This is a genomic window from Bradyrhizobium sp. LeoA1Lang (assembly GCF_055413685.1).
In genome coordinates this window covers 1-57052 of the sequence record NZ_JBVAPG010000025.1, presented here as the reverse complement: position 1 = coordinate 57052, position 57052 = coordinate 1, and the positions used below count along the sequence as shown (strand labels likewise).

Sequence of the window (57052 nt, the reverse complement as noted above, 5' to 3'; positions counted from 1 at the left end):
ATTCCTCGGTCTCCCGTCTCGACGAGCTGTGAACGGAGGATCCCCCACGTCGCGCGCGAGGGTGCATCGCACACATCGCCGCGATGCCTTGCGCCCATCGCCCCACCATCAGTTCCATGAAGTGCCGCGGGGTCACGTTGCGAGAACGCGCACCAATATTTTACGTGAGAGGCGCGCACGGCGTGCTAAACAGGATCACAACTTCTGCGGACGGACGGCAGTGAAAACCCAGCGGCCTATCAGCTCGGACGGCGAGCACGTGGTGCTCAAATTCCGACCGCGCACCTCCGCCCATCCGCCCGCCCGCCACGAGCAACCGCTTGAGGCGGGAAAGCCCGGGCAAGTCGCCCAGGACCTTTCCCGTTACGAGCGCCCGCGCGAGCAGCCCGATGACTTCCGCCAGCGCATGCTGGCCAATATCGCGGCCTTCGCTTTCACGGTGGCGCTAACCGCAATCGGCATCTGGTTGGCCGTGAGCATCGCCGACCTGCGCAAAACCCAGGATTGCGTCCTGATGGGCCGGCGTGACTGCGCACGGATTTCAGTGATGCCGAGGGGCTAGCGCTGGAACCGCAGCGGTATCTGCTGCCTAGCAAAGCGGCTCCACAGACAAGGCCAAGCTCCATTGAACTCGCGGCCCCGCTCCGATATACGGGCACTCGAGTCCGCCCGGGGGAACAGGGCATTTCGGGACAACGCCGCCCGCCACCTCCCGACCGTCCCGGAATTTACCGCCAATATATCAAAGGCTTAGTGATGTCTTCCACATTCGAGCAGATCGCCAACATTATCGCCGAGACTTGCGATATCCCGCGCGACACGATCAAGCCGGAAAGCCATGCCATCGACGATCTGGGGATCGACAGCCTCGACTTCCTCGACATCGCCTTTGCGATCGACAAGGCGTTCGGGATCAAGATGCCACTCGAGAAGTGGACCCAGGAAGTCAACGACGGCAAGGCCACGACCGAGCAGTACTTCGTGCTGAAGAACCTCGCTGACCGCATCGACGAACTGGTCGCGGCCAAGAACGCAGGCACGGGCACGGCGTCGGGCTCGTAACCGGGCGCCCCATGCAGCTCGAATATTTCACGCTCATCGATCGCATCGTCGACCTCAACATCGGCGACAAGACGATCGTGGTGGAGGCTGACGTTCCGCAGACCAGCACGATCTTCGAAGGCCATTTCCCGGGCTATCCGATCATGCCTGGCGTGCTCCTGACGGAAGCGATGGCGCAGTCGTCCGGCTGGCTGCTGCTCGGCCTGATGAAGTTCGAGCGGATGCCCTTTCTCGCGATGATCAAGGAAGCCAAGATGCGCGGCTTCGTCAACCCGGGCGAGTTGCTGACGATCGAGGCCAAGGTCGAGCATGAAGGTTCGGGCTTTGCGGTGACGTCGGCCAAGGTTCGGGTAGGCAAGGAATTGAAATGCAGCGCCGATCTGACGTTCCGCCACATCCCCTTCCCCCATCCCGATCTGCGCGTGCACATGGACGCGATGGCCAAGAAGATCGGCTTTCCGCAGCAGGCACTGACGCATGACTGAGCGGAAGGAAGTCTGGATCACCGGCATTGGCGTCCTGTCGTCGCTCGGCGAAGGACCGGATGCGCATTGGGATGCGCTCAACGCCAAGCGCATCAACATCGACGACAAGCGGTTCGCGCCCTACATCGTCCATCCGCTCGCCCCCGTCAGCTTCGACGCGCAGATCCCGAAGAAGGGCGACCAGCGCCAGATGGAAGCCTGGCAGCGCATCGGCACCTATGCCGCGGGGCTAGCGCTGGATTCGGCCGGCGTCAAAGGCAATCAGGAAATCCTGTCCCGCATGGACATGATCGTCGCGGCTGGCGGCGGCGAGCGCGACCTCGCGGTCGATACGGCGATCCTGAACGCCGACGCGCGCGGCAACTTCAGCCCCGGCTTCCTCAACGAGCGCCTGATGAGCGAACTGCGTCCGACGCTGTTCCTGGCGCAGCTCTCCAACCTGCTCGCCGGCAATATCGCGATCGTTCATGGCGTCCGCGGCACCTCGCGCACTTTCATGGGTGAGGAAGCCTCCAGCATCGACGCGGCGCGGATTGCGCTGGCGCGCATCGAGGCCGGCCAGAGCGACATTGCGCTGGTTGGCGGCGCCTACAATGGCGAACGCCTCGACCTGCTCGTCCTGTTTGAATTCGGCGACTTCAACCTGACCGGCGAGTTCGCGCCGGTCTGGGCCCGCGAGAACAACAGCGGATTCGCGCTTGGCTCCGCCGGCGCGTTCCTGGTGCTGGAATCCCGCGAGCACGCCGAGGCGCGCGGCGCCAAGCCTTATGCCAAGCTCTCCAAGGTGGTCGCCGACCTCGCGCAGCGCAAGCAGCCGGGCGCGGTGACGAAGTCGCTGGAGGCGTTGTGGTCGAAACTCGGCGTCGGCGACGATGTCGGCGTGGTCGTCACCGGCGCCACCGGCGCCGAGCCCGTCACGTCGGAAGAGCGCGCGTTCCTGCGCCAGCATCAGGGCCTTGCCGTGCGCGCCACCGGAACGATGTTCGGCCACACCGTGGAGGCCCAATTCCCGCTCGGCGTTGCCCTGGCGGCGCTCTCGGTCTCACGCGGCGCGCTGTTTCCGCCGAACGATCCGACCGGGTTCGAGGTTGAAAAGTCGGATCCGCCGACCCAGATTGTAGTGATGGGAACCGGTCACTGGCAGGGCGAAGGGATGGCCCTGGTTGAGGCCGTCAAGTAGGGCGCATTCGCGCAGCATCGACGGGGGAAGCATGGCGACACCACGCGATAAATTTGGCAGGCCGATCGTTGTCGTGACCGGCATGGGCATCGTCACGTCGCTCGGCGGCGGCAAGACGGACAATTGGGCCAAGCTCGTTGCCGGCGAATCCGGCATCAAGACGGTCACCCGTTTTCCGATCGATGGACTGAGGACCACGATGGCCGGAACGGTGGATTTCGTCACCGTCGATCCCTTCACCTCGACCCTCCTTTCCGAGCGCATCGCCGAAATCGCCACCGAAGAGGCGCTGGCGCAATCCGGTATTGGCAGCAAGGGTGACTTTCCAGGTCCCCTCTTCCTCGCAGTCGCGCCGGTCGAGACCGAATGGCCGCAACGGCTCGAACTCGGGCGCACGATCGACAAGAAGGAGTTCGACTACTACGACATGTTGCGCGCGAGCGGCGGCGGCAGATTCGCCCCCTATCATGATCGCTTCATGTTCGGTTCGGTCGCAAAACACCTCGCCGAGAACTTTGGTACCAAGGGCTCGCCGATCTCGCTGTCGACCGCATGCGCCTCCGGCGCAACCGCGATCCAGCTCGGCGTGGAGGCGATCCGTCGCGGCGAGGCGGATGCGGCCCTGTGCGTTGCGACCGACGGCTCGGTGAATCCGGAAGCCGTGGTCCGCTTCTCCCTGCTCTCGGCGCTGTCGACGCAGAACGATCCGCCGCAGGGAGCGTCAAAGCCGTTCTCCAAGAACCGCGATGGCTTCGTGATGGCCGAAGGCGCCGGCGCGCTGGTGCTGGAGAGCTATGAGGCGGCCACCGCGCGCGGCGCGACGATCCTGGGCGTCGTCGCCGGCTGCGGCGAACTGACCGATTCGTTCCACCGCACCCGCTCGAGCCCGGACGGCAAGCCGATCATCGGCTGCATGCGCAAGACGCTGGCTGACGCCGGGATGGAGCCGGAACAGATCGACCACATCAACGCGCACGGGACAGCGACGCCCGAGAACGACAAGATGGAATATCTGACGACCTCGGCGGTGTTCGGCGAGCAGATCTCGAAGATTCCGGTGTCGTCGAACAAGTCGATGGTTGGCCACACAATCTCCGCGGCCGGTGCGGTCGAGGCGGTGTTCTCGCTGCTCACGCTCGAGCATCAGCGGATTCCGCCGACCATCAATTATGACGTGCCTGATCCGACCATTCATTTCGACGTGGTCGGCAACAAGGCGCGCGACGCCCGCGTCACTGCCGTGATGTCCAACTCGTTCGGCTTTGGCGGGCAGAACGCCTCATTGATCCTGACACGCGAGCCGGCCTAGAGCATGATCCGAGGAACTGGTCTCCGGTTTTCTGAAGAGATCATGCTCAACCAAACGCCGCGCCGCTTGTCGCGATGAACCGCCTGCAGCTCCTTCGCGCCCGCGCGCGCCTTCGCGACGCCGTCAAGCCCGTGGGCGACGCGGCGGTGGGCGCGCTGACGATCGCGCTGTTGCGTACCACGCGCTGCTTCGATCCGTTCAAGACCGCCGATTTCTTCGGGCGCGCCGCGCATTTCATCGGTCGCAGGCTGCGTGAGGACCGGATCGGTCGCGAGAATCTGAAGGCCGCGTTTCCGGAAAAATCGCCTGAGGAGATCGAGAAGATCCTGGCCGGCGTCTGGGACAATCTCGGCCGCATCGGCGCCGAGTTCGCCCATCTCGACCATATCTGGGACTACGACCGCGACCATCCCGAAAACAGCCGCATCGAATTGCCGCCGCGGACCATCGAGCTGTTCGACCAGATCAGGGACGACGGCAAGCCGGCGCTGATCTTTGCCGCGCATCTCGGCAATTGGGAATTGCCGGCGCTGGCGGCTGTCGCGCACGGGCTCGACACCGCGATCCTGTTCCGACGGCCGAACAGCGAAGCCGCGGACCGCGCGATCGAGAATATCCGCGCGATCAAGATGGGCACGCTGATCCCCGCCGGCCGCGACGCGCCGCTCCGGCTTGCACAGGCGCTGCAAGACAACAAGCACGTCGCCATGCTGGTCGACCAATATCTGACCAACGGCGTCGAGGTCACCTTCTTCGGCCGCAAGACCAAGGCCAACCCGACGCTGGCGCGGCTCCGGCGTCAGGTCGAATGCCCGATCCACGGCGCCCGCATCATCCGCCTGCCCAATAACCGCTTCCGCGGCGAACTGTCAGAGGAAGTGAAGCCCGTGTTCAATGCGTCCGGAGAGATCGATATCCAGGGCACGATGCAGGCCGTCACCAACGTGATCGAAGGCTGGGTGCGCGAATATCCGGACCAGTGGCTGTGGCTGCATCGCCGCTGGCGGTGAGCCTGAAGCCAATATCGCCCCACGTCATTGCGAGCGCAGCGAAGCACTCCATGCCTCCACTTGTGGCGCTATGGATTGCTTCGCTGCGCTCGCAATGACGGAGAGCGTCGCGACAGCGAGCCTCACTTCCCCGTCTTCACCCTCGTCCACAGCCGGTTGATGATCCGCTGGGTTGCGGGGTCGCGCGCGGTGATGACGAACAGCTTCTTCTGCGTCGCCTCATCCGGATAGATGTTCTTGTCGTCGAGGATCTTGGGATCGATCAGCTTCTGGCTGGCCAGGTTGCCGTTGGCGTAGGACAGGAAATTCGAGTTCTTCGCAGCGACGTCCGGCCGGTAGAGGTAGTTGATCAGCTCATGGGCCTCGGCGACGTTCTTGGCGTCGGCGGGAATCGCGAGATTATCGAAGAACATCTGCGCGCCCTCCTTCGGGATGGTGTAGCCGATTTCGACGCCGTTCTTGGCTTCGACCGCGCGGCTGCGCGCCTGCATGATGTCGCCTGACCAGCCCACCACGAAGCAGATCTCGCCGGAGGCTAGCGCGCTCAGATATTCCGAGGAATGAAACTTGCGAACATAAGGCCTGACCTTGCTGACGAGGTCAGCGGCCTTCTCGAGACCGGCCTGCTTGGTGGAGTTCGGATCGATGCCGAGATAGTTCAAGGCCGCCGGCAAGATGTCGTCGGCAGAGTCCAGCATATGGATGCCGCAATCCCTAAACTTCGCGAGATTCTCCGGCTTGAAGACCATGTCCCAGCTATCGATCCTGGCATCGGGGCCGAGAATCTTCTGCGCCATCTGGACGTTGTAGCCGATGCCGGTGGTGCCCCACATGTAATTGGCGGCGTAGTTGTTGCCGGGATCGTAGGTCGCGAGCTCGCTCGTCACCACCGGCCAGGCATTGGCGAGGTTCGGCAGTTTCGATTTGTCGAGCTTGAGGAAGACCTTTGCGGTGATCTGGCGCTGCAGGAAATAACCAGTCGGGACCACCACGTCGTAGCCCGACTTGCCCGCGAGCAGCCGCGTTTCCAGCGTCTCGTTGGCGTCGAAGGTGTCGTAAGTTACCCTGATGCCGGTCTCCTTGGTGAAGTCCTCCAGCACCCCCGGCGCCACATAGTTCGACCAATTGTAGAAATTGACCGTGCGTTCCTCGGCGCGGGCGGATGAAGAGACGAGCAGAGCCGCGGCAAAGAGGACGGCGAGACAAATGGAATGACGGCCCTGCTCGTGCATCTCCCTACCTCTTTCGACGGTGCACCGCGTCCGACAGACGCTCGAGCGCAGTGTCGAGGGTTGCATCCTGCTTTGCAAAGCAAAAACGCACGACCGAGGTTACCGGATCCTTTTCGTAGAAGGCCGAGACGGGGATCGCGGCCACCTTGTAGTCGGTCACGATGCGCCGGCAGAACGCCTCGTCGGTCTCATTCAGACCGAGCGGCGACAGGTCGACGGTGAGGAAATAGGTGCCTTGCGATTTCAGGACGGGAAAGCCGAGGCTCTCGAGCCCTTTTGTCAGCCTATCCCTGCTCCGCGCCAGATCCTTGCGCATGTCGTGAAAATACGCATCCGCCTTGCCGAGCCCGTAGGCCACCGCCGCCTGCAGGTTGGGCGCCGTGGTGAAGGTGAGGAACTGATGCACCTTGGCGGCAACCCGCAGAAGCGGCGGCGCGGCGCAGACGAAACCGATCTTCCAACCGGTGAGCGAAAAGATCTTGCCGGCACTGCCGACCTTGATGGTGCGGTCCCGCATGCCCGGCAGCGTGATCAGCGGGATGTGCTCGCGGCCATCGAAGATCACGTGCTCCCAGACCTCGTCGCAGATCGCGACCACGTCGAATTCCTGGCAGAACCGCGCCAGCAGTTCGAGGTCTTCGCGCGGATAGACCACGGCGGAAGGATTGAGCGGATTGTTGAACAGCACCGCCTTGGTCTTGTGGTTGAAGACGCTCCGCAGCATCTCCTCGTTCAGCCGCCAGTGCGGCGGCTCCAGCCGCAGCAGGCGCGGAATGCCTCCGGCCTGACGGATGATCGGCAGATAGGAATCGTACACCGGCTGGAAGACGACCACTTCGTCGCCCGGTTCGACCATCGCGAGGATCGACGATGTCAGCGCTTCGGTGCCGCCCGAGGTCACCATGACTTCCGTCGTGGGATCGAGGCTGAGTCCGTGCCAGCGGCCGTAATGGGTCGCGATCGCCTGCCTGAGCTCGGGGATACCCATCATCGACGGGTACTGATTGTAGCCGTTGACGGAAGCATCCGCGGCGGCGCGACGGATGTCCTCCGGACCGGGATCGTCCGGAAAACCCTGGCCGAGATTGATCGCGTTGTTGTCGCGCGCGAGCTGCGACATCGCTTCGAAAATGGTGACGGGAAGGTCCGAGAAGACCTTGTTCATGGAAGTCATGGAAAGGTCAGCCGCCCGTCTTGGTCGGCAATCCCGCCGCCTTCCAGGCCAACATGCCCCCTGCCAGATGCTGGTCGTACGGCAACCCCGCCGACTGCGCCGCAAGCGATGCCGTCACCGAACGCTTGCCCGAGCGGCAGGCGAACACGACCTCTTTGCCCTGCGGATCGGGAATCTCGTCCGGATCGAACGTCGACAGCGGCACCACGACGCTATCAGGATAGGCCTCAGCCGCGACCTCGTTGGGCTCGCGGACGTCGACCAGGAGATAGCGTCCATCCGCTATTCCCTTCGACACCTCCTGGGGCGTTAGATCATGCACCTTGTGGTCGGCCACGCGCGTTCTCCAGACAATTCATGGGCTCAGCCAGCCCCCTGTTTCGGGGGCAAAGTCGCCTCTTGCGCAGGGAAAATCAAGCACCGCAAACAGCTTAGGACCGGCAAAAAGCTAGATCGTCACCTGCGTTCCCACCTCGACGACGCGGCCGGTCGGGATCTGGAAATAATCGGTGGCGTCGTTGGAGGCGCGGCTGAGCGCGATGAACAGATGGTCCTGCCAGCGCGGCATGCCGGAATGCGCGGCGGGCTTGAGCGAGCGCCGCGACAGGAAGAACGAGGTCGACATGATGTCGAACTGCCAGCCGAGCTTGCGGGCGATCGCCAGCGTCTTCGGCACGTTCGGCGATTCCATGAAGCCGAAGCGCAGCGTCACCTTGGAGAAGGTCGGGCTGATCTGCTCCATTCGCACCCGCTCGGACGGGTCGATCCGCGGCGTCGGCGCGGTCTCGATGGTGAGAATGACGTTCTTCTCATGCAACACTTTGTAGTGTTTTAGACTATGCATGAGCGCGGTCGGCGCACTGGCAGGATCGCTGGTCAGGAACACCGCCGTGCCGGAGACGCGCTGCGGCGGCCGTTTCTCCAGCATCGCGATGAGGTCGGCGAGCGGGAATTCCAGCTTGCGCGACTTCTCGAACAGCAGCCGGCTGCCCCGCCGCCATGTGTACATCAGCAGCATCACGGCGCCGCCGAGCGCCAGCGGCACCCAGCCGCCTTCCAGCACCTTCAGCAGGTTTGCCGTCAGGAAGGTGAGATCGAGAAACAGGAAGGGCGCGATCAATGCGGCGGCGGCGAGCGGCGACCATCGCCAGACCTTCCACACCACGACAAAGCCCATCATGCCCGTGACCACCATGGTGCCGGTCACCGAGATGCCATAGGCCGAGGCCAGCGCGCTGGAGGAGCGGAACATCACGACCAGCAACAACACCGCGATAAGCAGCATCCGGTTGATGCGGGGAATAAAGATCTGCCCCGAATGGGCTTCCGAGGTGTGGCGAATCTCGAAGCGCGGCAGCAGGCCGAGTTGGATCGCCTGGCGCGTCAGCGAATAGGCGCCGGTGATGACGGCCTGGCTTGCAATGACGGTCGCGATGGTGGCGAGCACAACCATCGGGATCAGCGCCCAATCCGGGAACATCAGGAAGAACGGATTCTCGATCGCCTTGGGGTCGACGATGACGAGCGCCGCCTGCCCCATATAATTCAGCACCAGCGCCGGCAGCACGATGAACAGCCAAGCGACCTGGATCGGCCGTTTGCCGAAGTGCCCGAGATCGGCATAGAGCGCTTCCGCGCCGGTGACGGCGAGAAACACCGCGCCGAGGGTGACGAACCCGATCACACCGTGATGGAGCATGAAGGAGACCGCGTAGAGCGGATTGAAGGCCAAAAGGACCTCAGGATGTCTGATGATCTGCGGCACGGCTGCGATCGCCAGCACAGCAAACCAGACACACATGATGGGTCCGAAAAACGCAGCAACCCGGGCGGTGCCGTGGGACTGCACGGCAAACAGCGCCACCAGGATCAACGCCGTGAGCGGCACGACATAATGTTCGAAGGTCGCGGTGACGAGCTTGATGCCCTCGATCGCCGACAGCACCGACAGCGCCGGCGTGATCACCGCGTCGCCGTAGAACAAGGCCCCGCTGATGATGCCGAGCATCACGACCGCGCCGGCGCCCTTGGTAACGGCGCGTTCGGCCAGCGCCATCAGCGCCAGCGTTCCGCCCTCGCCGTGGTTATCGGCGCGCAGCAGAATCACCACATATTTAAGCGTGACGACGACGATCAGCGCCCACAGGATCAGGGAGAGCACGCCGAGCACGGCCTGCGTCGTGGCGACGCCACTATGCTCGCTTGCCGCCACAACGGCTTCGCGAAGAGCGTAGAGCGGGCTGGTACCGATGTCTCCGTAGACGACGCCGATGCTGCCGAGCGTCAGCGCTCCGAACCCCGCCGTGGAATGCGCCTCTCCATGTCCACTGGCCGCGGGCGTTTCCGCCGCGGTGACCGCACTCTCGGACGACATGGGAGGGAGCCTCTATTGTTCACTGCACAATGAAACAGCGCGGCAGGGCTATATCCTCGCTCGAATGCATAGGTTAGGCGAGAAATGGGCTGCCGCCATGCATTTTACACATAGGTCAATCGTTTAACCAGCCACAATCGTGCGCCGGTCAGATAGTTACCTGGGTGCCGACCTCAACCACGCGCCCCGTCGGAATCTGAAAATAGTCGGTGGCATCGTTGGCGGAGCGGCTCATGGCGATGAACAGGTGATCCTGCCATAGCGGCATGCCCGACTGCGCCGCGGGTTTGAGAGACCGCCGCGACACGAAGAATGACGTCGCCATGATATCGAACTGCCAGCCGAGCTTGCGGGCGATCACCAGCGCCTTCGGGACGTTCGGCGATTCCATGAAGCCGAACCTGAGGCGCACCTTGGAGAACTTGTCGCTGACGCGTTCCATGTAGACGCGCTCGGAGACATCGACGCGCGGCGTCTGCGCCGTCTCGATGGTCAGGATGACATTGTGCTCGTGCAGGACCTTGTTGTGCTTGAGGTTGTGCAGCAGCGCGGTCGGCACGAAGCCGGGATCGCTGGTGAGAAACACCGCGGTGCCCTTGACGATATACGGCGGCCGCTTCTCCAGGCTCTTGATCAGGTCGTCAAGCGGCACCTCGATGCGCCGGGTCTTGGCGATCAGGATGGCCGTCCCGCGCCGCCAGGTCCAGATCATGGCCGCCATGGCTGCGCCGAACAAAAGCGGCACCCAGGCGCCCTCGAACAGTTTGAGGAGATTGGCGCTCAGGAAGGTCATGTCGACCACCACGAACGGCACGATCACCGCGGCCGCGGTCGCTGCGCGCCAGTTCCACAATTTCCAGATCACCACAAAGCCCATGATGCCGTCGGCGACCATGGTGGTGGAAACCGCGATGCCGTAGGCCGATGCCAGTCCGCTCGAGGTGTGGAACATCAGCACAAGCAAGAGGACACCGACCAGCAGCAGCCGGTTGACGCGCGGCAGATAGATTTGCCCGGCATGGGACTCCGAGGTGTAGCGGACCTCGAAGCGCGGCAGCAGGCCGAGCTGCACCGCCTGGCGGACCAGCGAATAGGCGCCGGTGATGACGGCCTGGCTCGCGATCACAGTGGCGGCGGTCGCGAGCACCACCAGTGGCAGCAGCAGGAAGTCGGGAACCATCCGATAAAACGAATTCTCGATCGCGGATGGATCGGAGAGCACCAGCGCCCCCTGCCCGAAATAATTGAGCAGAAGCGACGGCAGCACGAAGAACAGCCAGCCGGACTGGATCGGCTTGCGGCCGAAATGGCCGAGATCGGCATAGAGCGCCTCGCCGCCGGTGACGGCCAGGAACACTGCGCCCAGCGTCACCAGCCCGATGGTGCCATGCGTGAGCAGGAACTGGAGCGCGTAATAGGGATTGATCGCCGCCAGCACCGACGGGTCATCCTTGATGTGGACCAGCCCCATCACGGCAAGCGTAGCGAACCAGACCACCATCACAGGCCCGAAGGCGGAAGCAACCCGCCCGGTGCCGATGCGCTGGACCGAGAACAGGACGACCAGGATGACGATCGTGACGGGCACCACGTAATGTTGAAGTGCGGGCGTCGCGAGCTTGAGGCCTTCGACCGCCGACAGCACGGAGATCGCCGGCGTGATCATGGAATCGCCGATGAACATCGAGGCGCCGACCACGCCGAGCGCCAGCAACAGCCAGCTTCTCCGCCCCAGCGCCCGCTGCCCCAGGGCCATCAGCGAGAGCGTGCCGCCCTCGCCGTTGTTGTCGGCGCGCAGGAGCAGCAGCACGTATTTCGAGGTGACGACGATGAAGAGCGCCCACAGGATCAGCGACAGCACGCCGAGGACGATGATTCGGGATACCGGCTGCCCATGCGTCGCGCCGGCGACTGCCTCGCGGAACGCATAGAGCGGCGAGGTACCGATATCGCCGAACACCACGCCGATACTGCCCAGCGTCAAGGCCCAGAAGTTGGACGTAACCGGCCCCTCTTGGACCTCGCTGGATGAGACGCTGACAGCCATGGCGGGGGGAACGCCCAATCTGCTAGTTTGATCCGGCGCGGCTATCCACGCTTCCGCGTTCCCTGTCAACGGTTGCGGCGGCCGCGACAAGCGCGTAACGGTCCCCGGCTGGACAGGCGGCAGATAGTAAATTCGGCAGATTACGGCTTCAAGCCGGGCGGCAGCGGCGGATCCTCACGCATCAAGGTGATGGTGACGCGACGGTTTGCCGCGAGCGAAGGATCGTCCGGAAACAACGGCTGGCTGTCCGCCTTGCCCGAGACGGCGAAGATGTGCGAGGGGGGCAGCCCTTCGCGCTCGAGGATCTGGCGCACCGCATTGGCTCGGTCCGCCGACAGGTCGAACGCACCGTATTCGCTGCGCGCCGGCACGAAACCGGCGGCGGTGTGGCCGACGATGGATACGCGCAGCGGCGTTGCCTTGAGCGGCCCGGCAAGCTTCTGGATCAGCCGCCGCGTGCGGTCGTAAGGTATCTTGGAGCCGTCGGCGAACATCGAGCGGCCGTCCTGGTCGATGATCTCGAGGTTGAGGCCCTCCTTGGTTTCCTCGAACATGATGTGCTTGGACATTTCGGTCAATTCCGGCATGTCCTGCAGCGCCTGCCGGAGCGAAGCGGACGCGAGCGCAAAGGCGCGGTCGGTGTGCAGCTTGGCGCCGTTCTCCTGATTGCGCTCCTTCTCGTCGGGTGTCGGCCTGTCCGAGGTCTCTTCCGGCGAGATATGCTCGACGTTCTTCAACTTCGGCCGCGTCGGCAGGCCGTCGGATTCGATGATGCCGGAATAGCGCACATTGGTCTGCGAGCCGAAGGCGTCGCGCATCGAACCTGCGACGATCTTCAGCTTGTTGTTGTCCATGCTGGAGAAGGCGACGAGCATCACAAAGAAGCTCATCATCAGCCCCATCAGGTCGGCGAAGGTCACGAACCAGCCGTGACCTCCGGTATGTGCATCGCCGCGCTTTTTCTTGGCCATCGCGTGAAGCTCCGGATCGCTGCCAGGCCGAAGGTCAGGCCGGCACCGGCTCGCCCTCTCCTTCGCGGTGCTTTTCCGGCAGATAGGCGAGCAGCATTTCGCGAACCAGCGCCGGGCTCTTCGAATCGCGGATCATCAGGATGCCGTCGATGATCAGGGTGCGGTTGGTCTCCTCGTCCAGCAGCTTGCCGTGCAGCTTGTCGGCGATCGGCAGGCAGAACAGGTTCGCAACCAGCGCCCCGTAGAGCGTGGCCAGCAGCGCGGTCGCCATGAATGGACCGAGCTTTGAGGGATCGGTCATATTGGCGAACATCTGCACCATGCCGATCAAGGTGCCGATCATGCCGAAGGCCGGCGCGCAGTCGCCGATCGCGCGGTAGATCTTGCTGCCCTCGTCGAGATGCATCAGGAAATTGTCGCGGTCGCGCTCGAGATTGTCGCGGATGAATTCGAGGTCGTAGCCGTCGGCGACGTAGCGGATTCCCTTGGCCAGGAAGGGCTCGTTGGTCTCGACCTTTTCAAGGCCGACCGGCCCCTGCTTGCGGGCAATCTCGGCGATCCGGGCCAGTTCGTCGACCAGATCGCGCGCCGACAGCCGGCTCACGGTGAAGGCGAATTTCGCACCCAGCGGCAGGCCATGCAGGATCGCGCCCAATGGAAAGCGGATCATCGTGGCCGCGACCGATCCGCCGAAAATGATGATCATCGCATGTTCGGAAATGAACATGTGCAGGTCGCCGCCCATGAGCATCATCACTGAAATGACGATAATGCCCGCCAAGAGCCCGGCGCCCGTCATAATATCCATGGGAAACTCCAACGCGTACGCAATACACCGCCTGTCCTGGACGGTGCACGACCCAACCCCGGACCGCGCCGGAAAACCCTACGTGGCCGCCATTAAAGACGCGTAAAGGTTAAGCCGAAGAGGAACCCGTAAAATCCCGAGTGGACGCGTGGAGTTTAGGCGCGGCGCCGGTCTCAATCTTTCGCTAACCATAATCGCCGGCGCAGCTCAGTGACCGGCATCGAGCCCCGTGAGTTCGAGACTGAGCGCGCGGAGCCGTCTCCGTGCCGACGCGTCATAGGCTTGCGGATTGGCCCTGGCCTCGTTCATGCCGTTGAAGAACAGCCCGCTTTCGTCGGCGACATCGTCGCCCGACACCAGATGCAGGATCGCTTCGCCGCCCTGCTCGACGGTGGAGATCGGGGTGATGCCGCCCGCGCGCACCATGGTGGTGTTCATGTAGGTCGCCGGGTGCAGCGAATTTGCGGTGACGCCCGAGCCTTTCAACTCTTGCGCAAGATCGACCGTGAACATGATCTGCGCAAGCTTGCTCTGGGCGTAGGCGCGCGGGCCGCTGTAGTTCTTCGTGATCATCACGTCGTCGAAGTCGATCGGATGCTGGCCGAGCGAGGCGACATTGACGATCCGCGACGGCGCGCTCGCTTTCAACAGCGGCAGCAAGAGACGCGCGAGCAGGAAACCCGCGAGGTAGTTCACGGCAAAGCGCAGCTCGTAGCCGTCCCTGCTGGTCTGCCGCGCCGGCCCCTCGCTCTGCGTACCGATCCCGGCATTGCTGACGAAGACGTCGAGCCGCGTGTGGTTTCCGAGCACGGCCTCCGCAAGTTTTCGCGTCTCGGCAAGCGAGGACAGGTCGGCCTGGTAGAAAATGGGCTCGTGGCCCCCTGCCCGCCTGATCTCTTCGATCAGCGATGCCCCGCGCGCTTTGTCGCGTCCATGGACCAGCACGCTGGCGCCGCCGATGGCGAGCCTCTTCGCAACATAGCGGCCGACGCCGTCGGTTGAGCCGGTGATGAACACGGTCTTGTCACGCATTTCCATCGCGCACCTCCCGTCCCTGCCCTCGTGGGTTCCGCATGGCGGCCGAGCGACAACTACACCCGTCTGCGGCGCTGCGCCACGGGTCAGAAACCTCCCGCACGCAAGAGTGTTTTGCTATTGGTTGCCGCCGATAGCTGGGCGTCAGCAGATGCCGCGCGGCTGCTATTGGGCGTTCGTTCATTCAGGGGAACAGATGTTGGCCTCCAGTTCAAACTGGATCATGCGAAATACTCCGTCGCTGGAGCCTTTCGGGCTGTTCGCGCTGTTCGGCGTCCTGACCGTGTTCCCTGCCATCCTGATGATCCGAGTGCTCGAACCCGAGCTCGTGCTGCCCGCATTCAGCATCCTGCTGTTCGCGGAGGCGGCGGTCGCCGCCATCGTGGCGCGCCTGATCCAGGCTCGGGAGAACTCAGGGAAAGTCACGTGGTGGGATTTTGCCGGTGCATTCACCTTCATGGGGTGTGCAGCGGCAATCTTTGGCGAACCGGACCAGGCGGCGCTGTTCTTCGAGGAAGAAGCCGTCGCACGTTCGAATTCGCGACCGTAACTATACTAGAGCGTACCAGGCCGGGCCCCTCTGGCAGCCGACAGGCTGCGATGTCGGACTGGAGTTAAGTTGGAGTGGCCCTGCTTTGATCTGCGGCATTGATCGCGGGACATATCGGTGAATCCCTCACCGATATGCATCGCCATCAAGCCGGCATCTAATCCGGGGTCACTCTCCAGACCAGAAGGGGAGCATGACCCGTGTCCGAATTTCTTGGCTTTGAATTCCTGTCCGCGCTGCTGCAGGTCGTTCTGATCGACCTGGTCCTCGCCGGCGACAATGCCGTCGTGATCGGCCTCGCCGCAGCAGGCCTGCCCGAGAAGCAACGCAGCAAGGCGATCCTGATCGGCATTCTGGCGGCGACCGTGCTGCGCATCCTGTTTGCCGTCGTGGCGACGCAGATCATGCAGATCGTCGGCCTCTTGCTCGCCGGCGGAATCCTGCTGTTGTGGGTGTGCTGGAAAATGTGGCGCGAGCTGCGCGCCGCCGCGAAGGAAGAAGCCGACGCAGAGCTCGGTGGCGCGTCTGCAGACGGGGCACCCCGGAAGACGCTCTTCCAGGCCACGACGCAGATCATCGTTGCCGACGTCTCAATGTCGCTCGACAACGTCCTGGCTGTCGCGGGAGCCGCGCGCGAGCACCCGAGCGTGCTGATCTTCGGCCTAATCCTCTCCATCGCACTGATGGGCGCAGCCGCAACCTTCATCGCGCGGCTGCTGCAGAAGCATCGCTGGATCGCCTATGTCGGCCTGGCCGTCATCCTCTATGTCGCCATCGACATGGTCATTCGCGGCGCCCACGACGTCGCCAAAGTCGCGGCGATATGACGATTCTTGTCTTGACGCGTTTTCTTCACGCGAACCGGTGTCCACTTCGCTCGAAAACGCTCTAGCCTAAAGCGCGATGAGATGAGGATGAATCATCATCGCGCTTTAGGTTATTGTTTGAGCATGATCTTTTCGGAAAACCGCTTCACACTTTTCCGGATCATGCTCTAGTGGATCTCGGCCGAGCGTTTCAGCGCTTCCTTGAGCTTCTCCAGCGAGAAGTCCGGGCTGCGCGCGATCTCCAGGATCGGCGTCTCGCGACGCGCGCAGAGTTCGGCCGCATCCGGCAGCTTGGCGGCGACATCGATCGGGATCACGATCGCGCCGTGGCTGTCGGCATGGATAAGATCGTCGGAGCGCACGGTCATGCCGGCAACCCGCACCTCGCCGCCGAAGCTCTCGGCATGCACCCAGGCATGCGACGGGCCGATCGATCCTGCGAGCGCCTGGAAGCCCGGCGCCCATTGCGGGATGTCGCGGATCGAGCCGTCGGTGATCACGCCGAGACAGCCGAGCGCCTTGTGCACGTTGCTCTGCACCTCGCCCCAGAACGCGCCATAGCCGACATCGGCGCCATCGATATCCTGGATCACGGCGATGCGCGGACCAAAGCCGGTGCCGACATATTCGTAATATTCGATGCGGCGCTTGGCCTGCTCGGCTGCCGGCAGACCGGATTGAAGGACGGAACGGATCGTGACCGTGCGGGCATAGCCGACGATCGGCGGCAGGTCCGGAAACGGGCAGACCAGCGGCTTCGTGGTGTAGCCGATCAACCGCCGTTCCGGGGCGACGATCTCCATCGCGTTGCAGATCGTCGGCGTGTCATAGCGCGCCAAGGCTTCGAGCACGGACGCGGACAGCGGGGCGGCGACGGCTTTATTCACGGCGTTTCTCCTGGCAAATGGACGCTTCTTGGCGAGACGATCTTGGCCCATGCCTATAGCCGAGATCGGCCGTGAACCCAACCAAGCTTCCGCTCATGGCTGATATTTGGGGGAAGCCAACTCTCGCCCCTCACGGTGAGGAGGCGCGTCTTCGCGCCGTCTCGAACCATGAGGGTCTAGCGCTTCAATTAAGGCGCGCCGGACGGTCGTCGTGGTCGGCGTCAGTGACACCCGGATAGCTCGGCGACGGAGTTGGCGACGTCGAGGCCCCGGCCGGCACAGCCGCCTGCGCCTCCGCGGCGCGCGCGTGGTCGCGATAGGTTTTCCAGCCCCATGGCAGGCTGATCAGGTACAGCACCGAGCCCGCGGAGAGGATGTGCCAGGGATAGCTGACCAACAGCGCGATGAAGAACACCACCGAGACGAACACCGGCAACAGCATTTCCGGCGGCACCCGCATGCGCATCGTCTTGCCGGAAAACACCGGCAGGCGCGACACCATCAGGAACGCGATCAGGAGCGTGTAGAAGGCCGTCAGCATCGTCGGCGGCGTAGTGATGCCCAGGAAGCCCAGATAGACCGGCAGCAACACCGTGATGGCGCCAGCCGGCGCCGGCACGCCGGTGAAATAGTTTGCCGCGAACGCCGGCTTGTTTGGATCGTCGATCGAGGCGTTGAAGCGGGCGAGCCGCAGCCCGCCACTGATCGCGAACACCATGGCCGCAATCCAACCGCCATTGCCCAATTCGTGCAGTTGCCAGAAATAGAGGATCAGGCCCGGCGCCACGCCGAAATTGACGAAATCCGCTAGGCTGTCGAGCTCGGCGCCGAATTTCGACTGGCCCTTGATCAGGCGCGCAATGCGCCCGTCGATGCCATCGAGCGCTGCGGCAAACACGATCGCGGCGACCGCAAGCTCCATCCGCCCTTCGGTCGACAGGCGGATCGCGGTCAGGCCGGCGCAGATCGCGAGCAGCGTGATGACATTGGGCACCAGCAACCGGACCGGAATCTGGCGAAACCGCCGGCGGCGCAGTTCCGGATGTTTGGAATCGATCTGCATCATGGCTCGCGACTATATAGCAAGCGCCGGCCCCCTCCGCCATTCCAGCGGCAAGGCGCCGCAATTGGCGGTGCCGATGGTTAATCGGCCCGGTAGGTCCACCCCGGCTCGGGGGTGCGGAAATCGGCTAGGACGGTCTCGCCGGCGATCGCCGTCTGGCCCTCGGAAACCAGCGGCTTGGTGCCTTCGGGCAGGTAGACATCGAGCCGCGAGCCGAACCGGATCAGGCCGAACCGTTCGCCGGCGCCGATCGACTGGCCTTCGCGCACGAAGGAGACGATCCGCCGCGCCACCAAGCCCGCGATCTGGACCACGCCGATGCGGCCGTTGGGCGTCGAGATCACGACCGAGTTGCGCTCATTGTCCTCGCTGGCCTTGTCGAGCTCCGCATTGATAAAGGCGCCCGGCCGGTAGGCGATGCGGTCGATCCGCCCCGCGACCGGGCTGCGGTTCACGTGGCAGTTGAACACGCTCATGAAGATCGAGACCCGGGTCAGCGCCTTATCGCCCAGTCCGAGTTCGGCCGGCGGCAGGGCTTGGGTGATCATCGAGACGCGCCCGTCGGCGGGCGCCACCACGAGCCCGTCCCGCACCGGCGTCACCCGCACCGGATCGCGGAAGAACAGCGCGCACCAGATCGTCAGCACGGTCCCGATCCAGCCCAGCGGCGTCCAGATCCAGAACAGGATCAGGCTCGCCAGCGCGAAGCCGCCGATGAACGGATAGCCCTCGGGATGGATGGGCGGAATCTGCGCGCGTATGGAATTGGCGATCGACATCGAATCTCACTCGGTTTCCCAGACCTGGGGACGGAGATGGAGCCTATTCCGCAGCCGTCGGCAAGGGTTTCTCGACCGGATCAGGCTCGGGTTCGTCGACCGGAGGCGGCTCGCGGTTCGGCGCCTCGCTGCCGTCGTCGACCATCGCCAGCTTCTCGCGCGCCTCCTCGGCCTCGCGCTGCCTGTTCCACATACTGGCATAAAGCCCGCCTTGCGCCAAAAGCCGGGGATGAGTTCCGCGCTCGGCGATGCGGCCCTGGTCCAGGACGATGATCTCGTCGGCACCGACGATGGTCGAAAGCCGGTGCGCGATCACCAGCGAGGTGCGGTTGCGCGAGACGCGCTCGAGCGCGGCCTGGATCTCGTGCTCGGTGTGGCTGTCGAGCGCCGATGTCGCCTCGTCCAGCACCAGGATTGGCGGCGCCTTCAGCACCGTACGCGCGATCGCCACCCGCTGCTTCTCGCCGCCCGACAGTTTCAGGCCGCGCTCGCCGACCTGAGTCTCATAGCCCTTCGGCGACATCCGGATGAACGTATCGATCTGCGCGAGCTTCGCCGCCTCCTCTACCTCGGCATCACCAGCATCCCAACGGCCGTAGCGGATGTTGTAGCGGATGGTGTCGTTGAACAGCACGGTGTCCTGCGGCACCATGCCGATCGAGGCGCGCAGCGAGGCTTGCGTGACGTTGCGGATGTCCTGGCCGTCGATCAGGATCCTGCCGCCGGAGACGTCGTAGAGGCGGAACAACAGCCGCGAGATCGTGGACTTGCCGGCGCCGGAGGGGCCGACGATCGCGACCGTCCTGCCGGCCGGCACCTCGAAGGAGAGGCTTTTCAGGATCGGCCGGTCCGGCTCATAGGCGAAGCGCACATCCTCGAACCGCACGCTGCCGGCCGTCACCGCCAGCGGTTTGGCATCGGGCGCATCCTTGATCTCCGCCTTGCGCGCCAGCACGCCGAACATCTTCTCGATGTCGATGATCGCCTGCTTGATCTCGCGATAGACCATACCCATGAAGTTGAGCGGCTGGTAGAGCTGGATCATCATGGCGTTGACCAGCACGAAATCGCCCACCGTGTTGCTGCCATTGCGGATGCCAATCGCGCACAGCAGCATGATCGCCGTCAGGCCGGCGGTGAAGATGATCGCCTGCCCGGTATTGAGGATCGCGAGCGACGTATAGGTCTTGGTGCTGGCGTGCTCGTAGCGCGCCATCGAGCGGTCGTAGCGCTCGGCCTCGCGCGCCTCGGCGCCGAAATATTTCACGGTCTCGTAGTTGAGCAGCGAGTCGATCGCCTTGGTGTTCGCTTCCGTGTCGGAGTCGTTCATCTTGCGGCGGATCTCGATCCGCCACTCGGTCGCGATATAGGTGTAGTACATGAACGCCGCGACGGTGATCACGACGACGCCGACATAGCGCCAGTCGAACTGCCAAAGCAGCACGGCCGTCAGCAGCGCAACCTCGACCACCGTCGGGATCAATTGCAGGATCACCATCCGCACGATGGTCTCGATGCCGGTGCGGCCGCGTTCGAGGATGCGCGTCAGTCCGCCGGTCTTGCGTTCCAGGTGAAAGCGCAGCGACAATTCGTGCATGTGCACGAAGGTGAGATAGGCGAGCCGCCGTACCGCGTGCATGGCGACGCGGGCAAAGATGCCGTCGCGCCATTGCGTCAGCACCGCCATCAGGACACGCACCGCGCCATAGCTCGCCGTCATCAGGAGCGGCGAAGCGATCAGCCACATCGTCCAGTTCGACGATTGCACCGGTGCGCTGGGCGTGCCGTTCAGCGCGTCGATCGCCCATTTGAAGGTGAAGGGCACTGACAGCGTCGCGAGCTTGGCGAGGAGCAGAAGCACCATCGACCACGCTACACGCATCTTCAGATCAGCGCGGTCGCCAGGCCAGATGTAGGGCCACAGATGCGCAAGCGTTCCGATCAGGGTCGCCTTCTCGGCGCTGCTTGCATCGGCAGATGACATATCGTTCAGGCGCAGTTGGGGTTTGGACGACATTAACCCATCGCCGCCGTCAGGACGGCGCGCCGGTTCGCTGTCACGTGATTTGCATGGATCCGCATTGTGCCCGTCATATAGGCGATTTTGATCTCGCGGAAACCCTCATGGAGTGGATCTTTCACGATTTTCAGCGATTTACGCCACTTTTACGCCACGCCACGTGAAATGCCGGGCTTGACGTTTTTTTCGTTGCAGTGCCACATGAGCGGATGAACCAAATCAGACCAATGAACCAGATCAAGACCGTCTGCGTCTATTGCGGCTCCGGCCCCGGCACCAGCCCCAGCTTTGTCGAAGCAGCCAACACGCTCGGAAGGATCTTTGCCGAGAGTGACATCCGCCTCGTCTATGGTGGCGGCTCAATCGGACTGATGGGCGCGGTCGCGACCTCCACACTCGACCATGGCGGCAAGGTCACCGGCATCATCCCGGATTTTCTCCGCGCCCGCGAGAACGCGCTCACGCGCGTCCAGGAGATGATCGTCACGCCCGACATGCACGAGCGCAAGCGGCTGATGTTCGAACGGTCGGATGCCTTCGTGGCACTGCCCGGCGGCATCGGCACGCTTGAGGAACTGGTCGAGCAGCTCACCTGGCAGCAGCTCGGCCGGCATACGAAGCCGGTGCTGCTCGCCAATATCGACGGTTTTTGGGAGCCGCTGCTCGCGTTGCTCGATCATATGCGCTCGACGGCCTTCATCCGCGCGACGCTGCCGCTCGAGGTGCTGACGGCCGACCGCGTCGAGGATATCGTGCCTCGCCTGCGCGCCGCTGCCGCGCGCTCGCCCGAGGCCGGCAAGGAACTCGCGCCAGACGTGGCGCGGCGACTGTAAGAGCTCACTCGCTCGGAAACGTCACCGCCTCGATGCGGTTGCCATCGGGGTCGGTGACGAAGGCCGCGTAGTACCTGACACGGTCGTGCGGGCGCAGGCCAGGCGCGCCGTCCGAGCGGCCGCCGGCACTCAGCGCCGCAGCATGGAAGGCATCGACGTCGGCAGTTGATTTTGCCCGCAGGCAGACGTGGCTGCCACTGTCAGAGGCGACCGGCTTCATGCCGGCGCGCAGGTTGATCCAGAATTCGGGATAGCTCTTGCCGAACCCGATCGTGGCCGGACGGGTGACCAGACGCGAGAGGCCAAGCGGCGCGAGCGTCGCCTCATAGAAACGCGCGGAACGTTCGAGATCGCTGACGCCGACGGAGATATGGTCGATCATGCGTGGCCCTCACCCCAGGTTCACCGTCATTGCGAGGAGCGAAGCGACGAAGCAATCCATGCGTCCGCTTGCGCGGAGAGATGGATTGCTTCGCTTCGCTCGCAATGACGGCGTTTGGCGATGCGTCGCCGCGAGCTTCACCCAGACGCGCCTGATTTCACCAGCTTGTAGAACACTGAATCCATCAGCGCCTGGAACGAGGCATCGATGATGTTCGGCGACACGCCGACCGTGGTCCAGCTTTCGCCGGTCTCATCCTCGCTCTCGATCAGCACGCGCGTTACCGCCTCCGTGCCTCCATTGAGGATACGCACGCGGTAATCGATCAGCTTCAATCCCTCGATATATTTCTGATACTTGCCGAGGTCCTTGCGCAAGGCGACGTCGAGCGCGTTGACGGGGCCGTTGCCTTCGGCAGCCGAGATCAGCCGCTCGCCGGCGACGTTGACCTTCACCACCGCGAGCGCGACCGTGACGCGCTGGCCGAGTGCATTGTCGCGCTGCTCGACATTGACGTCGAACTGCTCGACCTTGAAATATTCCGGCACCTTTCCGAGCGTGCGCCGCGCCAGCAGCTCGAACGAGGCGTTGGCAGATTCATAGGCGAAGCCCGCGGCCTCGCGCTCCTTCAGCTCGCCGACGAGCCGCGTGAGCTTCGGATCGTTCTTTTCGTAGGGAATGCCTGCCCGATCGAGCTCGGCGATGACGTTGGAGCGTCCGGCCTGATCCGACACCAGCACCTTGCGGTGATTGCCGACGGATTCCGGCGGCACGTGCTCGTAGGTCTGCGGGTCCTTCAGCACGGCGGAAGCATGGATGCCGGTCTTGGTGACGAAGGCGCTTTCGCCGACATAAGCCGCGTGCCGGTTCGGCGCGCGGTTGAGCATGTCGTCGAGCGTGCGCGATACCTTGACCAGCGTCGTCATCTTCTCGGCGGTGACGCCGATCTCGAAATTCTCGGAGAACTCCTTCTTCAGCTTGAGCGTCGGGATCAGCGAGCAGAGATTGGCATTGCCGCAACGTTCCCCTAACCCGTTCAGCGTGCCCTGGATCTGGCGCGCGCCGGCGCGTACCGCGGCAAGCGAGTTCGCCACCGCCTGCTCGGTATCGTTATGGGCGTGGATGCCGACATGGTTGCCGGGAATGTGGCGCACGACATCGCCGACGATGGTTTCAATTTCGTACGGCATGCTGCCGCCATTGGTGTCGCACAACACCACCCAGCGCGCGCCGGCCTCATAGGCGGCCTTGGCGCACGCCAGCGCGAACTCAGCATTCTCCTTGTAGCCGTCGAAGAAATGCTCGCAATCGACCATCACCTCGCGCCCGGCAGCCGTCGCCGCGGCGACGCTGTCACGGATCGAAGCGAGGTTCTCCTCGTTCGTGGTCTCGAGCGCGACGCGCACCTGATAGGCGCTCGACTTCGCGACGAAGCAGATCGCGTCCGCCTTCGCCTCCAGGATCGTCGCCAACCCGGGATCGTTGGACGCCGAGCGGCCCGGACGCCGCGTCATGCCGAAGGCGGTGAAGCGCGCATGGTCGAATTTCGGCTTTGCCGAGAAGAACTCGGTGTCGGTCGGGTTGGCGCCGGGATAGCCGCCCTCGACATAGTCGATGCCGAGTTCATCCAGCATCTGCGCGATCACCTGCTTGTCCTGCAGCGTGAAATCGACGCCGTTGGTCTGCGCGCCATCGCGCAGGGTGGTGTCGAAGAGATAGAGGCGTTCGCGGCTCACGGCGTGCCTCCCGCGGCGGTGCCATTCGCTAGCGCCTTCTGCATCGTGGTGTTGGCGAGCCACTCGCCCTCAATGCTTACGCTGTTGCGCTGCTTGGCGACGTAGCCGCGCTTGCGGAAGAAATCGAGCGCGTTGTCGCTGGCATCGACCGAAAGCGTCTTGGTGCCGCGCGCGCTGGCGAGCTTTTCCAGCGCGTCGCACAGCATCGCGCCGACGCCCTGCCCGGCCACGCTCGGATGCACATAGAGCATGTCGATCTGGTTGTTGTTCTTCAGCGAAGCAAAGCCGACCGGCGAATTCTGGATGGTCGCGATCAACGTCAGCTCCCCGGCGAGTTTCTTGCCGAAGGCGACCTCGTCATCGGCCACGGCTGCCCAGGCTTCCTGCTGCGTCTCGCCGTAGTCGTCTCCGGTCAGTTCCTGGATCGCGGCCACGAAGATCGCCGCCAGTATCGGCGTATCCGCCGACAGGAACGGTCGCAGTCCGGGTTGTGGGAGCGCCTGTGCCATCATGCCAACTCCCATGTGGTCACGGGTTTGCCGTCAGCACCCTTGCCGTCCTTCAGCACGACGCCCTTCGCCGCGAGCTCGTCGCGGATGCGATCGGACTCCTTGAAATCCTTCCGCGCACGCGCGGCTGCCCGATCCGAGATCAGCCCTTCAACCCATTTCGGGTCGATACCACTCGCCTGCTGCTTGCGGCCCTTCCATTCCGCGGCACTCTGGCCGAGGAAGCCCAGGAACCGGAGCGACGCCGCAAAGGTGCCGCGCGCCTGTTCAGCGCTTGCAGCCGCATTCCGCAACCCGTGCAGCGCCGTAATCGTCTGTGCCGTGTTAAGGTCGTCGGACAACGCCTCGACAACGGCCTCCGCCGGCCGATCGCCCGCGGCATCGGCCGCGACGGCGTACCAGTCGTCGAGCGTCTTGGTGCTCTCTTCCAGTCCCTTCAGCGTCCAGTCGATCGGCGAGCGATAATGCGTCCTGAGCATGTTGAGGCGCAGCACTTCACCCGGCCAGTCCGCCAGCAATTCCCTGATCGTGACAAAGTTGCCGAGCGACTTCGACATCTTCTCGCCTTCGACTTGAAGGAAGCCATTGTGCATCCAGGTGTTTGCCATGCGCGCTTCGTGGAAGGCGCAGCAGCTTTGCGCGAGTTCGTTCTCATGATGCGGGAACACCAGATCGATGCCGCCGCCATGGATATCGAACTGCTCGCCGAGATGTTTCCAGGCCATCGCCGAGCATTCGATATGCCAGCCCGGACGTCCCGGCACTGCGATGCCTGATGGCGACGGCCAGGACGGCTCGCCGGGCTTCGCTGGCTTCCACAGCACGAAATCGGTGTTGTCGCGCTTGTAGGGGGCGACGTCGACGCGGGCGCCAGCGATCATCTCGTCCAGCGAGCGGTTGGCGAGCGCGCCATAGCGCGGCAGCACACCGTTGGCCGCGTTCATCGCCTGCGGCGAAAACAGCACGTGATCTTCGGCGACATAGGCAAAACCGTCTGTGACCAGCTTCTCGATCAGCACACGCATCTCCGCGATGTGCTCGGTCGCGCGCGGCTCGACCGTGGGGCGCAAGGCGCCTAGCGCGTCGACGTCCTCATGAAACTGGCGCTCCGTCTGCTCGGTGACCTTGCGGATCGCCTCGTTCAGCGGCAGGCCGGGATAATCCCGAGCGGCGCGGTCGTTGATCTTGTCGTCGACGTCGGTGACGTTCCGGACATATTTGACGTGGTTCTCGCCATAGACATGCCGCAGCAGGCGGAACAGCACGTCGAAGACGATCACCGGGCGCGCGTTGCCGATATGGGCGAAGTCGTAGACCGTCGGCCCGCAGACATACATGCGCACATTGTTGGGATCGAGCGGCACGAAGGGCCGCTTTTCCCGGGTCAACGTATCGTACAGACGCAATTGCATGGAATACCCGTCCCTTGTGGCCGGGGCGTCACGTGATCTCGATGTGAGAAAAGACGGCCTCAGCCAGCGAATCGCTAGCTAATAATCTCGCGGCAAATGCTGCAGATGGCGAGGTGGCCGTTCATGGTTCCACCATGGCGCCATCCTGGGGACGGCGTCAAGGGCTGTTTGCGCCCGTTCTGAAGGCGATTTCGACCCTTGCGATGATTCCAAGCGCACCATGGTTAATCATTATTAATGTATTGGGCGTAATCGGATAGGCACTGGTTCCCCTCCCCTCTCGGTGCCCCATGCGATTTCGATCCGCATTTCTTGCCTGCACATTCATTTTAGCCACCTCCGCCGCACTGGCCGACAGCCGCGTCTTCATCATCGCCAACCACGATGACGGTTACGGTGTCGACGAATGCCTCGCGCGAGGCGACAAATGCGGGGCTCACGCCGCCCGCTCCTATTGCCAGTCACGAGATTTTGCCCAAGCCACCGCCTATCGCCGCGTCGAGCCTGACGAAATTACCGGCGCCGTTCCGAAGGCCACGGGAAACTGCAGCGGGGGCGCCTGCGGCGAATATATCGCCATCACCTGCCAGCGCTGATCCGGCCAATGGGTAGCCAAGGGCCGGTTTTCTCACGGGGTTTTGCCACATCGGGGCCCCGGAAACGACGTGACGCTGCCCCGAGAAACGGCTATTGCAGGCGGCCTTGGCCGCGCCTTTCGGGCTTGCCCGCTGCGCGGCGTCATTCTGTGACTGGACATGCCCAATCGCCTGAACTCTTGCTTCGCCCCGTGGATTTTGACGTGCGCCCTCCTGCTCGGCACTGCCCTGCCGGCCACTGATGCCTTGGCGCAGACGCCTGACGATGCTTACGCGCAGATGTCTCAGGAGGCGCCGCCGCAACAGGGCGGGCCGTCCAACCCGATCTGCATCCGGCTCGAGGGTCAGCTTGCGACCATCGACCGCGGCGGCGGCAGCGGCGATTCGATCAGGGACGAGCAGATCCGCCGCTACCAGGAGGCCGCCTCGAGACAGCAGGCTGAGCTCGACCGTGTGATCGCGCAGGGGCGGCGCATGGGCTGCGACGGCTCCGGCTTCTTCTCGCTGTTCAACAACGGACCGGCGCAATGCGGCCCGATCAACACCCAGATCCAGCAGATGCGCGGCAACCTCGATCAAATCATGATGACCCTGGAGCGGATGCGCAGCGGCGGCCTCGGCGGCGCCGACCGCGAGAACCAGCGCCGCTCGGTGCTGACTGCGCTCGCGCAGAACAATTGCGGCCCGCAATATGCCAATGCCGGGCGGGGTCCGGGCAATTTCCTCGACAATCTCTTCGGCAATCGTAACGACGACAACGTGACCATTGCGCCGCCGGCCGGCGACCTCGCCCCGCAATCCGGCACCTACCGTACGGTCTGCGTGCGGAGCTGCGACGGCGCCTATTTCCCGATCTCGTTCGCGACCGTGCAGGGGCGCTTTGCCGACGACGAGAAGACCTGCAAGGCGCAGTGTCCGGCGGCGGAAGCAACCCTGTTCGCCTATCGCAATCCCGGCGAGGACATCAACCAGGCGATCTCGGTCAATGGCCAGCCCTATACGTCGCTGCCGAACGCGTTCAAGTTCCGCACCGAGTTCAATCCGTCCTGCTCCTGCAAGCCGGCGGGCCAGACCTGGGCGGAGGCGCTGAAATCGGTCGACGACAAGGCCGCCGTCGAGCAGCAGGGCGACATCATCGTCACCGAGGAGAGCGCGCGGAAGATGCAGCAGCGCGCGCAACAGCAGTCCACCAAGCAGGCGCCGGCCGGGAAGAAGGGCGCGGCGTCCGCGAATGCGACTCCTGCACCCGACGCACCGGCGGCGCCGGTTGATCAAACCCCGCCGGGAGATCGGCCGATCCGCACCGTCGGCCCGACTTTCCTCCCGAAGAAACAACAATAGCTAGCCTTCGAACGCCTCCACGGAGGCGCGGGTACCGCGCGTCGCCAGCTTCTCGTCCGGCTGCGGCAACGTCTCGCCGCGATCGTGGAAGCGGTTGGTGATGGGATAGCGGCGGTCGCGGCCGAAATTCTTACGCGTGACCTTGACGCCGGGCGCGGCCTGCCGGCGCTTGTATTCGGCGATGGAAAGCAGGCGGTCGATGCGCGCGACCAGCTCACGATCGAAACCGGCAGCGATGATCGACGCCAAGGGCTCCTCGCGCTCGACCAGGCGCTCCAGGATCGCGTCGAGCACCTCGTAAGGCGGCAGCGAGTCCTGGTCGGTCTGGTTCTCGCGCAGTTCAGCCGTCGGCGGCCGCGTGATGATCGAGGGCGGGATCACCTCGCCGGTTGGGCCGAGGGCGCCTTCCGGCTTCCAGCTATTGCGCAAGGCAGACAGCCGGAAGACCTCGGTCTTGTAGATGTCCTTGATCGGGTTGAAGCCGCCGTTCATGTCGCCGTACAGCGTGGCGTAGCCGACCGACATCTCCGACTTGTTGCCGGTGGTCACCACCATCGCGCCGGTCTTGTTGGAGAGCGCCATCAACAACGTGCCGCGGGTGCGCGCCTGCAGATTCTCCTCGGTGATGTCGCGCGGCAGGCCCTTGAACGGCTCGGACAGGATCTTCTCGAACCCGTTCACGGCATCCGCGATCGGCCGCACCTCGTAGCGAATGCCGAGCATCCTGGTCAGGCTTGCCGCATCATCGAGCGACACCTGCGCGGTGTAGCGGAACGGCAGCATCACGCCGTGAACCTTGTCGGCGCCGAGCGCATCCACCGCGATCGCCGCGCATAGCGCCGAATCGATGCCGCCGGAAACGCCGAGCAGCACGCCCGGAAAGCTGTTCTTGCGGACATAGTCGCGCAAACCGAGCACGCAGGCCGCGTAATCCGCCTTGTCGCCCTCGAGCAGCGGCATGATCGGCCCATTGCAGCGCCAGCCGGCCTCGCTCCTGGTCCAACGCAACGTGGTGATGCTCTCCTCGAAGGCCGGCAACTGCGCCGCCACCGAGAGATCGGCGTTGAGCGCGAACGAGGCGCCGTCGAACACCAGTTCGTCCTGCCCGCCCACTTCGTTCAGATAGATCAGCGGCAGACCGCTTTCGGTGACGCGGGCGACCGCGATCGACAGCCGAAGATCGTTCTTGTCGCGCGCATAGGGCGAGCCGTTCGGCACGACCAGGATTTCCGCGCCGGTCTCGGCGAGACACTCGACGACGTTCTCGTAGTCCTCGGACTCTTCCAGCCAGATGTCCTCGCAGATGGGCACGCCGACCCGGACGCCCTTCACCGTCACCGGGCCCGGCGCCGGTCCGCGCGCGAACAGCCGTTTTTCGTCGAACACGCCGTAGTTCGGCAAATTGGCCTTGAAGCGCAGCGCGGCGACACGACCGCCATCGAGCAGTGCGCAGGCATTGTAGAGCTTGCCGTCCTCGACCCAGGGCGTCCCGATCAGGACAGCCGGACCGCCATCGGCCGTCTCGCGCGCCAGTTCCTCGACCGCGGCACGGCAGGCGGCCTGGAACGCCGGCTTCAGGATCAGGTCCTCCGGCGGGTAGCCGGCGATGAACAGTTCCGACAGCACCATCAGATCGGCGCCAGCGGCCTTCGCCGTCTGCCGCGCGGCGCGCGCCTTCGCGGCGTTGCCGGCGACGTCGCCGACAGTCGGATTCAATTGCGCCAGTGTAACAATGAACTCAGGTTCGCTCATGAGATCAATGGTGCCTTGCACTCATGTAAACTGCAATCGCCTGCGTTAGATCATGCCCATGCGCTCGGCGAGGGCGAACAGCCAGAACAGCCCGGCCATCACCAGCGTCACGCCGACCGCGGCGGAGCCCATGTCCTTGACCCGCCCGATCTGCGGATCATGGTCCATGGTCAGGCGGTCGGCGAGCTTCTCGATGGCGGTGTTGAGCAGCTCGACCACGAGCACCAGCACCACCGCTGCAACGAGCTCGACCCGGCGCATCACCGTCGCGCCGATCAGCCACGCCGCCGGCACCGACAATAGCAGCGCCACCACCTCCTCGCGAACCGCCTGCTCGGAGCGGATCGCGAAGCCAAGGCCGTTCCACGAGTTGATGGTGGCCCGCCAGAACCGCAGCAAGTGTTAGAGCCCCGCGGCTGCCGGCATCGGTTTGACCTTGCCGGCGCGCTCCTGCTTCAACAGTTCCGCGATCAGGAAGGCCATGTCGATCGACTGTTCGGCGTTGAGGCGGGGATCGCAGACCGTGTGGTAGCGGTCGTTGAGATCCTCGTCGGTGATCGCGCGCGCGCCGCCGATGCATTCGGTGACGTCCTGCCCCGTCATCTCCAGATGAACGCCGCCGGCATGGCTGCCCTCGGCCTGGTGGATGGCGAAGAACGACTTCACTTCCGACAGCACCCGGTCGAACGGCCGGGTCTTGTAGCCGGTGGTCGAGGTGACGGTGTTGCCATGCATGGGATCGCATGACCACACCACCACGCGCCCTTCCCGCTGCACCGCCCGGATCAGCGCCGGCAGATGCTCGCCGACCTTGTCGGCGCCGAAGCGGGCGATCAGCGTCAGCCGCCCGGGCTCATTGTCGGGGTTCAGCACGTCGATCAGCTTCAAGAGCTCATCGGCCTTCAGCGACGGGCCGCATTTCAGGCCGATCGGGTTCTTGATGCCGCGGAAATATTCAACATGGCCGTTCTCGAGCTGACGGGTGCGGTCGCCGATCCAGATCATGTGGCCGGAGGTCGCGTACCAATCCCCGGTCGTCGAATCGACCCGGGTCAGCGCCTGCTCATAGCCGAGCAGCAGCGCCTCGTGGCTGGTATAGAAATCGGTCGAGCGCAGTTCCGGATGGCTCTCGAGGTCGAGGCCGCAGGCGCGCATGAAGTTCAACGCTTCCGAGATGCGGTCGGCCAGTTCCTTGTAGCGGCGTGACTGCGGCGAGTCCTTCAGGAAGCCGAGCATCCACTGATGCACGCTGCCGAGATTGGCGAAGCCGCCGGTGGCGAACGCCCGCAGCAGATTGAGGGTCGCCGCCGACTGCCGGTAGGCGTTCAACTGCCGGCCCGGGTCGGGCGTGCGCGCCTCCTTGGTGAAGGCGATGTCGTTGATGATGTCGCCGCGATAGCTCGGCAGTTCAACGCCTGCAACTTTTTCGGTTGGCGAGGAGCGCGGCTTGGCGAATTGTCCGGCGATGCGGCCGACCTTCACCACCGGCAGCGCGCCGGCATAGGTCAGGACCACCGCCATCTGCAGCAGCACGCGGAAGAAGTCGCGGATGTTGTTGGCGCCGTGCTCGGCAAAACTTTCCGCGCAGTCGCCGCCCTGCAAGAGGAAGGCCTCGCCCGCGGCGACGCGCGCCAGCGCCTTCTTCAGATTGCGGGCTTCGCCCGCGAACACCAGCGGCGGAAAGGTCGCAAGCTGCGCCTCCACGTCGGCCAATACCTTGCCATCCGGATAGTCCGGCATCTGCAAGACCGTCTTGGTGCGCCAACTGTCGGGTGTCCAGCGCTCGGACATGGGCGTTAACTCCTGAGCAAAAACCGCTACTTATCCGGGAAAGCGAAGCTATATATACAGGCTCTTGAAAGACCGCCAGCCGGATTTCCACCTGCCCGCTCAACCTCTTGCGACAACAGCCGAATTCGCATCTGTTAGAGCAAAACGTTAACGCTTAAGGAAATTCCGTAAGTGGCTGAGGCTGCGCTCGACGACGTCTTCACCGACGACATCACTGTACCCGCCATCGATGGCTATCCTCTCGGAGCGACGCTGTTCCTGCCCCGCGGCGCCAAGCGGCAAACCGTCCTGATCAATTCGGCGACCGCCGTGCCGCGCAAGGTCTACAGGGGTTTTGCCGCCTATCTCGCCAAGCGCGGCTCTGTCGTCCTCACCTACGATTATCGCGGCACCGGCGATTCCAGGCCGAAGGTCCTGAGCGGAGACAACCCGCGGAAATCGCTGGTCGGCTTCAAGGCCTCGATGTCGGACTGGGCCGCGCTCGACGTTACCGCTGCCGTGACGTGGATGCGCGAACGCTACCAGGCGCTGCCGCTCGCCTATGTCGGCCATTCCTTCGGCGGCCAGGCGCTGGGGCTGATCCCGAACAATATCGAGGTGTCGCGCGCGCTCCTGGTCGCTTCGCAAGCCGCGACCTGGCGATTGATGGCCTCGCCCGAACGCTACCGCGTCTACGCCGCCATGAATTACGTCCTTCTGCCGTTGACCCGCATGCTCGGCTACACACCCGGCTGGGCGGGGCTCGGCATGGATTTGCCGAAGGGCGTGTTCGAGCAATGGACGAATTGGGTGAGCAGCCCGTGCTATTTGTTCGATGATGCCGCGCTCACCGCGGTGTCGAATTTCGCGAAGTTCAAGGGCGCCTTGCGCGCGCTCTGCATCAGCGACGATCCCTGGGCGACGCGGCCCGCGGTCGAATTGCTGTGCTCGGGATTTGGCGCCGCCAAACCGGAGATCATCGCGATCACACCGGCGGACGCAGGCGTTGCGAAGATCGGCCATTTCGGTTTCTTCCGCCCCGAGCACCGCGACACGCTCTGGCGCGGTGCCGCGGAATGGCTCGAGGCGAGCGAGTGAGGTCAGGCCGTAGGATGGGTAGAGCGCAGCGTGCCCACCTTTCTTGCACCGCCCGTGGATGGTGGGCACGCTTCGCTTTGCCCACCCTACAGCATCGCCGCGAGCTATGATTCAAATTTCAAACAGCGGAGAGGATGTGAGTCCGCGTTCTCGCGGCATGAACTGCCCGAGCTTGCGTCACGTTTCACCCTCTCATCGAACAGAGGGCGCAGGGAAAGCCGGGTGCCGGTTGCACCCATGGGTCCCGTGCAACAAAAAGCACGGGGGTAGGACCACAGGTTCAACCGAAGCATTCCGGCTTTCCCTGCGCGATGGTTTACGGCTTACTTCGTGCTCTCCCCGGTGACCGGGCTTTCTTGCCACCGTCGCCCGCAGATCATCTCTACGAACTTAGCGCCAGCGTCGGGGCGCCAGAACCACACGACTTCGCCGTCCGCTGATGTCGCGTTCGTCTTTCGCAACACCCGCGTCCACCGCATCTCACCGCAACGTTCGTGACGATCGCGAGCCGCCCCTCTCTTGGGTGAGACGCGCGGAGTTAAATCACTGATTTGCCCGACGGGTTAAGCGGTTTATTTTTCGCGGCAAGGCTGGACGGGGCAAATCACGTTGGAATCGCTTGCATAATTCGTCTCGCCGCGCACGCGACACTAGCCCCTCATGGTGAGAAGCGACGGGCACGACGTAGGACCTTTCGAGAATGGCGCGCACTCTCCCGAACATCGGGCGATTGCAGCAGCGGCTGCCATTGCGATGCGTCAGGCCCGGTGGAAGCGGCGACAAATCTGAGAGCGGGCGGCAGCCGCCTTGGCGCACTACCGTCCGCAATCGATTTCGTCACTACCGATATCCATAGGGATACTGACCCGGGCAGACCCAATTGCCGTAGGTGTCATAGGAGCAGTTGTTGTAGCCGCCGCCGTAGTAGCCGTAGGCCCCGGCTGCGGCGGCTCCGACCGCTGCCGCACCCAGACCATAGGCCGCTCCTGTCCACGCCCCACGATAAGCCGCATTGCCGTAAACCCCTCGGGCAACCGGCCGCCCCGCTATTGGCCGATACCCGTATCCACGTCCGGCGACCCCGTATCCGCCGACGCGCCCGGCATGAACGGCCCCGCCCCGGAACTGAGCGCCGCGCATGCCGCCGCCATGAAATCCACCGGCACGGAGCCCTCCACCTCCACCACGGCGGGCAAAAGCGTCATCTGGAACCAAACTGGCAGCGACAAGAATGGCTGCCGCGAAGCCGATGAGACCGTAACGAGCCATGGGCATCCTCCCGATTATGGAGTGCCGTCGATCCGATAGCTCCGGCAGAGATGCCCGCGCCAACGGCGACCAGCACCGCCCACAGTTTTCGTCGCGAGCCTGCATTTCGTTTGACTTGGATCAAAGCTTCCACGAGTTCACCGCCCCATCCGCCGAGCTTGATCCAGATCAAAACGCCCCGAGGTTCTTACGAAATCGTTCATCGTGGAGGGCTAGCGCGATTTTGGATTTAGGCGCATAATTTTAGCGTTGCTGGTGGCGTTTATTCGCGGGCGTCGGTAACCGAGAGATCGGTTGTGCTCCCGCCGGTTGCGGACGCTAAGGCGCTTCGCGAAGAGGCTGCCAAGCTACCACCAGTGCGTTTCAAGCAGGACAACTTAGCGAAATGAAAGACCATCAGGCGCGGCACCGCAGCCTGGCCCCCGAAATTTTCTGCAGAGAGCCGCGCGTCCGTCGAGGGAAGGAGCTTTCCCGTGATGGAGCACCCTACCAGGGTTGGTAATCGACTGTTAGCTGCACTGCCGCCGGCAGATTTTAATTTGCTCGCTCCCTACCTCCGAAACGTATCGCTTGAACGCGACGAGGTTCTGATACGATCGACGGAGCGAATTGAGCAGATCTATTTCCCATGCAGCGCGACGATTTCGTTCATGCTGGACATGCCCAACGGACAAACGGTGGCAACCGCTGTCATCGGGAATGAGGCAGCCGCGGGGCTGTTGTCGGCGCTGGGCCCCACCCGCTCTGAGGCGACCGCGATCGTGCTCGTCGCTGGGACATCGTTGCAGATTTCTCCTGCACGATTTCATGCGGCCTTCAGCCACAGTGGCGCGATCAGGGATTTGGTTTGGGCCCACACCGGGGTCCTGATGACGCAATTCCAGTACGTGGGCGCCTGCAATGCGCTGCACTCGGTCGACGCCCGCTTGGCGCGGTGGCTGCTCCACATCCACGATAGAATTCATGGTGACACCCTGCCGGTGACGCAGGAGGAACTTTCGACCTTGCTCGGCGTGCGGCGAACGACCGTGACGCAGGTCGTGCACAAGCTTCGGATGTCGCGCGCCATCCGGTCCAATCGACGGGGTCTGATTGAGATTGACAGACCGCGGCTCGAAGCAGCGGCATGCGATTGCTACAAGGCTATGTGCCGCAGAATCGATCGCATTGTGTCGCCGCCGGAAAGGAGGCCTCACAGTCACGCCGCGCCGGGTGCACAAATCCCACGAGAGTGAGATCCCATTTTGCCCAAGTCCGGCATTGAGTCCATTTCGCCGTTCACGCTTGTGGCCCAATGGATTCTCTGATGTGCAAGAGCACATCACGCTCGTCCTTCGCTTTAATGGTGGCTGGACCGTCGCTTCGATTGGCCACGGGCTTTCTTTGCGAGCAAGCGCTTCAACTTGGCTCGCAGGCGAAGAATCTCTTCGTACCTCGCGCGGAGATCGTTTCTGATCCAGGGCGCTGATGGCGGCTCGTTGCGGCGGTTGCGGTTTGGCATACCGCAACCTAGTGCCGAGATTTCCCGAGTGCAGCAGAATACCAGAATTAAGCTTGATGCCGCGGTTTCAGGTTAATTCTGGAACCGGCAATTATAGCAAGAGGAATGTCTTCGCTGCTGCGCCGCGAGATTTGCCAATCCCCTCAATGCGCCATGCTGCGTCCGGCCTCGTCGCAGGCCTGCAGGCAGCGGCGGCAGGCGTCCGCGCAGATGCGGCAATGCTTGTGCTCGCCTGCGTGTTTCTGGCATTCGTCGGCGCAGAGCCGGCAGGCCGCAGTGCACGTGTGCAGCATGCGGCGGATCATCTCGTCATCCCAGCCGGTCTGACGCGTGGCCATCCTGCCCGTGACGTTGCAGACATCTGCACAGTCGAGATTGAGGCGGATGCATTGCGTCAGCGACTTGACCATGTCCTCCGCGAGGCAGGCGTCGGCGCAAGAGGTGCAGATCTGGGCGCAGGAATAGCATTGCTCGATGCAGCGGACGAGCAGGCCATCGCCCTCGCCATGGGCCCGTGGGTGCCGGCTGATCATTTCCTGGACTTGCATGGAACTCTCCGCAGGTTTTGAGGTGTTTCCTCGTTCGCCTAATTGCCGAACGTCAGAAAGGTTCTCTCAAACGCTTGAAACGGGTCTCGACGCTCGCACGCAGGCGGAGCAGCGAAAGCGAAATTGCCTTGCGTGGCGGCATACAACGTTCCCGGCCTCGCTGCCGGCTCGCTCGCGCCGTGCGCCGTAAGACGAGAGTTGTAGTGTACGGGTTTGGAAACGTGCGGTCGAATCAATTACCGTGCCTTCCTGCCGGATTCTCTGCAGCTTACGGGGCTGCCGCGGGGCATCCATGGAAGTTGCAATGCTGGGGGGATGAGCTGATGCTTTCGGGCTTCAAGCCGAAAGGCGAATTTCGACTGTTGGATCACATGCCGATCGGCGTGATGATCTGCGAATTGACCGATTTCAAGATCATCTACCTCAACGAATCCACCAGGCAGAATCTCAAGAAGATCGAGCATGTGCTGCCTGTGAAGGTCGACGCCCTGCTCGGCCAATCGATCGACATCTTCCATAAAGAACCGCAGCGCCAGCGCCGGCTGCTCTCCAATCCGAAGAATTTGCCGCACAAGGCGCGCATCACGATCGGCGGCGAGACCCTCGACCTGACCGTGACCGCGATGATGGACAGCCGCGGCCGCTACACCGGACCGATGCTGACCTGGGAACTGGCGACTGAAAAGGCGAAGCTCGAGGCCGAGACCGAACGGCAACTGCAGATGCTCGACAACATGCCCATCAACATCATGATGTGCGATCCCGATAGCAGGATCACCTACATCAACAAGACCAGCCTGAAGACGCTCGACACCGTCAAGCACCTGCTCCCGGCGCCGCCGGACCAGATTCTCGGAAAATCCTTCGATATCTTTCACAGGAATCCACAGCACCAGCGCCGCATCGTCGGAGATCCGCGGAATTTGCCGCACGCGGCCAAGATCAAGCTGGGACCGGAAACACTCGACCTCAGGGTCTCCGCGCTGTCGGACAAGAACGGCAATTATGCCGGCGCGATGCTGAGCTGGGCGGTGGTCACCCGCAATGTGAAGCTGGCTGATAACTTCGAGAAGAACGTGAAGGGCCTCGTGGGCACGCTGGCCTCAGCTTCCGGCCAAATGCAGACCACGGCGCAGTCGCTCTCGGCGACCGCCGAATTCGTCAATCAGAGGTCATCGAGCGCAGCATCGGCCTCAGAACAGCTCTCCTCTTCGGTCAACGAGATCAGCCGGCAGGTCACCGAAGCCAGCCGCGTGGCCAAGGCGGCCGTTGAAGAGGCCGAGAAATCGGACAGGCTGGTCACGGGACTTGTGACCGTCGCGCAGCGGATCGGCGATGTCGTCGCCTTGATCAGCCAGATCGCCGGCCAGACCAACCTCCTCGCCCTGAACGCGACCATCGAATCGGCCCGTGCCGGCGACGCGGGCAGAGGATTCGCCGTGGTGGCCTCGGAGGTGAAGGCGCTCGCCGGCCAAACCGCGAAGGCAACCGAGGACATTGCCACGCAGATCCAGGAGATGCAGGCGGCCACCGGCGACACCGCCGCCGCGCTCAAGGCGATCTCGCAGACCATCACAGAGATCAACGAGATCAGCACCGCGATTGCGAGCGCCGTGGAGGAGCAAGCCGCCGCGACCAAGGAAGTCACCACCAACATCAGCGGAACCAATCGCGCCATCGGCGACACCAGCCAGGCCGCCAGCAACGTGCTCGCCGCCTCGGGAAGCCTCGCAAAAAACGCCTCCGATCTGGAAATCGAAGTCGACAAGTTCCTCGCCAGCGTGCGCGCGATGTAGCCGGGCGAGCCAGACCAAGCTTCCTTGACCGGCGTCGATCATGTGTTAGCCTGTAACTGCAGATGGGGATGGAGTCCCCCGATACCCGCCCGTCGTGGGCTAATGACTCCTGCTGAGTGAGGCGGCAAGCCTCGCTGCGGCGGGAGCATGGATCTAACCCGCTGACAGCGGGTTTTTTGCTGCCTCGAAAAGGAAAGAGGCGGCGATGCAACCAAAGCAACGCGCATATCGCAGAGGCAGCCGATGACGCGGCTGCGCGTCCTGCTGCGCCTGATCAGTGGTGACCGCTTCGCGCGCGCCCTGCTCTGCGCCGTGTCAGCAGCCTCGATCCTTGCCTTCGTCTTCGGTGCTGCGGCCGAACTCGTCATCGCCTTGCTGGTCCTCGGCGTTGCGACGGCGCTTGCCGAAATCTCCATGCATCCAAACGAATAGAAAGTAGGTGATATGCTCGGTTACGTTCTGGTTTTCGTCGGCGCCGGAATTGGCGGCGCCTTGCGTCACGGCGTCAATCTCTCCACCGCCCGCACGTTCGGGACCGGCTTCCCGTACGGGACGCTGACGGTCAACGTCGTAGGCTCGTTGGTGATGGGTTTGCTTGCGGGCTATTTCGCCTTCCGAGGGGAAGCCGCCCAGACCTGGCGTCTATTCCTGACCACGGGCATCCTCGGCGGCTTCACCACCTTCTCCTCGTTCTCGCTCGATACAGCCCTGCTCTATGAACGCGGCGAGCTCGGCCTGACGCTGCTCTATGTGGCAGTGTCGTTCGCCTGCTCGGTCGGCGCGCTGTTCGTGGGGTTATGGGCTGTGCGCAGTCTTGTGCAGTGATGGGCTGGTTTCTCCGCCAAGCCCCGATTCAGGCAACTTCCAGTGTCGGGATATTCTTGATCCTCTCGCCAAGCTCTTGCTGCGCCTGATGCAAATCGTAGCGCTTCTGCAAATTGAGCCAGAGATCGGGACCGTTCCCGCACAGCTTCCCAAGTCGCAACGCCATGATCGGCGTCACCGGCTGCTTTTCCGTAAGCACATCGTAAAGCGTCTGGCGCGAAACCCCCAGCAGCTTAGCGATCTCCGTCTTGGGCCGACTGATAGCGGGCAAAATCTCCTCGCGAAGAAGTTCGCCCGGATGCATCGGCGGTAAACCTCGTTTCGGAAGCTTCCTGGCCATGAACTTGTCCTCAATGATAGTCTTCCAGATCGACGTCGACGGCATCGCCTTCGATCCAGCCGAACGTGATACGCCAGTTTCCGCTCGCGTTCACAGCGTAGCGACCTTTTTCGCGGCCGACGAGGGCATGAAAGCGGAACCCCGGCAAATTCATGTCTTCGGGCCGCGACGCATCGTCCAGCGCCCGCAGAATATTGGCCACCCGCTTCGAGTTCTGCACGCCGAGCCGACGCCCGTCCCCGGTCGCGAAAAACCGTTCGAGAGCCTTGTCCCGGAACGAGCGGATCATGACGATGATGTAAGGTAATAGCTTACATATGTCAAGTGATGCTTTACACCAGGAGCGCCCGGCGCCCCTACGGGTCTTCGCTACTCCGCGGCTTGCCTTACATAGCGCGCGGTCGGGGCGCGCATGGTCACGAGTTCTTCGGCGGCGGTCGGATGCAACGCGAAGGTTGCGTCGAAATCGGCCTTGGTCGCTTTCATCTTCACCGCGATCGCGACCACCTGGATGGTCTCCGCGGCGCAATCGCCGACGATGTGACAGCCGAGCACGCGGTCGCTCACGCCGTCGACCACGAGCTTCATCAACACGCGGGTGTCGCGTCCTGACATCGTCGCCTTGATGGGGCGGAAACTGGTCTTGTAGATGTCGACATGGCTAAATTGCGCGCGCGCCTCGGCCTCCGTCAGACCCACAGTGCCGACCTCCGGCTGCGAGAATACCGCGGTCGGAATGCTGGTGTGATCGACCATGACCGGGCGCTTGCCGAACACGGTGTCGGCAAAGGCGTGGCCCTCGCGGATTGCGACCGGCGTCAGGTTATGGCGATGGGTGACGTCGCCGATGGCGTAGATGTTCGACACCGAGCTTTTCGACCAGGCATCGACCGCAATGCCGCCATTGTCCGGGTTGATGGCGACGCCCGCCTTCTCCAGGCCGAGATTGGCGACATTCGGATGCCGGCCGATCGCGAACATCACCTTCTCGGAGGCAAGGCTCGAGCCGTTGGACAGATGCGTGGTGAATTCCTTGCCGTGACGGTCGACCTTGGTGACGGTGCAGCCGGTCAGGATGGTGATGCCTCGCTTCTCCATCTCGGCACGCACATGCTCTCGGACGTCCTCGTCGAAGCCGCGCAGAATGTTGTCGCCGCGGTAGATCACGGTGACGTCGGAGCCGAAGCCGGCGAAGATGCCGGCGAATTCCAGCGCGATGTAGCCGCCGCCCTGGATCACGATGCGCCTCGGCAATTCGGCGAGGTGGAATGCCTCGTTGGAGGAGATCACGTGCTCGATACCGGGAATCACGGGCCCATGGTTGGGCGCGCCGCCGGTCGCGATCAGCACGTACTTGGCCTTGACCGTCTCGCCGGTCGAAAGACGGAGCATGTGCGCGTCCTCGAAGACGGCCCGCGTCTTGACGATATGCGCGCCGGATTTTTCGACATTGGTCGTATAGGCCGCCTCGAGCCGCGCAATTTCCTTGTCCTTGTTGGCGACGAGCGTCGGCCAGTCGAACGAGGCTTGCGGGATGCTCCAGCCGAAGCCGGCGGCGTCCTCGATCTCCTGCTGGACGTGCGAGCCGATCACGAACAGCTTTTTCGGCACGCAGCCGCGGATCACGCAGGTACCGCCCATCCGGTACTCTTCGGCGACCATTACCTTGGCGCCATGGCCGGCGGCGATACGGGCGGCGCGAACCCCGCCCGAACCGCCCCCGATGACGAACAGATCGACGTCGTATTCAGCCATGGCGCTGTGTCCTAAACCAGAAAATCAGATCTCCTTGCCGCGCTTGCGCATCTCGGCCCGGAACTGGGCGTTCACAATCTCGGCGAACTGCTGCGCCCACTGGTTCATATAGGACATCGAGAACTGGATTGCCCGGGGCTCGCTGGCGAGCAGCTTCTGGCCCAACGGCGACTTGTAGAAGGTGACGAGGTCCTTCAGTTCCTGCTCGGTGAATTCGTTGGCATAGACCTTGGCCATGCCGTCGCCGATCTCCTGCTCGCGGCCGGCCAGGTTCTTGGCGACGATGGTGGCAACCTCGTTGAGGTCCTTCTGGTAGTTGAGGTTCGACTGCACCAGGCTTTCCTTGGTCTGCAGCACGATGTTGGGAACGGCGTTGGCGTACATCGCGCTCGCGTTCTTCATCTTGAGGATTTCCTTGGCGGCGGCGATCGCCGCGGGCGAGCCTTCCTTCAGCGTGGGCGCCGCCGCGGGAGCCGGCGCCTTTTGCTGCGCGCTCACCGATACGGCGGTCAGGGCCACAGCCAATCCGAGGCCTGTGGCCGACAAAATCCGTACAAAGCTCGTCATTCTAATTCTCCCAGAATTTACGGCGTCAGCGCCGTTCAACAACGCGAATTCCCTGCGCGCCCGCCAGCACGACCGTGCCGGCGAGACCGATGAACAACCCGTGCTCGACAACGCCCGGGATCACGCTCAGCAGTCCCGCCAGGCGCGGCGCATCCCCTATCCGTCCCAGATGGGCGTCGACAATCCAGTGGCCGCCATCGGTGACAAAAACGTGGCCGTCCTTGGCCGTCCGCAGCACCATCTCGCCGGCAACGCCGGCCTCCACAAAGGCTTTGGCGATCGCCGCCTTGGTCGCCGCGAGCCCAAATGGGATCACCTCGATCGGCAGCGGGAAACGGCCGAGCGGATCGACCCATTTGCTCTCATCGGCGATCACGACCATGCGATCGGACGCGGCCGCCACGATCTTCTCGCGGAGCAGCGCGCCACCGCCGCCCTTGATCAGGTTGAGCGCGGGATCGACTTCGTCGGCGCCGTCGACCGTGAGATCGAGATGGTCGATCTCGTCCAGCGTGGCGAGCGCAATGCCGCAGGCTTCCGCCTGCGCGCGGGTCGCCTCCGAGGTCGGCACGCCCACGACCTTCATGCCGGCCCGCACCTTCTCGCCGAGCAGGTCGACGAAATGCTTGGCGGTCGACCCGGTGCCGAGCCCGAGCTTCATGCCGTCGCGCACTTCTTGCAGGGCGCGCGCAGCGGCCTGTCGTTTCAATCCGTCCATGTCCACGTGCGACGATTTCCCAGGACTTGTTCTCGGGGCTAGTTCGCGGGATCAGTTCGTAAGGCTTGGGAGCGGCCCCATCCCCGCTCCGGCGGCGCATATCTAGCCGCCTTTTGCGCGCAGGGACAGCGCCAATAGCGCCTTATACGGCGGCGAAATGCAGTTTTAATATTCGATCAGAATCCAGTGCCAGCGCGCTGTTTTTCCACGCTTTCTTCCGGCGACGAGATGCTTCGTCCTCAACCGAAAGATTAACTTGAGACCTCGTCCATCGCGGCCAGGATCGCGGCAAACCGTGCCTCGACCTCGGCCCGCATCCCGGGATGGGTAAATACATAGAGGCGATCTTCCCGTATCGCGGCAAGCACACGTGCGGCGACATCGGCCGGATCCATGCCCGCCTCCAATTGCCGCGCGATCTCCGCGACCATCGCGGCCGCCGGGCTCGCGGGATCAAGCGCGGGTGACGGACCGTAGCGCGGAGGGCGGTTACGTCCGCTCTCGCCGATCCGGGTCCGCACGAAGCTCGGGCACAGCACGCTGACGCCGATACCAAGCGGCTTGAGCCGCAGGGCCAGTCCTTCCGACATGCTGACGACCGCGAATTTCGTCGCCGAGTAAGGGCTGAAGCCGAGCCCCCCGTTCATCCCGGCCATCGACGCTGTGTTGACGATGTGTCCGCCCTCGCCGTGCTTGCGCATATGCGGCAGGAAGCTTGCGATGCCATGCACGACGCCCATCAGATTGACATCGATCACCCAGCGCCAGCTCTCGAGCGAGATGGCGTCGATGCCGCCGCCGGCGGCGACGCCGGCATTGTTGCAGAGAATGTGGACATTGCCGAAGGCATCGAACGTGGCGCCCGCGGCGTCCTCGACGCTTGCGGGATCGGCGACATCGCAGATCGTGCCTTTGATGCTCGGGCCAAACTCAGCCAGACTTTTGACGGCGCGCTCCAGCGCGTCCGCCTCGATATCGGCGAGCATCACCTTCATGCCGGCCTCTGCGAACGCACGACTGAGCGCAAGGCCGATGCCGCTGGCCCCGCCCGTGACAAAAGCTGTTCTGCCGGCAAGTTCACGCATGGAACGCCCTCCCATCACGCTCACAGCGAAGTCCGCCCTCTTCTCTTGCATGACGGCGCCGGAAACGATAGCCAAAGGAGGATGAACTCTCCCGGCATTGTCGTTTTCGATCTCGACGGTACCCTCGTCGATACCGCGCCCGACCTGATCAGCGCGCTCAATTACGTGCTGGACCGCGAGGGCTTGGCCCCGGTGCCGCTGCAATCGGCGCGGACCATGATCGGCGGCGGCGCACGCAGATTGATCGAGCGCGCGCTCGAGCTCGAGGGCCGCCACGTCAGCACGGACGACATCAGCCGGCTGACCAAGGATTTCATCGACTATTACGCCGCCCATATCGCCAACGAATCGCGCCCGTTCGAAGGCCTGGAAACCGCGCTGGACGAGCTCGCCGTGCAGGGGTTCCGCTTCGCGGTCTGCACCAACAAGCTCGAATTCCTGTCAAAGCTCCTGCTCGATCAGCTCGGCCTGAGCGGCCGGTTTGCGGCGATCTGCGGGGCTGACACCTTTGGGATCTCGAAACCGGATCCGGCGATCCTCCGGCAAACGGTAGCGCAGGCGGGCGGACAATTGTCCTCCGCAGTCATGGTCGGCGATGGCGGGCCGGATGTCGGGGTCGCCCGACGGGCAGGTATCCCGGTGATTGGGGTTGAATTCGGCTATACCGAGATACCTATCGCCGAATTGAAGCCGGATCGGCTGATCGGCCATATGCGGGAGCTGCCGGCGGCTGTCGACAGCCTCGCCAGGACTGTGAATATCTCGTAACCTACTGAGCTAACGTTGCTTTTTTGCAACGCCAAGCGTCCTTATTAACCATCGCCTAGCGAATTCGCCCTGCGCCGTTGCGCCGCAGTGCCCACCCTCCTATGGTCCGCCCGGGGATTGTGGCTCTCAGCCACAGTTAGGTGGATCAATTATGCGTCGTGTCATCGCGATTGCCGTCGCCGGGGCAAGCCTGGCGGGCTGTTCGTCTTTTTCTTGGGATTCGTTCAAGTCGGCGCCTGCGCCGGTTCAGGTTCAGCTCGAATCGACCCCTCCGGGCGCGGACGCGGTGACCTCGGTCGGACCAGGCTGCAAAACGCCCTGCACCGTCTCGGTAGCGGCGCCTGACAGCGGCTTCTCCGTCACCTTCAACCTGCCGAAGTATGAATCGGCCACGGTTCCGGTCACGGTGGTCCGCAACCCCGGCGACCTTACCACTGCGGCATCGACCGTCGTCGATCCAAATCCCGTGGTTGCGGAACTGAAGCCCACGGCTCCGCCGCCCAGGGCGCGCAAGCCGCGGCCGAAGCGGCCGAAGCCAGCCGCTGCGGCAGCACCTGCGGCCGAACCGGCCGCCGCGGCCAATGGCTCGGCCTTCCCCGACCCGAACGCGCCGGTGCAGCGCTGATTTACACGTTCGCACTGCACTGTTTGACGGAGCGCATTGTCGGACGGTAACAAGCTGCCTAGATTGTGCTGGCGGAGCGTCACTTCCCTTTCGTCCGGCTCCGTCGAGCAAGGCGTTGGCAAGGCGTGTGAATGAGCGCGATTTCGCTTCCTCCATCCGAATCCCTGTTCCGTCCGATGACCGATCCGTTCGGCCGGACGATCCGCTACCTGCGCGTCTCCGTCACCGACCGCTGTGACTTGCGCTGCTTCTACTGCATGTCGGAAGACATGACCTTTCTGCCGAAAGCCGATCTCCTGACGCTGGAAGAGCTCGACCGGCTCTGCTCGGCCTTCATCGCCAAGGGCGTGCGCAAGCTCCGCCTCACCGGCGGCGAGCCCCTGGTGCGGCGCAACGTGATGACGCTGGTGCGCTCGCTGTCGCGGCATCTTGCGAACGGCGCGCTCGATGAATTGACGCTGACCACCAACGCCTCGCAGCTCGCGCGCTTCGCCGGCGAACTCGCCGATTGTGGCGTGCGCCGCATCAACGTCTCGCTCGACACGCTCGATGCCGACAAATTCCGCGCCATCACGCGCTGGGGCGACATCGACAAGGTGCTGGCCGGCATCGAGGCGGCACGCGCCGCAGGGCTTGCGGTCAAGATCAACGCGGTGGCGTTGAAGAATATGAACGAGGACGAGATCCCCTCGCTGATGGAGTGGGCGCACGGCAAGGGCATGGCGCTGACCTTGATCGAGGTGATGCCGATGGGCGACATCGGCGCCGGCCGTATCGATCAGTATGTGCCGCTATCGCTTGTCCGCGCCCGGCTGGAAAAGCAGTTCACGCTGACCGATCTCGACGAGAGCACCGGCGGCCCTGCCCGCTATGTCCGGGTCAGCGAGACCGGCGGCAAGCTCGGCCTCATCACGCCGATGACCCACAATTTCTGCGAATCCTGCAACCGCGTGCGCATCACCTGCACCGGCACGCTGCACACCTGCCTGGGCCACGAGGATGCCTCCGATTTGCGCAAACCGCTGCGGGCGTCGGCAGACAACGAGCTGTTGTCCGCCGCGATCGACCGCGCCATCGGCTTGAAGCCGAAGGGGCATGATTTCATCATCGACCGCCGCCACAACCGCCCCAGCGTCAGCCGGCATATGAGCGTCACCGGCGGCTGAGGCCGCCGCCCTCACCTCGCCCCGACCGGCCTCCTCCAAGCGCCAATCGCTCCGCGATTCACCAAGCCCACGCAGCGGCTTGGTCCCCGCGTCAATTTGCCCATTTTCCGATTGACGCTATCAATCCGCGCTGAAATGGTGCGGCAGCTTTCACTACCCCGTGGCGTTCACGCTGGCCGCAGTCGGGCTTTCGTTCGGATTCCTCTGATCGTGCTTGCCGACCAGCTCGGCAAATCGGTCGGCGACATGTATCTCGGCGCCTGGGGGCCGTCGATCTTCCAGATCCTGCTGTTCGCCGGCTACACCTTCCTGCTTGGCATCATCAAGCCGAGCCACGTGCCGGCAGTGCCGAAGGAAGCGCGCACGCTGACCGGCTGGGCATTGTGGAAGAAGTGCCTGCTCGGCCTCATCCCGTCGGCGGTGCTGATCTTCGTCGTGCTCGGCACCATGATGATGGGGCTTGCGACGCCGACCGAAGCCGGCGTCGTTGCCGCTGGCATCGGCACCATCGTCGCGATCCTCTACAGCGAGAACCTGATCTTCAAGATCATGTTCGCCATCACCTACCTTGCGGTGGTCTGGATCTGCCTCGAGGCGGTGCGCATTCCCGACCTGCGCGACCTGATCAAGCAGGGCTATGAGACGATCATGCGCATCACCTGCATGGTCACCTTCATTCTGATCGGCTCGACCTGCTTCTCGGTCGTGTGCCTCGGCGTCTCCGGCGGCGTCTGGCTCGAGCACCATCTGACATCGCTGCCCGGCGGCGTCTGGGGTATTTTGATCTTCATCAACCTCTTCATCTTCTTCCTGGCCTTCTTCCTCGACTTCTTCGAGATCGCTTTCGTCATCCTGCCGATGATCGCGCCGGTCGCGCAGAAGATCCTGGCGCCGGTCGTCGGCCCCGACGCGGCGCTGATCTGGTTCGGCGTCATGCTCTGCGCGAACATGCAGACGTCGTTCCTGCACCCGCCGTTCGGATTCGCGCTGTTCTACTTGCGCGGCGTAGCGCCGAAGGAAGTGAAGAGCTCCGACATCTATTAGGGCGCGATGCCCTGGATCGGATTGCAGGCGATCATGGTCGCGCTGGTGATCGCCTTCCCGATCACGGTGACGGCCCTGCTCGACAAGCCCCTCGACGTCGACCTGAACAAGGTGAAGATCGAGGTGCCGCAGATCGACCTGCCGCCGCTGGAATTCAGTCCTACACCGAAGCAATAACCGGACGGTCGGATCGATCCGGCCAAGTTCTTTCTCGAATCCCCTTTGCTAAAAGTGGCTGGCGCAGGACGGGCGCTCGGCCTACCGCACCGCCAATTCCCCTTCAATATCAACAAACTTCCGATTGACGCCGGCTCTGCCCGCTGGTTTGGTGCGGCGGGCTTCATGCTAGCTTGGCTGGATAAGCCACTGCGCCCGGTGGGCGCAGTCAAGACGGCAAGGGTCCGAAGCGGGGAGGATCATCGGTTGCAATCGCTCTTGAAATTGAGCCGTGGCATTGACGCGTTCACACGCTGGACCGGCAAGCGCCTGGCATGGCTGATCCTGGTCGCGGTCATCATCTCGGCTGTCAACGCCATCGTCCGCAAGACGCTCGATATGTCGTCCAACTCCTGGCTTGAGCTTCAATGGGTGTTGTTCAGCGTCGTATTCCTGTTGTGCGCCCCCTGGACCTTGCTCGACAACGAACACATCCGAATCGATATCGTCAACAACGCGCTGCCGAAGAAGGTACGCAACATCATCGACGTCATCGGTCACGCGTTCTTCCTGCTGCCGCTCTGCATCGTCATGATCATCACCGGCGGCCCGTTCTTCGTGCGGTCCTACGAGCTCAACGAGCAATCCGGCAATGCCGGCGGTCTGCCGCAATGGCCGGCCAAGTCGCTGATCGTCATCGGATTCGCTTATCTATTTGTCCAGGGAATATCCGAACTGATCAAGCGCATCGCCGTGATGCGCGGCCTCATTCCGGATCCGCACGACACGCAGGTGAATGCCATCGAGGCCGAAGTCGAACACCTCGTTGAGGCGATCGAAAAGCGCTGATCGCAGGCGATCGCGGGGAAATTTGGATGACAGCTTTTCTTATCGACAATATGGCGCCGATCATGTTCGCGGCGCTGGTTATCACGCTTCTGCTCGGCTATCCCGCCGCGTTTTCGCTCGGCGCCGTCGGGCTGATCTTCGCCGTCGTTGGAATCGAGCTTGGACAATTCCACCCCGACTTCCTGCAGGCGCTGCCCGAACGCGTCTACGGGGTGATGAACAACGACACGCTATTGGCGATCCCCTTCTTCACCTTCATGGGGCTTGTCCTCGAACGCTCCGGCATGGCCGAGGATCTGCTCGACACCATCGGCCAACTGTTCGGCACCATTCGCGGCGGCCTCGCCTACGCCGTCGTTTTCGTCGGCGCGCTGCTCGCCGCCACGACCGGCGTCGTCGCCGCATCCGTGATCTCGATGGGCCTGATCTCGCTGCCGATCATGCTCCGCTACGGCTACGACCGTCGCATGGCCACCGGCATCATCGCCGCTTCCGGCACCCTGGCCCAGATCATTCCGCCTTCCCTGGTGCTGATCGTGATGGCCGACCAGCTCGGCAAGTCGGTCGGCGACATGTACGAAGGCGCGTTCATTCCGGGCCTCGTGCTTGCCGGCCTTTATGCCGGCTACGCCTTCCTGGTCACGCTGCTGTTCCCCAAGGCGGTACCCGGCCTTCCTCCAGAAGCCATCGGCTTCCGCGAAAAGAATGGCAGCCGCGGGCTGTGGTCGCTCGGCGCGCTGTTCATTGCGAGCTCCGTGTTCGGTTGGTTCATGATGCGGGGCTCCGCCGTAAGCGGCGCCGACTACGTCGTGCTCAGCATGCTCTTCGGCATCCTGTTCGCGTTCTTCGTCGCCGTCCTTAACTGGATCATCGACAAGCTCACAGGCTTCCGCTTCCTCTCGGCGATGGCACAGCAAACCACGTTCGTAATGGTGCCGCCACTGTTCCTGATCTTCCTGGTGCTCGGCACCATCTTCATCGGCCTTGCCACGCCGACCGAAGGCGGCGCTATGGGCGCCGCGGGCGCGATCATTCTCGGCGCCACCAAGCGCCGGCTGAGCTGGGATCTGATCCGGCAGGCTGTGGAATCGACTGCGAAACTGTCGGCCTTCGTGGTATTCATCCTTGTCGGCGCCCGCGTCTTCTCGCTGACCTTCTATGGCGTCAACGGCCATGTATGGGTCGAGCATCTCCTGACCTCGCTTCCCGGCGGCCAGGTCGGCTTCCTGATCGTCGTCAATGCGATCGTCTTCGTCCTCGCCTTCTTCCTCGATTTCTTCGAACTCGCCTTCATCGTGATCCCGCTGCTCGGGCCCGCGGCCGAGAAGCTCGGCATCGACCTGATCTGGTTCGGCGTGATCCTCGGCGTCAACATGCAGACCTCGTTCATGCATCCGCCGTTCGGCTTCGCCCTGTTCTATCTGCGCTCGGTGGCCCCGAAGGAGTCCTTTATCGACCGCGTCACCGGCAAGCGCATGGAGCCGGTGACGACGGGCCAGATCTATTGGGGGGCGGTGCCGTTCGTCGTGATCCAGATCATCATGGTCGGGCTGGTCATCCTGTTCCCGTCGATGGTGATGCACTACAAGGGCTCCATTTCGACCGTCGATCCGAACTCCGTCAAGATCGAGGTTCCGGAGATCGAGCTGCCGCCGCTGGATTTCGGACAGCCCAAGAATTGATCAAGAACTGCTTTCGGCCTTGCGGGTTCACAGGGGCAGGTTTTGCTAGCCGCAATCATCGCGATTTTCGTCATCGCTTACGCCGCGATTGCGCTGGAGCATCCGATCGGCATCAACAAGTCGGCCTCGGCCTTGCTCGGCGCGGGAATGCTCTGGACGGTCTATGCCGTCGCGAGCGGAGACCCGGGGCTGATCGACAAGCAGCTCAACGAGTCCGTCTCCGCGACCGCCCAGATCGTCTTCTTCCTGATCGGCGCGATGACGATCGTCGAGGTGATCGATGCCCACAACGGCTTTGAGGTCATCACCTCGCTGATCCGCACCAGGAAGCAAGTCACCCTGATGTGGCTGATCGGTTTCGTGACCTTTTTCCTAAGCGCGATCCTGGACAACCTGACGACCACGATCGTGATGATATCGCTGATGCGCAAGCTGCTCGACAGCGCGAGCGACCGCCTGTTTTTCGCGTCCATGATCGTGATCGCGGCCAATGCCGGCGGCGCCTGGTCGGCGATCGGCGACGTGACCACCACGATGCTGTGGATCGGCGGACAGATCACGCCGCTCTCGATCATCGAAGGGGTTTTCCTGGCCTCGCTGATCAACCTGGTCGTGCCCCTCCTCGTCGTCGGCTACCTGTTAAGAGGCAAGGAGATCCCGGCGCTCCGTGAGCAGGACCGCGAAAGCTCGGCAACCAGCATCTTCGAGCGCAACATGATGTTCTATCTCGGCCTCGGTACGCTGATCGCGGTGCCCGTGTTCAAGACCGCGACGCACCTGCCGCCGTTCATGGGCATCCTGTTCGGCCTGGGCATCCTCTGGATGGTCGGTGAATTGATCCATCGGCACAAGGAGGAAGACGAAAAGCGACATCTCACCCTGGTCCACGCGCTGACGCGGATCGACATGAGCTCGATCGTCTTCTTCGTGGGGATCCTGCTGGCGGTCGCGGCGCTCGAGCACACTCACGTTCTCGAGATGCTGGCCAACTGGCTGGCGGCGAAGATCGGGCGCCAGGACATCATTGTCATTGCGCTCGGGTTGGTCAGCGCCGTCGTCGATAACGTGCCGCTGGTGGCGGCGACGATGGGCATGTACAGCCTGACGCAATATCCGGCCGACAGCTTCCTGTGGGAGTTCATCGCTTACTGCGCCGGCACCGGTGGATCGATCCTGATCATCGGCTCGGCGGCAGGCGTCGCCGCGATGGGTTTGGAGAAGATCCAGTTCTTCTGGTACGTCCGACGCATCAGCGGCCTTGCCTTGCTCGGCTATCTCGCCGGCGCCGCCGCCTACATCATCCAGTACAGGCTGCTGCACTAGACCAGTGCGCCATAATGTTGCGTCATTCGCTCAACATCGTTCCGACTCGCGGGGAGCTGCTCATGTGGAAGGAACAAACATGCGACGCCTTCTATTCATCATCGGGCTTCTTGCCGCGCTAGTCATTTCACCTGTCACCCAAGCCCAAATCATCAGCATTACGATCGCCCCGCCCGAGCTTCCGGTGTACGAGCAACCGCCGCTTCCCGCGCCTGGGTACATTTGGACGCCCGGCTACTGGGCTTACGGCCCGGACGGATATTACTGGGTTCCGGGAACCTGGGTGGAGCCGCCGGCCGTTGGCTTGTTGTGGACACCCGGTTACTGGGCGTGGCGTGAGGGCGTCTACGCGTGGAACACCGGTTATTGGGGGCCGCGTGTCGGTTTCTACGGTGGCGTCAACTATGGTTTCGGCTATGGCGGCCTCGGCTATGAAGGCGGCCACTGGGACAATGGCGTGTTGGCCTACAACCGCACCGTCAATAATTTCGGCAGCGTCAACGTCACCAACGTCTACAGCACGACCGTGATCAACAACGTCACGCGTGTCAGCTTCAACGGCGGCAGTGGTGGAATCACGACTCAGCCGACGGCACAAGAGCGGGTGGCTGCGCAAGATCACCACGTTACTCCTGCGCCTGCACAGATCCAGCAGCAGCACCTGGCGAGCACGAACAGAGCGCTGCTCGCCTCCGAGAACCATGGCCGCCCGGCAATCGCTGCGACAGCCAAGCCAGGCGAGTTCACCGGCAAGGGCATTGTCGCTGCACGCGAAGCAAAGCCGGGACCCGCACCGCTGCCGCAGCCGGTCGCTCCCAAAGCGCCTGCGAACAATGCGGTCGCCAACAAGCCGCTCGAGAGCAAGCCGCTTGCGGCCACCCCACCCGCCAATAAGCCTCTTGCGAACGATCCTCCCGCCGCGAACAAGCCACTTGAAAACAGGGCATCTGTTGGCTCGGAGCACGCTGCGCCGACCAACGGAGCGTTGCCCAAGCCGCCGAATGCGGTGGTCAGACCGGAAGCGAAGCCTCTGAATGCTGCAGCGAAGCCGGCAAATGTCGCAGCGAAACCGGTCGCAGCCCCACCGACGCCAAAACCAGGTGCCGTTGCCGCGGTCCCGAGGCTGCCCCAGCATCCACCCGCTGCTCCGGCGCCACACCGAGTTGCCGCCGCGTCGCATCCGGCGTCGCGCCCCGCGTCCCACCCTCCGGCTGCAAAGCGGAATGTCTCGCCGCATAACGAGGCGCACTAAAGCGCGATGAGATGAGGATGAATCATCATCGCGCTTTAGATTATTGTTTGAGCATGATCTTCTCACGCAAACGCTTCGCGTTTGTCGCGAGGGAAAACCGGTTTCCACTTTTCCGGATCATGCTCCAGGCGACACTGGCATGCTTTCCGCGACAGAAAGCGCAACTGGCGTGAAACGTTTCAGGGTCACCACCACCGGATAGGCGGCCCGGCATCGCCTTCATCGGCGCATCGCGTGACGAGATTGTTCCAAGCAAAAGCGAACGTTGTGAGCAGCAGGGCGGCGATACCAACTGGCACGATCAGAAAAATCCAGGACATGTTATTGACGACAACAACCAACGGATCGATGCCGGCAGGCGGGTGGAACGTGCCGGTCAGATGCATTGCGACCATTGCCAAACCAACAGCGACGGCAGCCGCCCACGGCACGGGGCCGCACAATTTCACAACCAGCAGTCCAACGATCGTGGAGACAAGATGACCGCCGATAAGGGCGCGGGGTCGCGCCGGCTCTGCTTTTGGCGAGCACAATACTGTTACGATCGACGTCGCGAATGGAATCGCGAAGAGAGGAACTGCGCTCTCAGAGGAGAACGCCTCCATGCTCCCGATCGCAATTGCACCCCCGACGGCTCCGGCGAGAACGGCACGTAGTTGAGATCGGTCGAGCATCCAAGCCTAATACCCAGGGGGCAGCGATGATCGTCCGAAGTCCGGCGATCTCCAAGTAAGTGCAATCTACAACTTCGACATCCAGCCGGAGATGGCCCGCCCGATCTCATCAGGCGAATCTTCCTGGACGAAATGGGTTCCCGCCACCTTCATCTCGGTCTGCGCTGGGAATCTGCGGGCCAAGTCGAGAACCGCGCCGTGGGCGAGGATCCCACCGGGCTCGGCCCTCAGGAACAGCTTAGGGACATTGCTCGTCGCCAGCCAGTCCGCGTAGGCGGTCACGATCGCAGTCACGTCGGCGGGCTCGCCTTCGATGGGGATCTGTCGAGGCCATGTCAGCGTCGGCCGTCGCCCCTCGCCCGGCTCGGCAAACGGCCGTCGGTACTCCGCCATCTCTTCGGCGGAGAGGGTACGCAGGATGGCACCTGGCAGGATCCTCTCGATGAAGAAGTTGTCTTGCAGGACCATCGCCTCGCCTTTCTCGGAACGCAGCGCCTCCAAGGCTGGACGCATTCCGAACCGGTCCCAGTGGTCCCAGTACTGCGGCCCAACGATCGCCTCCATGTACGCGATACCTTTCATGGCCTCGCGGTGGCGGTTGGCCCAATCGAAGCCGAGGGCCGAACCCCAGTCATGGATGACGAAGGTGACCCGCTCGCGCACATCGAGAGCCTCGAGCAGGGCGTCCAGGTAGCGGCGGTGCTCGACGAGGCGATATGAGCCGGGGCCACTGTCGGGCAGCTTGTCGGAGTCGCCCATGCCGATCAGATCGGGGGCGATACAACGGCCCAGTGGCTCCAGATGCGGCAACACGTTGCGCCACAGGTATGACGAGGTGGGATTGCCGTGCAGCAGCACGATGGGGTCGCCCTTTCCCACCTCCACATACGCCATCTCACTGCCGAGGACTCGCCGCCGCTTCTTTTTGTACGGAAATGCCGCAGAGATCATGTTTGATTCTCCTGTACTGGCCGACCAAGTGAGTCCTGGAGCCGCATTGCGGGCGCCTGACGGGAGGCCTTCACCGTCAGCGCGCAACTGCGTGATCTGACGGAATTACATTCGCGGATCGTCCGGGTTCGGATACAGGCATGCGCCTCACTTCGTCGTGAAAGCAAGCAACGCAAGACCATTACGACAGGGATATCTTGGCTCCGCGATGGTCGCGCGTCTCTTCGACGAAAACCCGATCTAGCGCTCGAGAAATGATGCGGAAGCCCATGAACCTGCACTGCCGGCAAATTACGGCAGCAGTGCTGACCGCTTCCACCCGCCAACGCGGATAGGCCGGCTCCTCGAGCGGCGCAATGGCTAATGGCTTCTAACAAGGCATAACGAGCAATTTTGCCGCTTGCGTGCCAACAGCACGGTGAGGCAGGCGCCATTGGTTGAACGGTCGAGATCGGTCATCCCGGGAGTGCTTGATGGCAGGCTGGAACGGGTCGAAACATTTTTCGTCCTTTGATGAAAACCGCCAAGCAATAGGAGCAATCATGAAAATCCTGATGGTTATCACCTCTCACGACCAGCTTGGAAATACGGGACGCAAGACCGGCTTCTGGCTTGAGGAACTCGCCGCTCCCTACTTCGTGTTCAAGGACGCCGGGGTCGAGATCACGCTCGCATCCCCGAAGGGCGGCCGTCCTCCACTCGATCCCAAGAGCAACGAGCCCGAATTCCGAACCGACCTTACGCGCCGGTTCGAGCAGGACGCCGCGGCCGAAGCTCAGCTCGACAAGACCGTTCGTCTTGAGAGCGTCAAGCAGGAAGACTTCGACAGTGTCTTCTATCCGGGCGGCCACGGCCCGATGTGGGATATCGTCGACGACAAGAACTCGATCAAGCTGATCGAGTCCTTCCTCGCCGCCGGTAAGCCAATCTCTGTCGTCTGTCATTCCACAGGTGCGTTGCGTCACGTAAAGGCGCCAGACGGCAAGCCTCTGGTTCAGGGCAAGGAAGTTACCGGCTTCACCAACGGCGAAGAAGAAGCCGTTGGCCTCACCAAAGTGGTGCCCTTTCTTGTCGAAGACGAGATGTTAAGACTGGGCGCCGTATTTTCGAAGAAGGCCAACTGGGCGGTTCACGTCGTTAGCGACGGCCTGCTGACCACCGGTCAGAATCCGGCCTCCTCCGGGCCCGCCGCGAAGCTCCTCTTGGAGAAGTTCAGCAAAATGAGGAAGTGAGCGAACAAAGCTTAGGGGAGGCTTTTTGCCTCCCCCGCGCTATTCGCCGACCAAGCACGACGCGGAGCGGGCATCGCCCAACAAACGAGAATCGAACTCCCGGTTGCCTCTTGCCACCCAACTGCTAAGCGCGTGTCAATGCGTCGCTCACGTTGACCCGTTCCCCGCCTGGCTTGCTGACATAAAGATGGCTCTCCAGGACGGATTGCATGTTCTCGAACATCGAATAGAGATCGTCGCAATATACCGAAGGATTGTCGTAACCATTTGCCTTGGAAAAACGATGCGGAAGATACCCCCCTCCGCAGGCGTTCATGAACTTGCACTGCCGGCATTTCTCGCACAGATTGATTGAGGCATCGCGCGCTGCTTTCCAGCGCGGCTCGTTCCTGACCTCGTCGATCGCATGATCGAAGATATTGAACCTGGTCTGCGTGAAGCCATCGCCTGCGATCCGGAGCACATCGTGGGCCTCCACCGTGCCATCGGTCATCACGGTGCAAAGCTCGATGGGCTTGTGGCCTACGCCCTCGGTCGGCGAATTGTTGCCAAGCAGGGCGGTGATCATGTCGGAAACAATGCGGATATTGGCGGTCGGCGCCGTGCGATTTGCCGTCAGCCACAAGTCGAACAACCCGTTGTAGAACGACGCAATGGATGGCGGCTTCTCGTCCACCGTCGCATCGGGGATCATGATGTCGTAGTTGGCAATTCCGCACGCGGCGAAAAACGCGACATATTGCTCCGGGAGGTAAGCAGGATTGCAGACAGCCAGGGCGCTTACGCAAATGTCGTGCGATACCAGCATGCGGGCGGCGCGCTCCACCGCTGCGTGGGTGCCCGTCCCCTGAAACGTGCGACGGTGAATGTCGTGAATATGTGCCGGTCCGTCGAGACTGATCGCTACCGAAATGTTGCGCGTCTCGAAGCAGTTCAGCCATTCGTCATCGATCAACACGCCATTGGTTGTGACCGCGATGGGAATGTCGCAGCCCGTTCGCGATGAAATGCTCTCGCAGGCCTCGGCAAAACGGTGGAAATTCTCGACACCCCAGAGCAAGGGCTCGCCGCCGTGCAGGACGATAGGAAAATCGACAAGGGAGTATCTTGCGACGTGCTCTTCGATGCGCCGCAACAACTGATGCAACACGTCCATGCTCATCAGCTTGGGCTTATCGTAGACGGCCGCGTCGCGGAACCAGTAGCAATAGGAGCAATCAATGTTGCATCGCGTTGCTACCTTGACCAGCAACTGCGTGATCGGCTGATCCTGGAAGGCGACAGCATTTGAATCGTCGACCAACATCCCGGCACCGAGACGTGCATGAAGAAAATGCGATTAAACTAGTATCCTCGGACAAAGCCCCCTCTGCGGAACCCTGGAGCGTATCCGCCTCTGCGGAATGCACCTGCGCCTGGATGGTATCCGGTCCTGCGGAAGCCGCCTGCATACGGCCCTCTGCCAAAGCCGCGCCTGAAATAAACTTGATTTACAACGGGTTGGTCCGGAATAGCCGCGGGTTGCTCGGAGCTAAGTCCTTCTGTTGAGGTCTGCTCGCGCAGTTCGTTCAGCAGCGCGTCGATGCCTGGATGGTCGCTCTGAATTGTTGCGCCTGGCCCGTGGAGTTGCAGGAGGCTAGCTAAGACCTTCAGCGTGGTAATCGCCATGGCTTCTGCTCCTTTTCGCAATGCAATTTTCGCGATGCAATTTAAAAGATCGAACGAAAGGCCGCTGCTTGTTTCCCTCAACCGAATGAGCAGAGGATAATATACCTTCCCTATTGCAGCGGAAATGTGATGGCGCCGCAGTGCTGCTATTTTTGCACGAAGCCCGCGGGTCAAAACTCATATCGGCGGCGAGGTTTCGTAGCGAGACGATCGGCAGCATTCGTGCATCGCCGCATTTCGTCCGGTTTCGGAAAGGTCAATTGGCGAATGCTTGATAGACCATATTTCGGATGAGAGAGCGGTAGTACGCACCGCGGAGCAGCGGCACTTGCACCATCAGAATGGCGACCAGGTTCTCTTTCGGATCTATCCAAAAGGTTGTCCCTGACGAGCCAGTCCAATAGAATTCTCCAACCGAGCCTGGCATCGGATTGCGTCCGACATCTGTGCGAACCGCAAAGCCAAGGCCAAAGCCTTGCCCCAGAGCCGGGCTTGGAATGAGTGAGCCGAAGCCTTGCACGGCTTGGCTTATTGCCGTTCCCGGAGGCAAGTGATCGGTCGTCATGTAGGCCACCGTCCGAGGGGAGAGAAAGCGTCTACCCTCGAATGCACCACCATTGAGCAGCATTTGGCAAAAGCGCGCGTAGTCGGCTGCAGTCGACACCATGCCGCCACCTCCGGAGAGCCAACTCGGACGCACACTCACATCGCGCATGGGCGGTCGCTTGCCCGTCGCTGCGTCCACCTGCGGTTCGGCAACGCGACCGGCATGCCCCTCGGATACGTAGAACCCGGTGTCAGGCATGCCGAGCGGCTTTGTTATGCGCTCGGCGATGAACTGATCCAGTTCCATACCAGACGCGACTTCGACGACGCGGCCGAGAACGTCGGGGATGTCCCGATCGGTGTTGAACTACGTCGGGCCGACGTTGCCAGAATGAATGTTACGCGGCCCTTGTGACATGGGCAACGGGCTTGATCGTCATGGGATTGTGGTGAGCTTGAAGGGCCGCACG

55 protein-coding genes, 1 pseudogene and 1 riboswitch are annotated in these 57052 nt (G+C 62.9%); of the genes and pseudogenes, 25 read left to right on the top strand and 31 right to left on the bottom strand.

What is annotated here, in order from left to right:
* The first annotated feature begins 220 nt into the window (after positions 1-220).
* From ACZYOF_RS11785 to ACZYOF_RS11760, 6 genes are all read left to right on the top strand, one after another.
* Complete coding sequence (locus ACZYOF_RS11785; RefSeq protein ID WP_463715853.1) at positions 221-562, top strand: hypothetical protein; 342 nt, start codon at positions 221-223, stop codon at positions 560-562.
* Positions 563-756: 194 nt separating this feature from the next.
* Complete coding sequence (locus ACZYOF_RS11780) at positions 757-1062, top strand: acyl carrier protein (protein WP_027583603.1); 306 nt, start codon at positions 757-759, stop codon at positions 1060-1062.
* 11 nt (positions 1063-1073) lie between these two features.
* On the top strand, positions 1074-1547 hold the full coding sequence (locus tag ACZYOF_RS11775; RefSeq protein WP_463715852.1) for a 3-hydroxyacyl-ACP dehydratase FabZ family protein: 474 nt from the start codon (positions 1074-1076) through the stop codon (positions 1545-1547).
* The gene (locus tag ACZYOF_RS11770) at positions 1540-2727 is read left to right on the top strand and encodes a beta-ketoacyl-ACP synthase (protein WP_130580631.1); all 1188 of its coding nucleotides are present in this window, start codon (positions 1540-1542) and stop codon (positions 2725-2727) included. The genes ACZYOF_RS11775 and ACZYOF_RS11770 overlap by 8 nt, the downstream gene beginning before the upstream one ends.
* Before the next feature lie 31 nt (positions 2728-2758).
* On the top strand, positions 2759-4036 hold the full coding sequence (locus ACZYOF_RS11765; RefSeq protein ID WP_130580630.1) for a beta-ketoacyl-ACP synthase: 1278 nt from the start codon (positions 2759-2761) through the stop codon (positions 4034-4036).
* A 74-nt stretch (positions 4037-4110) separates the two neighbouring features.
* Positions 4111-5046, top strand: coding sequence for a lipid A biosynthesis lauroyl acyltransferase (locus ACZYOF_RS11760; protein WP_165421257.1), 936 nt, complete (start codon positions 4111-4113; stop codon positions 5044-5046).
* A gap of 122 nt (positions 5047-5168) precedes the next feature.
* Here the strand turns inward: ACZYOF_RS11760 and ACZYOF_RS11755 are convergent, their stop codons facing one another.
* From ACZYOF_RS11755 to ACZYOF_RS11720, 8 genes are all read right to left on the bottom strand, one after another.
* A complete protein-coding gene (locus tag ACZYOF_RS11755) occupies positions 5169-6278 on the bottom strand; it encodes a polyamine ABC transporter substrate-binding protein (protein WP_463715851.1) in 1110 nt (369 codons plus the stop codon).
* A 4-nt stretch (positions 6279-6282) separates the two neighbouring features.
* Complete coding sequence (locus ACZYOF_RS11750; RefSeq protein ID WP_463715850.1) at positions 6283-7452, bottom strand: aminotransferase; 1170 nt, start codon at positions 7450-7452, stop codon at positions 6283-6285.
* 7 nt (positions 7453-7459) lie between these two features.
* Entirely contained in the window at positions 7460-7789 is a 330-nt protein-coding gene (locus ACZYOF_RS11745) for a rhodanese-like domain-containing protein (RefSeq protein ID WP_463715849.1), read from the bottom strand.
* A 111-nt stretch (positions 7790-7900) separates the two neighbouring features.
* On the bottom strand, positions 7901-9826 hold the full coding sequence (locus tag ACZYOF_RS11740) for a potassium transporter Kup (protein ID WP_282530331.1): 1926 nt from the start codon (positions 9824-9826) through the stop codon (positions 7901-7903).
* A 148-nt stretch (positions 9827-9974) separates the two neighbouring features.
* Positions 9975-11873, bottom strand: a complete 1899-nt coding sequence (locus ACZYOF_RS11735; protein WP_282530330.1) for a potassium transporter Kup — start codon at positions 11871-11873, stop codon at positions 9975-9977.
* Between the two features lie 140 nt (positions 11874-12013).
* Positions 12014-12844 (bottom strand): flagellar motor protein MotB, encoded by an 831-nt coding sequence (locus ACZYOF_RS11730; protein ID WP_463715848.1) that lies wholly within the window; start codon positions 12842-12844, stop codon positions 12014-12016.
* Positions 12845-12878: 34 nt separating this feature from the next.
* Positions 12879-13652, bottom strand: coding sequence for a motility protein A (locus ACZYOF_RS11725; RefSeq protein WP_130580623.1), 774 nt, complete (start codon positions 13650-13652; stop codon positions 12879-12881).
* A gap of 207 nt (positions 13653-13859) precedes the next feature.
* Positions 13860-14690 carry an SDR family NAD(P)-dependent oxidoreductase gene (locus ACZYOF_RS11720; RefSeq protein WP_463715847.1) on the bottom strand — a complete coding sequence of 277 codons (831 nt, stop codon included), beginning with the start codon at positions 14688-14690 and terminating at the stop codon, positions 13860-13862.
* Positions 14691-14838: 148 nt separating this feature from the next.
* On the opposite strand from ACZYOF_RS11720, the gene ACZYOF_RS11715 reads away from it, so the two are divergent.
* Together ACZYOF_RS11715 and ACZYOF_RS11710 are read left to right on the top strand one after the other, a co-directional pair.
* The gene (locus ACZYOF_RS11715) at positions 14839-15237 is read left to right on the top strand and encodes a hypothetical protein (RefSeq protein ID WP_463715846.1); all 399 of its coding nucleotides are present in this window, start codon (positions 14839-14841) and stop codon (positions 15235-15237) included.
* Between the two features lie 200 nt (positions 15238-15437).
* The gene (locus ACZYOF_RS11710; RefSeq protein ID WP_463715845.1) at positions 15438-16064 is read left to right on the top strand and encodes a TerC family protein; all 627 of its coding nucleotides are present in this window, start codon (positions 15438-15440) and stop codon (positions 16062-16064) included.
* A gap of 167 nt (positions 16065-16231) precedes the next feature.
* On the opposite strand, the gene ACZYOF_RS11705 is transcribed toward ACZYOF_RS11710, so the two are convergent.
* The 4 genes from ACZYOF_RS11705 to ACZYOF_RS11690 all read right to left on the bottom strand — a co-directional run bounded on the left by ACZYOF_RS11705 (position 16232) and on the right by ACZYOF_RS11690 (position 20810).
* On the bottom strand, positions 16232-16951 hold the full coding sequence (locus tag ACZYOF_RS11705) for an RraA family protein (protein WP_282530328.1): 720 nt from the start codon (positions 16949-16951) through the stop codon (positions 16232-16234).
* A gap of 184 nt (positions 16952-17135) precedes the next feature.
* Positions 17136-18017 (bottom strand): CDP-diacylglycerol--serine O-phosphatidyltransferase, encoded by an 882-nt coding sequence (pssA, locus tag ACZYOF_RS11700; protein WP_394568910.1) that lies wholly within the window; start codon positions 18015-18017, stop codon positions 17136-17138.
* A gap of 77 nt (positions 18018-18094) precedes the next feature.
* Positions 18095-18793, bottom strand: coding sequence for a phosphatidylserine decarboxylase (locus ACZYOF_RS11695; RefSeq protein ID WP_130581882.1), 699 nt, complete (start codon positions 18791-18793; stop codon positions 18095-18097).
* Positions 18794-18836: 43 nt separating this feature from the next.
* A complete protein-coding gene (locus tag ACZYOF_RS11690) occupies positions 18837-20810 on the bottom strand; it encodes an ABCB family ABC transporter ATP-binding protein/permease (protein ID WP_463715844.1) in 1974 nt (657 codons plus the stop codon).
* 230 nt (positions 20811-21040) lie between these two features.
* Here ACZYOF_RS11690 and ACZYOF_RS11685 point away from each other — a divergent pair, with 230 nt between their 5' ends.
* A complete protein-coding gene (locus ACZYOF_RS11685; protein WP_165421379.1) occupies positions 21041-21646 on the top strand; it encodes an LOG family protein in 606 nt (201 codons plus the stop codon).
* Positions 21647-21650: 4 nt separating this feature from the next.
* On the opposite strand, the gene ACZYOF_RS11680 is transcribed toward ACZYOF_RS11685, so the two are convergent.
* The 4 genes from ACZYOF_RS11680 to cysS form a co-directional block, all read right to left on the bottom strand.
* Positions 21651-22028, bottom strand: a complete 378-nt coding sequence (locus ACZYOF_RS11680; protein ID WP_463715843.1) for a VOC family protein — start codon at positions 22026-22028, stop codon at positions 21651-21653.
* Between the two features lie 137 nt (positions 22029-22165).
* Positions 22166-23764, bottom strand: coding sequence for a citramalate synthase (gene cimA / locus ACZYOF_RS11675; protein WP_463715842.1), 1599 nt, complete (start codon positions 23762-23764; stop codon positions 22166-22168).
* A complete protein-coding gene (locus ACZYOF_RS11670) occupies positions 23761-24273 on the bottom strand; it encodes a GNAT family N-acetyltransferase (protein WP_463715841.1) in 513 nt (170 codons plus the stop codon). The genes cimA and ACZYOF_RS11670 overlap by 4 nt, the downstream gene beginning before the upstream one ends.
* On the bottom strand, positions 24273-25685 hold the full coding sequence (cysS, locus tag ACZYOF_RS11665) for a cysteine--tRNA ligase (protein ID WP_463715840.1): 1413 nt from the start codon (positions 25683-25685) through the stop codon (positions 24273-24275). Before cysS ends, ACZYOF_RS11670 begins: the two co-directional genes overlap by 1 nt.
* Positions 25686-25975: 290 nt before the next feature.
* Between cysS and ACZYOF_RS11660 the strand changes: the two genes are divergently transcribed.
* Together ACZYOF_RS11660 and ACZYOF_RS11655 are read left to right on the top strand one after the other, a co-directional pair.
* On the top strand, positions 25976-26281 hold the full coding sequence (locus ACZYOF_RS11660) for a hypothetical protein (RefSeq protein ID WP_463715839.1): 306 nt from the start codon (positions 25976-25978) through the stop codon (positions 26279-26281).
* Between the two features lie 159 nt (positions 26282-26440).
* Entirely contained in the window at positions 26441-27622 is a 1182-nt protein-coding gene (locus ACZYOF_RS11655) for a DUF2865 domain-containing protein (protein ID WP_463715838.1), read from the top strand.
* On the opposite strand, the gene ACZYOF_RS11650 is transcribed toward ACZYOF_RS11655, so the two are convergent.
* From ACZYOF_RS11650 to ACZYOF_RS11640, 3 genes are read right to left on the bottom strand one after another with little or no spacing between them, the layout of a single operon-like run.
* Positions 27623-29374 (bottom strand): NAD+ synthase, encoded by a 1752-nt coding sequence (locus ACZYOF_RS11650; RefSeq protein WP_463715837.1) that lies wholly within the window; start codon positions 29372-29374, stop codon positions 27623-27625.
* A 45-nt stretch (positions 29375-29419) separates the two neighbouring features.
* Complete coding sequence (locus ACZYOF_RS11645; RefSeq protein ID WP_130581873.1) at positions 29420-29773, bottom strand: diacylglycerol kinase; 354 nt, start codon at positions 29771-29773, stop codon at positions 29420-29422.
* A 3-nt stretch (positions 29774-29776) separates the two neighbouring features.
* Positions 29777-31165: a class II 3-deoxy-7-phosphoheptulonate synthase gene (locus ACZYOF_RS11640; protein ID WP_463715836.1), complete on the bottom strand. Its 1389-nt coding sequence runs from the start codon at positions 31163-31165 to the stop codon at positions 29777-29779.
* Between the two features lie 171 nt (positions 31166-31336).
* Here ACZYOF_RS11640 and ACZYOF_RS11635 point away from each other — a divergent pair, with 171 nt between their 5' ends.
* Positions 31337-32242: an alpha/beta hydrolase family protein gene (locus tag ACZYOF_RS11635; protein WP_463715835.1), complete on the top strand. Its 906-nt coding sequence runs from the start codon at positions 31337-31339 to the stop codon at positions 32240-32242.
* An 840-nt stretch (positions 32243-33082) separates the two neighbouring features.
* Here the strand turns inward: ACZYOF_RS11635 and ACZYOF_RS11630 are convergent.
* A complete protein-coding gene (locus ACZYOF_RS11630) occupies positions 33083-33511 on the bottom strand; it encodes a hypothetical protein (protein ID WP_130578970.1) in 429 nt (142 codons plus the stop codon).
* Between the two features lie 476 nt (positions 33512-33987).
* Between ACZYOF_RS11630 and ACZYOF_RS11625 the strand changes: the two genes are divergently transcribed.
* A complete protein-coding gene (locus ACZYOF_RS11625; RefSeq protein ID WP_463715834.1) occupies positions 33988-34746 on the top strand; it encodes a Crp/Fnr family transcriptional regulator in 759 nt (252 codons plus the stop codon).
* A gap of 409 nt (positions 34747-35155) precedes the next feature.
* Here ACZYOF_RS11625 and ACZYOF_RS11620 read toward each other — a convergent pair whose 3' ends face one another.
* Positions 35156-35560 carry a four-helix bundle copper-binding protein gene (locus ACZYOF_RS11620; protein ID WP_463715833.1) on the bottom strand — a complete coding sequence of 135 codons (405 nt, stop codon included), beginning with the start codon at positions 35558-35560 and terminating at the stop codon, positions 35156-35158.
* Between the two features lie 323 nt (positions 35561-35883).
* On the opposite strand from ACZYOF_RS11620, the gene ACZYOF_RS11615 reads away from it, so the two are divergent.
* The 3 genes from ACZYOF_RS11615 (at position 35884) to crcB (ending at position 38181) form a co-directional block, all read left to right on the top strand.
* A complete protein-coding gene (locus ACZYOF_RS11615; RefSeq protein WP_463715832.1) occupies positions 35884-37356 on the top strand; it encodes a methyl-accepting chemotaxis protein in 1473 nt (490 codons plus the stop codon).
* Between the two features lie 55 nt (positions 37357-37411).
* Positions 37412-37475: riboswitch (Fluoride riboswitch) on the top strand.
* Positions 37476-37599: 124 nt separating this feature from the next.
* On the top strand, positions 37600-37788 hold the full coding sequence (locus ACZYOF_RS11610; RefSeq protein ID WP_130578966.1) for a hypothetical protein: 189 nt from the start codon (positions 37600-37602) through the stop codon (positions 37786-37788).
* Between the two features lie 12 nt (positions 37789-37800).
* The gene (gene crcB / locus ACZYOF_RS11605; protein ID WP_130578965.1) at positions 37801-38181 is read left to right on the top strand and encodes a fluoride efflux transporter CrcB; all 381 of its coding nucleotides are present in this window, start codon (positions 37801-37803) and stop codon (positions 38179-38181) included.
* A 28-nt stretch (positions 38182-38209) separates the two neighbouring features.
* Here the strand turns inward: crcB and ACZYOF_RS11600 are convergent, their stop codons facing one another.
* The 6 genes from ACZYOF_RS11600 to ACZYOF_RS11575 all read right to left on the bottom strand — a co-directional run bounded on the left by ACZYOF_RS11600 (position 38210) and on the right by ACZYOF_RS11575 (position 42646).
* Complete coding sequence (locus ACZYOF_RS11600; protein WP_463715831.1) at positions 38210-38521, bottom strand: HigA family addiction module antitoxin; 312 nt, start codon at positions 38519-38521, stop codon at positions 38210-38212.
* A gap of 10 nt (positions 38522-38531) precedes the next feature.
* The gene (locus tag ACZYOF_RS11595) at positions 38532-38810 is read right to left on the bottom strand and encodes a type II toxin-antitoxin system RelE/ParE family toxin (protein ID WP_463715830.1); all 279 of its coding nucleotides are present in this window, start codon (positions 38808-38810) and stop codon (positions 38532-38534) included.
* 80 nt (positions 38811-38890) lie between these two features.
* Positions 38891-40276: a glutathione-disulfide reductase gene (gene gor, locus ACZYOF_RS11590; protein ID WP_463715829.1), complete on the bottom strand. Its 1386-nt coding sequence runs from the start codon at positions 40274-40276 to the stop codon at positions 38891-38893.
* 24 nt (positions 40277-40300) lie between these two features.
* Positions 40301-40843, bottom strand: a complete 543-nt coding sequence (locus ACZYOF_RS11585) for a DUF2059 domain-containing protein (RefSeq protein WP_130578961.1) — start codon at positions 40841-40843, stop codon at positions 40301-40303.
* 25 nt (positions 40844-40868) lie between these two features.
* Positions 40869-41561, bottom strand: a complete 693-nt coding sequence (gene rpiA, locus ACZYOF_RS11580; protein ID WP_282530310.1) for a ribose-5-phosphate isomerase RpiA — start codon at positions 41559-41561, stop codon at positions 40869-40871.
* A gap of 251 nt (positions 41562-41812) precedes the next feature.
* Positions 41813-42646 carry an SDR family NAD(P)-dependent oxidoreductase gene (locus ACZYOF_RS11575; protein WP_463715828.1) on the bottom strand — a complete coding sequence of 278 codons (834 nt, stop codon included), beginning with the start codon at positions 42644-42646 and terminating at the stop codon, positions 41813-41815.
* 81 nt (positions 42647-42727) lie between these two features.
* On the opposite strand from ACZYOF_RS11575, the gene gph reads away from it, so the two are divergent.
* From gph to ACZYOF_RS11535, 8 genes and pseudogenes are all read left to right on the top strand, one after another.
* A complete protein-coding gene (gph, locus tag ACZYOF_RS11570; protein ID WP_463715827.1) occupies positions 42728-43414 on the top strand; it encodes a phosphoglycolate phosphatase in 687 nt (228 codons plus the stop codon).
* Positions 43415-43565: 151 nt separating this feature from the next.
* Positions 43566-44039 carry a hypothetical protein gene (locus tag ACZYOF_RS11565; protein ID WP_282530307.1) on the top strand — a complete coding sequence of 158 codons (474 nt, stop codon included), beginning with the start codon at positions 43566-43568 and terminating at the stop codon, positions 44037-44039.
* A 131-nt stretch (positions 44040-44170) separates the two neighbouring features.
* Positions 44171-45205 (top strand): GTP 3',8-cyclase MoaA, encoded by a 1035-nt coding sequence (moaA, locus tag ACZYOF_RS11560; protein WP_394568585.1) that lies wholly within the window; start codon positions 44171-44173, stop codon positions 45203-45205.
* Positions 45206-45409: 204 nt separating this feature from the next.
* A pseudogene (locus ACZYOF_RS11555) lies at positions 45410-46426 on the top strand (TRAP transporter large permease subunit); the annotation flags it as partial.
* A 246-nt stretch (positions 46427-46672) separates the two neighbouring features.
* Positions 46673-47254 (top strand): TRAP transporter small permease subunit, encoded by a 582-nt coding sequence (locus ACZYOF_RS11550; protein WP_130578955.1) that lies wholly within the window; start codon positions 46673-46675, stop codon positions 47252-47254.
* Between the two features lie 26 nt (positions 47255-47280).
* Entirely contained in the window at positions 47281-48936 is a 1656-nt protein-coding gene (locus ACZYOF_RS11545; RefSeq protein WP_282530305.1) for a TRAP transporter large permease, read from the top strand.
* A 42-nt stretch (positions 48937-48978) separates the two neighbouring features.
* On the top strand, positions 48979-50259 hold the full coding sequence (gene nhaD / locus ACZYOF_RS11540; RefSeq protein WP_130578953.1) for a sodium:proton antiporter NhaD: 1281 nt from the start codon (positions 48979-48981) through the stop codon (positions 50257-50259).
* A 79-nt stretch (positions 50260-50338) separates the two neighbouring features.
* Positions 50339-51511, top strand: a complete 1173-nt coding sequence (locus ACZYOF_RS11535; RefSeq protein ID WP_463715826.1) for a YXWGXW repeat-containing protein — start codon at positions 50339-50341, stop codon at positions 51509-51511.
* A gap of 185 nt (positions 51512-51696) precedes the next feature.
* Here ACZYOF_RS11535 and ACZYOF_RS11530 read toward each other — a convergent pair whose 3' ends face one another.
* On the bottom strand, positions 51697-52185 hold the full coding sequence (locus ACZYOF_RS11530) for an HPP family protein (RefSeq protein WP_463715825.1): 489 nt from the start codon (positions 52183-52185) through the stop codon (positions 51697-51699).
* A 66-nt stretch (positions 52186-52251) separates the two neighbouring features.
* Entirely contained in the window at positions 52252-53136 is an 885-nt protein-coding gene (locus tag ACZYOF_RS11525) for a haloalkane dehalogenase (RefSeq protein ID WP_394569323.1), read from the bottom strand.
* 542 nt (positions 53137-53678) lie between these two features.
* On the opposite strand from ACZYOF_RS11525, the gene ACZYOF_RS11520 reads away from it, so the two are divergent.
* Positions 53679-54368: a type 1 glutamine amidotransferase domain-containing protein gene (locus ACZYOF_RS11520; protein ID WP_463715862.1), complete on the top strand. Its 690-nt coding sequence runs from the start codon at positions 53679-53681 to the stop codon at positions 54366-54368.
* 124 nt (positions 54369-54492) lie between these two features.
* On the opposite strand, the gene ACZYOF_RS11515 is transcribed toward ACZYOF_RS11520, so the two are convergent.
* Both ACZYOF_RS11515 and ACZYOF_RS11510 read right to left on the bottom strand, forming a co-directional pair.
* The gene (locus ACZYOF_RS11515) at positions 54493-55674 is read right to left on the bottom strand and encodes a radical SAM protein (protein WP_463715824.1); all 1182 of its coding nucleotides are present in this window, start codon (positions 55672-55674) and stop codon (positions 54493-54495) included.
* Positions 55675-56292: 618 nt separating this feature from the next.
* Positions 56293-56931, bottom strand: a complete 639-nt coding sequence (locus ACZYOF_RS11510; protein ID WP_463715861.1) for a serine hydrolase domain-containing protein — start codon at positions 56929-56931, stop codon at positions 56293-56295.
* Positions 56932-57052 lie beyond the last annotated feature (121 nt).

Coding starts and splice junctions, on each gene's coding strand:
- ACZYOF_RS11695 (WP_130581882.1), bottom strand. CDS start 18,793: ATGTCGATCGCCAATTCCATACGCGCGCAGATTCCGCCCATCCATCCC.
- ACZYOF_RS11600 (WP_463715831.1), bottom strand. CDS start 38,521: ATGGCCAGGAAGCTTCCGAAACGAGGTTTACCGCCGATGCATCCGGGC.
- ACZYOF_RS11625 (WP_463715834.1), top strand. CDS start 33,988: ATGGAGCACCCTACCAGGGTTGGTAATCGACTGTTAGCTGCACTGCCG.
- ACZYOF_RS11520 (WP_463715862.1), top strand. CDS start 53,679: ATGAAAATCCTGATGGTTATCACCTCTCACGACCAGCTTGGAAATACG.
- ACZYOF_RS11595 (WP_463715830.1), bottom strand. CDS start 38,810: ATGATCCGCTCGTTCCGGGACAAGGCTCTCGAACGGTTTTTCGCGACC.
- ACZYOF_RS11775 (WP_463715852.1), top strand. CDS start 1,074: ATGCAGCTCGAATATTTCACGCTCATCGATCGCATCGTCGACCTCAAC.
- ACZYOF_RS11725 (WP_130580623.1), bottom strand. CDS start 13,652: ATGGATATTATGACGGGCGCCGGGCTCTTGGCGGGCATTATCGTCATT.
- rpiA (WP_282530310.1), bottom strand. CDS start 41,561: ATGGACGGATTGAAACGACAGGCCGCTGCGCGCGCCCTGCAAGAAGTG.
- ACZYOF_RS11620 (WP_463715833.1), bottom strand. CDS start 35,560: ATGCAAGTCCAGGAAATGATCAGCCGGCACCCACGGGCCCATGGCGAG.
- ACZYOF_RS11690 (WP_463715844.1), bottom strand. CDS start 20,810: ATGTCGTCCAAACCCCAACTGCGCCTGAACGATATGTCATCTGCCGAT.
- ACZYOF_RS11750 (WP_463715850.1), bottom strand. CDS start 7,452: ATGACTTCCATGAACAAGGTCTTCTCGGACCTTCCCGTCACCATTTTC.
- ACZYOF_RS11650 (WP_463715837.1), bottom strand. CDS start 29,374: ATGAGCGAACCTGAGTTCATTGTTACACTGGCGCAATTGAATCCGACT.
- ACZYOF_RS11755 (WP_463715851.1), bottom strand. CDS start 6,278: ATGCACGAGCAGGGCCGTCATTCCATTTGTCTCGCCGTCCTCTTTGCC.
- cysS (WP_463715840.1), bottom strand. CDS start 25,685: ATGCAATTGCGTCTGTACGATACGTTGACCCGGGAAAAGCGGCCCTTC.
- ACZYOF_RS11615 (WP_463715832.1), top strand. CDS start 35,884: ATGCTTTCGGGCTTCAAGCCGAAAGGCGAATTTCGACTGTTGGATCAC.
- ACZYOF_RS11730 (WP_463715848.1), bottom strand. CDS start 12,844: ATGGCCAAGAAAAAGCGCGGCGATGCACATACCGGAGGTCACGGCTGG.
- ACZYOF_RS11760 (WP_165421257.1), top strand. CDS start 4,111: ATGAACCGCCTGCAGCTCCTTCGCGCCCGCGCGCGCCTTCGCGACGCC.
- ACZYOF_RS11770 (WP_130580631.1), top strand. CDS start 1,540: ATGACTGAGCGGAAGGAAGTCTGGATCACCGGCATTGGCGTCCTGTCG.
- ACZYOF_RS11575 (WP_463715828.1), bottom strand. CDS start 42,646: ATGCGTGAACTTGCCGGCAGAACAGCTTTTGTCACGGGCGGGGCCAGC.
- gor (WP_463715829.1), bottom strand. CDS start 40,276: ATGGCTGAATACGACGTCGATCTGTTCGTCATCGGGGGCGGTTCGGGC.
- ACZYOF_RS11565 (WP_282530307.1), top strand. CDS start 43,566: ATGCGTCGTGTCATCGCGATTGCCGTCGCCGGGGCAAGCCTGGCGGGC.
- ACZYOF_RS11740 (WP_282530331.1), bottom strand. CDS start 9,826: ATGTCGTCCGAGAGTGCGGTCACCGCGGCGGAAACGCCCGCGGCCAGT.
- ACZYOF_RS11535 (WP_463715826.1), top strand. CDS start 50,339: ATGCGACGCCTTCTATTCATCATCGGGCTTCTTGCCGCGCTAGTCATT.
- pssA (WP_394568910.1), bottom strand. CDS start 18,017: ATGATGCAGATCGATTCCAAACATCCGGAACTGCGCCGCCGGCGGTTT.
- ACZYOF_RS11670 (WP_463715841.1), bottom strand. CDS start 24,273: ATGGCACAGGCGCTCCCACAACCCGGACTGCGACCGTTCCTGTCGGCG.
- ACZYOF_RS11515 (WP_463715824.1), bottom strand. CDS start 55,674: ATGTTGGTCGACGATTCAAATGCTGTCGCCTTCCAGGATCAGCCGATC.
- ACZYOF_RS11780 (WP_027583603.1), top strand. CDS start 757: ATGTCTTCCACATTCGAGCAGATCGCCAACATTATCGCCGAGACTTGC.
- ACZYOF_RS11735 (WP_282530330.1), bottom strand. CDS start 11,873: ATGGCTGTCAGCGTCTCATCCAGCGAGGTCCAAGAGGGGCCGGTTACG.
- ACZYOF_RS11525 (WP_394569323.1), bottom strand. CDS start 53,136: ATGATCTCTGCGGCATTTCCGTACAAAAAGAAGCGGCGGCGAGTCCTC.
- ACZYOF_RS11545 (WP_282530305.1), top strand. CDS start 47,281: ATGACAGCTTTTCTTATCGACAATATGGCGCCGATCATGTTCGCGGCG.
- ACZYOF_RS11630 (WP_130578970.1), bottom strand. CDS start 33,511: ATGGCTCGTTACGGTCTCATCGGCTTCGCGGCAGCCATTCTTGTCGCT.
- ACZYOF_RS11640 (WP_463715836.1), bottom strand. CDS start 31,165: ATGTCCGAGCGCTGGACACCCGACAGTTGGCGCACCAAGACGGTCTTG.
- gph (WP_463715827.1), top strand. CDS start 42,728: ATGAACTCTCCCGGCATTGTCGTTTTCGATCTCGACGGTACCCTCGTC.
- ACZYOF_RS11720 (WP_463715847.1), bottom strand. CDS start 14,690: ATGGAAATGCGTGACAAGACCGTGTTCATCACCGGCTCAACCGACGGC.
- ACZYOF_RS11655 (WP_463715838.1), top strand. CDS start 26,441: ATGCCCAATCGCCTGAACTCTTGCTTCGCCCCGTGGATTTTGACGTGC.
- ACZYOF_RS11530 (WP_463715825.1), bottom strand. CDS start 52,185: ATGCTCGACCGATCTCAACTACGTGCCGTTCTCGCCGGAGCCGTCGGG.
- ACZYOF_RS11610 (WP_130578966.1), top strand. CDS start 37,600: ATGACGCGGCTGCGCGTCCTGCTGCGCCTGATCAGTGGTGACCGCTTC.
- ACZYOF_RS11765 (WP_130580630.1), top strand. CDS start 2,759: ATGGCGACACCACGCGATAAATTTGGCAGGCCGATCGTTGTCGTGACC.
- ACZYOF_RS11715 (WP_463715846.1), top strand. CDS start 14,839: ATGCCGCGCGGCTGCTATTGGGCGTTCGTTCATTCAGGGGAACAGATG.
- ACZYOF_RS11660 (WP_463715839.1), top strand. CDS start 25,976: ATGCGATTTCGATCCGCATTTCTTGCCTGCACATTCATTTTAGCCACC.
- moaA (WP_394568585.1), top strand. CDS start 44,171: ATGAGCGCGATTTCGCTTCCTCCATCCGAATCCCTGTTCCGTCCGATG.
- ACZYOF_RS11685 (WP_165421379.1), top strand. CDS start 21,041: ATGAACCAGATCAAGACCGTCTGCGTCTATTGCGGCTCCGGCCCCGGC.
- ACZYOF_RS11680 (WP_463715843.1), bottom strand. CDS start 22,028: ATGATCGACCATATCTCCGTCGGCGTCAGCGATCTCGAACGTTCCGCG.
- crcB (WP_130578965.1), top strand. CDS start 37,801: ATGCTCGGTTACGTTCTGGTTTTCGTCGGCGCCGGAATTGGCGGCGCC.
- ACZYOF_RS11585 (WP_130578961.1), bottom strand. CDS start 40,843: ATGACGAGCTTTGTACGGATTTTGTCGGCCACAGGCCTCGGATTGGCT.